The organism is Brucella tritici, from assembly GCF_008932295.1.
Lineage (GTDB): Bacteria > Pseudomonadota > Alphaproteobacteria > Rhizobiales > Rhizobiaceae > Brucella > Brucella tritici.
Genome location: NZ_WBWA01000017.1, coordinates 57,672 through 107,328 on the forward strand (window position 1 = coordinate 57,672; position 49,657 = coordinate 107,328).

Consider the following 49,657-nt stretch of genomic DNA (forward strand, 5'->3'; position numbering starts at 1 on the left):
TTCGACTGTTTTGAACGTTGTTTTCGTTTCTTACAAATTTAGCATGAGGCGTTTTGTCCATATGTCCCGGCGTGAATTACGTCCATCGGACGATGCCGATTCTCCAAAAAGAAAAGCCGCACCCTGGGGGTACGGCTTTTGGATAGAGTCTGGCAGGAAGCTGCGAAATGGCTGTTTCAGCGGATGGCTTTGCCGTTCGCATCGAACCGATGCACCTTGCCCTCATCCGGCGTAATGAAGATCACATCGTCTTCATTGTAGTGGTGTTCGCCGAAGAGCCGCACCGTAATCAGGCCTGCAGCTTCGGTTTCGACGTAAAGGATCGTATCGGCGCCGAGATGTTCGGCGTGGATGACCTTGCCTTTCCATTTGCCGCTGTCGCGGCTGACGGAAATGTGTTCGGGGCGGATGCCGACCGTCTTTGCTCCAGTGTCGCCAACACGGGTGCCGTCCACGAAATTCATCTGCGGCGAGCCGATAAAGCTCGCGACAAAGAGATTGTCCGGCCTGTTATAGAGTTCCATCGGCGAGCCGATCTGCTCGATGCGACCGGCATTGAGGACAACGATGCGGTCTGCGAGCGTCATCGCCTCGACCTGATCGTGCGTGACATAGATCATCGTCGCCTTGAGCTCGCGGTGCAGCTTGGCGATTTCGAGCCGGGTCTGAACGCGAAGCGCAGCGTCGAGGTTGGACAGCGGTTCATCGAACAGGAACAGTTCCGGTTCGCGTACCAGTGCACGACCGATGGCGACGCGCTGGCGCTGGCCACCCGACATTTCAGCCGGACGGCGACCCAGATAAGGGTCCAGTGCCAGCATTGCCGAAGCCTTGGAAACGCGCGTTTCAATTTCGGCCTTCGGCGTACCTGCCTGCTTGAGGCCAAGCCCCATATTGTCCTTGACCGTCAGGTGCGGATAAAGCGCATAGGACTGGAACACCATCGCGATGCCGCGCTTGGACGGCGGCGTGACGGTTACATCCTCGCCATTGATGAGCACCTGACCGGAAGAGACGTCTTCCAGACCGGCAATGGAACGCAGCAGCGTTGACTTGCCGCAACCGGAAGGTCCGACGAAGATAATGAACTCGCCGTCCTGCACTTCAAGATTGATATCCTGCAGAACGTCCTGGGCGCCATAGCGCTTGTGTACCGATTTGAGTAGCAGCGATCCCACGTAACAAATTCCCTTAGAGCATTTCCGAGCCAAAAGTGCGAAGCAGTTTTGCGTAAGATAATGCGTGAAAACAAAGAGATAGAGCGGTTCCACGATTCCGTTTTAACTGGAACCGCTCTAAATCCTACCGGCTTACAGTTTGACAGGCTGGCCCGAGCGCACGCTTTCATCCGCCGCAAGGCAGATGCGCAGCGATTGCAGCGCGTCATCCATATGTCGGTTGAGATCGATATCTTCAGCTATGGCCTTCAGCATGTAAGCCTGCTCGCGTTCACACAATTCCTGATGTCCGGGTTCATCGGCCATCGAGAGGTCCGTATCTGGCTGTAGGAACTTGCCGTCCGCCCCGCGCTCTGCGCGATGAACGCGGATTGTCGAGGTCTTGGTGTGCGCGTCCACATCGTCGGACTTGGTCACGGCCTCGTTCATGACAATGGAGACGCAGCCATTCGGCGAGATGACATCCTTCACGAAGAAGGCCGTTTCCGACATCATCGGTCCCCAGCCTGCTTCGTACCAGCCGACCGTGCAGTCATCGAACAACACCTGAAGATGGCCGTAATTATACATATCCGGCTTGATCTCGTCGGAAAGGCGCAAGCCCATGCCGCGGACTTCCACCGGCTTGGCGTCGGTGATCTGGCACATGACATCCACATAATGCACGCCGCAATCGACGATAGGCGACGTGGTGTTCATCAGGTTCTTGTGCGTTTCCCAAGTTGGACCGCTGGATTGCTGGTTTAGGTTCATACGGAAAACATAAGGTCCACCGAGCTGGCGCGCTTCGGAAATAAGTCGCATCCATGACGGATGATGGCGCAGGATATAACCGATCACGAGCTTGCGGCCGTTGGCGCGTGCGCAATCGATCACACGGCGCGCATCCTCAACCGTCGTTGCCAGCGGCTTTTCCACGAACACATGCGCGCCCTGCTCAAGCGCTGCGACTGCATAATCCGCATGACTTTCCGAATAGGTGGCGACACAGGCGAGATCGGGCTTCAGTTCCTTCAACGCTTCATGGAATGAAGGGTGGATTTCATAGCCTGCCAGTTCATCCGGAACGGCAACCTTGGTGCGATTGACAAGGCCAATGACCTCGAAGCCCGGATTGCGATGATAGGCGAGCGCATGGCTGCGGCCCATATTGCCGAGACCGGCGGAAAGAACACGAACAGGATTTTGCATTGCAGAACTCATTTTACAGCCCCCGCGGTGATGCCGCGGATCAGCTGCCGCGAGAAGATGACATAAAGGACGAGGATCGGGAACATCGCCAGCGAAAGGGCCGACAGAACGGCATTCCAGTTGGTGACGAACTGACCGATGAACAGCTGTGAACCGAGCGTCACCGTCTTGGTGGCTTCACTTGGCGCAAGGATCAGCGGGAACCAGAGATCGTTCCAGATCGGGATCATGGTGAAGACGGCTACAGTAGCCATGGCAGGCCGGATCAGCGGCAACACCAGCTTGAAGAAGATCGCATATTCCGACATGCCGTCTATTCGCCCGGCATTTTTCAAATCATCGGACACGGTTCGCATGAACTCCGACAGGATGAAGATCGCAAGCGGCAGGCCCTGCGCGGTATAAACGAGGATCAGCGCCGTCAGCGTGTTGACCAGACCGACGGCCACCATGCCTTGCAGCAGCGCAACCGTGCCGAGCCGGATCGGGATCATGATGCCGATGGCGAGATAAAGGCCCATCAGCGTATTGCCCTTGAAGCGGTATTCGGCGAGCGCAAAGGCTGCCATCGCACCAAACAGGATCACAAGGAAGATGCTCACTACCGTCACGATGGCACTGTTCTGAAAGTAAGTCAGGAAGGAGCCCTGCTTCAGAACCGTTTCATAACCGATGAGGCTGAAGCTTTCCGGCGTCGGAAACTGCAACGGTGTGCGGAAAATCGCATTGCGGTCCTTGAACGAGTTGATCAGCGTCAGTGCCACAGGAAACACGGCAATCAGCATGTAAAAGATCAGGGCCGCATGGACGAAAGTGGTGCGAATGGGCGATGTACGTGCTTTCGACATGGTCTCGTCCTTCAGAACTGATAGCGGCGCATGCGGCGCTGGATGCCGAACAGATAGAGCGACACACCTGCCAGAATGATGAGGAACATCACGGCGGCGATGGTTGCGCCCATGGACGGATTGCCAAGCTGGAGCTGGAAGCCGAAGAAAGTGCGATAAAGGAACGTGCCCAGAATATCAGTCGATTTGTCCGGACCGGCCAGAGCGCCCTGCATCGAATAGACCAGGTCAAACGCATTGAAGTTGGCAACGAAGGTCATCACCGAGATCAGGCCGATGGATGGCAGGATCAGCGGCAGCTTGATCTTGAAGAACTGGCTCCAGCCGGTAATGCCGTCACATTCGGCCGCTTCGATGATTTCATCGGGAATGTTCAGAAGGGCTGCATAGATGAGCATCATCGGAATGCCAACGAACTGCCAGACCGAGACGAGCGACACGGTGACAAGGGCGGTATCCGCCTTGCCAAGCCACGGGCCGAACAGCCATTTGAGACCGACAAGGTCCATCATCCACGGTGCTACGCCCCAGATCGGCGACAGGATCAGTTTCCAGATGAAGCCGACAATCACGAAGGACAGTAGTGTGGGAAGGAAGATCGCCGTGCGATAAAAGGCAGCAAAACGCAGCTTCGGCAGTGACAGCATGGCTGCCAGCAAAATGCCGATCGGGTTTTGAACAAGCATGTGAATGCAAAAGAATATAACGTTGTTTTTCAACGCATTCCAGAAATCGCGCGACCAGTTCGGATCACCGAAAAGCGCCTGGAAATTCGCGAACCCCACAAAAGCGCGCTGTCCGTCGACGACATTGAAGAATGCCTGCCGAAGGGTCTCGATCAATGGCAGCACCATAACCGCCGTATAGATCAGGATACAGGGCAGAAGAAATACAAGTATATGCCAACGCCGCGGGCGCTTGTGCACAATACCTGTCATGTCGGCAGATTGGCTCATATAGGCATTCGCTCTTCAAGAGCATTTCCAGCAAAGGTATCAACCGCTTGCGTTCGGAAATGCGTAAAACCGATGGTTAGCAGTTCTCACTCACGAGAATGCGTGCAAGTCGGAAATCCTGTTTCCCGTCTCTGCCCGCGCGCGTCACTTTTAAACTGACACGGAATACACCGATTGCAAAACAGCATGTCGATGCGACAGACGAAAAGATATGGGCGGCGCGCCCCCGCGATCGCCGCCCATATTGTCCCGCGTTTTTACTTCGCAGGCTTGTACCAGCTATCGAGGCCTTCCTGCAGCTTCTTCGCGGCATCTTCCGGCGTCACGGTGCCGTTGATGACGTTGGCCGACTGAACCCAGGTTTCATTTTCGAGGTTCGGCGTGCCACGCGAGAGGATCTGGTAGGTCGAACGAATGGTCGGCTTGCACTTTTCGCGCCAGGAAACGAATTCCTGCGCCAGCGGATCGCTCATCTTCACAGCCGTCGAGTTCAGGCTGAAGAAGCCCGGCAGCGCATTGGCGTAAATTTCAGCGAATTCAGGCGAAGACACCCAGTTCAGGAAAACCTTTGCCTGTTCTGCGTGCTTGCTCGAAGCATTGAGGCCAAGACCGATATCGTTGTGGTCGGAGATGTAGCAGGTATCGCCTGCATTCTTGACCGGCGGCGGGAAGGCACCCATTTTGAACTGTGCCTGCGTGTTGAACAGGCCGATTTCCCACGAGCCAGCCGGATAGATGGCGGCGCGGCCAAGCGTGAACAGGTTCTGGCTGTCCGGATAGGTCTGTGCTTCGAAACCGTCGCCCAGATAATCCTTCCACTTGGCGAGAACCTTGAACGGCTCAACCCACTGCGGATCGGTGAGCTTTTCGGTGCCTGCGATCAGAGCCTTGCGGCCTTCTTCGCCCTTCCAGTAGGTCGGCCCGATATTCTGGTAGCCCATGGTCGCGGCTTCCCACATATCCTTCGTGCCCATGGCCATCGGGATGTAGTTGCCGTCAGCCTTGATCTTCTCCAGAACGTCGAAGAATTCGGCTTCGGTGGCCGGAACCTTGAGGCCAAGCTTGTCGAAGGCTTCCTGATTGTAGATGAAGCCGTGAATGACCGAAGCCATCGGTACGCAGAAGGTCTTCGAGCCGTCGTCGGTGGTCCAGGCGGACTTCGCGACGTCGGAGAAGTTCTTCATACCTTCGAGGTCGGTAAGATCGGACAGTTTGCCCTTGTTGAACAGCTCCAGCGAGGTGTCGAACGGACGGCAGGAAATCAGGTCGCCGCCTGAACCGGCGTCGAGCTTGGCATTGAGGGCCGCGTTGTATTCGGTCGGCGCGCTCGGTGCGAAATTGATCTTGATGCCAGGATTCTTGGCTTCAAAAGCCGGAATGATCTTTTCCTGCCAGATTTGCAGATCGTCGTTACGCCAGCTTTCAACCGTCAGCGTGACGTCTTCGGCAAGCGCAACCGATCCCGACGCCAGAAGCGTGGAACCCAGCAGCATGAGTTTCAACGTATTACGAACCATTTGACCTTCTCCCGTTTTTAGAGCGCGGATGCGCAAAAGAGGCGAAAGTACGCCAGACCGTTTCGGTACGATCGCTCCTCGCGTTGCGGGAAAAGTACCGGCCCCCGCCGGTGATCTCCATCCCAAATCCGCGTGATCCTCGCCCTCAGCGGCATTGCGCTCCCCTTCTGCTGAAATTAATGCCAAAAACGTACCAATTGTCCAGAGAAGTTTACAACTTTCGCGCAGAAAAATTTAAAACGGTCATTTTTCTCAAATTTTATCAACGAATTTATCAAATTTTTCACAAGCCGACAAATCTGCTTGGTTAATGGTATTTTTTTGGTATCTTCAAGTCGGAGGTATCTTCATGACTGAATTCTTCATTGGCGTTGATGGCGGCGGCACGGGATGCCGCGTCTTGGTGGCGGATAGCGATGGTGCGATTCTGGGTTCGGGGCGCAGCGGCTCTGCCAATATCGTCACCGATCCGCAGACGGCGCTGATTAATGTGATCGCGGCCATCGACAACGCCTTTGACGATGCCGGGTTGGACAAGGTGCATTATGCTACCAGCCACGCGGTTCTCGGTCTGGCAGGCGGTAATGTCGAGGGTGCAGGCACCCCGATAGAACGCGGCCTGCCCTTCGCGCACTCGAATGTGGAATTTGACGGTGTGATCGCCCTGCAAGGTGCGCTTGGCGATCAGGACGGGATCGTCGCTATTCTCGGCACGGGCACGGCCTATATCACGCGCCGGAACGGCCGCATCCATTCGGTCGGCGGATGGGGCTTTCCCTTGAGCGACCTTGGCAGCGGTGCAAGGCTCGGCCAAAGCCTGCTGCAGGAAAGCCTGCTCGTGCATGATGGCATTCATCCGCGCACACGCCTGACGACGGACCTTTTGAACGAATTCGACAACAATCCGGATAATCTGGTCGAATTTGCCTGGACTGCGAAGCCGGGTGACTTCGGCAAATATGCTCCGCGTATTTTCCAGTATGCGAGTGAGGGCGACGAAACTGCGCGAATGTTGCTGGAGCGCTCCGCTGCCTATGTCAGCGAAACGCTCGACGTGCTGATCAAACAGGGTGCTGAACGCATCAGTCTGCTGGGTGGCATGGCGCCGCTTTATGTGGAATGGCTGCCGCCACACCAGCAGAAGCTTCTGGTTAAACCTGCGGCAGATGCTTTGACAGGCGCGCTGCAACTCGCCCTCAAGCGATATGGGCCGCAAAATGGAAAGGCGCGCGAATGAGCGGAAATTTCAGCGCTTTCCTGCCCAAGAACCTGCAGGGTTCTGCGCCATCCTCCGGCGGGCCGCTCTATATGCAACTGCGTCAATCACTGGAGGCCGCAATCCGCGCCGGGCAACTGGTTGACGGTGAAGCCCTGCCGCCGGAACGCGATATTGCTGAATATGCCAATATCAGCCGTGTGACGGTGCGCAAGGCTGTGGACGATCTCGTCAAGGCCGGGCTTCTCGTGCGCCGTCATGGTTCGGGCACGTTCGTCGTACGCCCAAGCGAGCGCGTGCAGCAGTCGCTCTCGATGCTGACCTCGTTCACCGAAGATATGGCGCGCCGCGGCATCACCACGCAATCCCGGTGGCTGGAGCGCGGCCTCTATTACCCCTCGCCCGAAGAGATGATGAAGCTGGGTGTTTCTTCAGAGACGCGCGTTGCCCGCCTCGGTCGTCTGCGTATTGCAAGCGACATGCCGCTGGCCATTGAACGGGCAAGTCTTTCAAGCGAAATCCTGCCCGATCCGGATGCGGTAAAGGGTTCGCTCTATGCCGAGCTGAGCCGTACCGGATTTCGTCCTGTGCGCGCGGTCCAGCGCATAGCGGCCTGCAACATCAAGGACCCCGATGCACGCATTCTGGGCGTCAAGGAGGGCGATGCAGGTCTGTCCATCGAGCGACTGTCCTATTTGCCGTCCGGTCGCGTGGTCGAATTCACGAAATCGTTGTATCGCGGCGATGCATACGATTTCGTAGCAGAACTGACCATACCTCAGCCTTAGAGCGCGTTTCGATCTGATTGGATCAGATCGAAACGCGCTCTAACTTCTTCTGTTTTAAACATAATCTTGATCGCCCTCGTTTCACTCCGGTCGGATTATGCTCTAAGCGACCTCTATCAAAGAAAACGGCCCGTTTCCGGGCCGTTTTTATTTCATATCAGTGATGTTTCTTGCCTTCACGGGCCAGATCCACTGTCGGATCGGCCACGAGACGCTTGCGCGCCCGGTCGTCCATCAGTTCGTACCACATGGCGTTGAGCACGGCGAAAGCCGCAGCAAGCGGAAGCCCCAACAACCAGGAAAAATACCACATATCGCTTTCCTTTCTCGGTTGGTTCAAGCGCATCCCGAAAGGGTGAAACGGTTTTCGGATAAGATGCGCGTTAAAATGAAACTTACAGAGCCCGATCTGATGTAATCAGATTGAAAAGCGCTCTAGTAAGCGTGATTGCTTTCGTCTTCGATCATGTCCTTGTCGACCTTGCCCCACAGAACCTTGTAAACCCAGGACGTGTAGAGGACGATCAACGGCAGGAAGATGAGCGTCACAACCAGCATGATGAACAGCGTCATATGACTGGAAGACGAATCCCAAACCGTTAGACTTGAACGCGGATCGAGCGACGATGGCAGGATGAACGGGAACATCGACACGCCGACCGAGGAAATAATGCCGAAGATCGACAGTTTTCCGAACAGCAGCGGTGCCAGTTCACGACGGCTACGCAATGCTATGAAGACCGCAAGCGCTCCCAAAATGCCAAGCGCCGGAGCGATCAGCAGGATCGGATAGTTTGCATAGTTCGCGAACCATGCACCGTGATCCAGTTCGACGGTCTTGCGCAGCGGATTGGACGGCCCATCGGTCACGATGGCGCTCGTGATCCGGTAACCCGAAACCCAGAACCAACTGACAACCCCAGCCAGCACATAGAGCACGACAGTCAGAAGAGCTGCGATGCTGCCGTAGGACCGGGCACGCGCCTGAATATCCCCGGTCGTCTTCAGCATCAGCCAAGAAGCGCCATGCATGCAGAGCATCGTCACCGAAAGCACGCCGCAAAGCAGTGCAAACGGATTCAGCAGACCGAAGAACGAGCCTTCATAGAATATCTGAAAGTCGTCGGCGATACGGAATGGAACGCCCTGTAGGACATTGCCGACGGCAACGCCGAAGATAAGGGCAGGAACGAAGCCGCCGATGAAAAGCGCCCAGTCCCAGCCTCTCCTCCAGGCCTCACTCTCGCGCTTGGAACGATATTTGAACCCGACCGGACGCAGGATGAGTGCGAACAGGATGACAAACATCGCCAGATAGAATCCGGAGAAAGACACCGCATAGAGCTGTGGCCAGGCGGCGAAAATAGCACCGCCCCCGAGGATCAACCACACCTGATTGCCTTCCCATACGGGGCCGATCGTGTTGATGATAATGCGTCGCTCGACATCGGTTTTGCCGACGACGGGCATGAGTATGTCGACACCAAGGTCGAACCCGTCCATCGCGGCAAAAGCGATCAGCAATACGCCGAGCAGCACCCACCAGATGAGACGCAGGGTTTCATAGTCCAACAAATCGCTGAGTATCATGATCCTTACTCCGCAGGTGCAATGCTGGCCGGTGCGAGAATTGCTTCCGGCTTGCTGTCGGGTTCAGGTCCAGCCTTGATGGCGCGTATCATCAGGCCCATCTCGATGATGAAGAGAACCGTATAGATCGCCACGAAACCAAGTATGGTCAGCAGCACTGTGGATGCTCCGAGATTGGAAACCCCGACTGCCGTCGGCAATATGCCTTCGATGACCCATGGCTGGCGACCGAACTCTGCAACGATCCAGCCCATTTCCGCCGCGATCCATGGCAGCGGTATCGCAAACACGGCGATCCGCAACAGGAACGGGTGACGGTCGAGTTTACGACGCGCCGACAGCACGAAGAATGTGCCCGTCAGCAGGATCAGGAAGAAGCCGATGCCGACCATGATGCGGAAGGCCCAGAACAGGGGCAGAACGCCGGGAACGGTGTCGTTGGCGGCCTGCGTGATCTGCGCGTCGGTTGCCTGACGCGGATCGTCGACATAACGCTTCAGCAGAAGCGCATAGCCCATCCACTGGCTGTTATCGGCAAAGACGTCCTTGACTTCCTGCGGAACGGCGTTCGTATCGCCAGCCGCGCGGATTTTCTGCAAGGCGTCATAGGCGACGATACCGTTGCGGATATGGTTTTCCGCGCTCTGGACAAGATCATTGATGCCCTGAATAGGCGTCGTGAGAGAGCGCGTACCGATCAGGCCCATGACCCATGGAATATGTACCGCGAAATGGGTTTCGCGCGCCGCCTGATCCGGAAAGCCGAATACGGTGAACGAAGCCGGAGCAGGCTCGGTTTCCCACATGGCTTCAATGGCTGCGATCTTCATCTTCTGGTGTTCATTGGCCAGATAACCGCTTTCATCGCCAAGGACGACGACGGACAGAGAGGCGGCCAGACCGAAGGATGCAGCGATAGTCAGGGAACGTTTGGCGAGTTCTACTGACCGCCCCTTGAGCAGATACCAGGCTGAAACACCAAGAACGAAAATAGACGCCGTGACATAACCGGCGGAAACCGTATGAACGAACTTGGCCTGTGCAACCGGGTTCATCAGCACCGCGAAGAAATCGGTGATCTCCATGCGCATGGTTTCGGGATTGAACGCCGACCCGACCGGATTCTGCATCCAGCCATTGGCGATCAAAATCCACAACGCGGAGAAGTTCGAGCCAGCCGCAACCGCGTAGGTTGCCATCAGGTGCCCGACTTTCGACAGGCGATCCCAACCGAAAAAGAACAGGCCCACAAAGGTCGCTTCAAGGAAGAATGCCATCAGACCTTCGATGGCGAGCGGCGCGCCAAAGATGTCGCCGACATAATGGCTGTAATAGCTCCAGTTCATGCCGAACTGGAATTCCATCACGATCCCCGTTGCAACGCCCATGACAAAGTTGATGCCAAAAAGCGTACCCCAAAATTTCGTCATCTGCCGCCAGATGAGTCGCCCCGTCATCACGTAAACGGTTTCCATGATGGCAAGCAGCACGGAAAGACCCAAGGTCAGAGGTACGAAGAGGAAGTGATAAAGTGCCGTGATTGCAAACTGCAATCGCGACAGGGAGACAATATCGAGTTCCATCTCTTTAAGCCGGTAACCCGGCCCTCCTGGTGTTATGAGCAGCGCTTCCAGCGCGGCCCCATTTTGAATGCGGCGGCTTCTTAGAACCCGTACTCCGCTTCAATTTCAAATATCGGTCCAGATATGGACACAGACTTCAAATCATTCTCCATGTCCGCGCGGCTCACCTCATGGTCCCGAGGATTTCGCCAAAACGCGGCGAACTCTTACCTACGGACTCAACTAGAGCGCCTTGATTTAAAACAATGATCCGTTCACAAATTTGCGCTTCGCGGCGGATATGCGTGGCGATCAGCAAGGTGTGTGGACCTGTCTTGACCGTGAGACGCTCCAGAACATCCTGTGCTGTTGCAGCGTCCAGCCCCTCGGTCGGCTCATCCAGCAGCCAGAGCGGAACATTGGTCAGGAAAAGGCGCGCCAGGGCCAGACGGCGCGCCTGTCCGCCCGAAAGTCCAAGGCCACCCTCGCCCAGCATTGCATCCAGCCCGGCAGGCAACTCAGCGATAAACGCGCCAAGGCCTGCGGCTTGCAATGCATCCATCAGTTCCTGATCGCTCGCATCAGCGTGCGCCAGCCGGAGATTGTCGCGAAGACTGTCCTGAAAAAGTTCTGTTCGCTGCGTGAGAAGACGGGCGGGCAGCGCGGCAACATTGCCCCGATCAGCCGGAATTTCACCGGCGAGAAGATTGAACAAGGTTGATTTGCCGGCGCCGCTCGTGCCGACGATGGCAACACGCTCGCCCGCGGCAATATCGAGATCGAGGCTTTTCAGGGCATCCTGGTCGGCGCCATCGTGACGAACCGAAACGCTTTTCAGGTGAACGGCCGTGCCATTCTCCGGCTTCTTGGGCGACGTCAATTCGACATTACCGTGCAACTGCGGGGCGACGCGTTTTGCGGCGAGTATCGTGCGTCCAAGTTCCATCGCACCGCGCCGCAAAGCAGAAAAAGGTTCCATCGCACCAAGGATGATAAGCATTCCGAGGGCTGCAACGGGTGCGCCGATAGTTCCTGACTGAATCAGCAATCCAACGGCGATGAGGCCACCTGCGAGCAATGCGGCGTGAACGATACCGAAACCGGCGCCAGTGACGATCTCTATGCGATTGAGCTTGCGATCCGAAGCGGCGACATAGCCGTCTGCACGTACCAAGGCCAGTTTTCGATCTTCCAGACGCCCCGCCATTAGAAGCTCAGTCTGCCCGGCAACCAGATCGACGGTGCGGGCGCGCAGAGCTTCCGTGCCCTTTGCGCGCTGTCGCATGGATTTTTCGGACCGACGAGCTGCCGAAAGCGGAATGCCAAGACCTGCAACGAGCAAAACAAGCGCTACCAGCAGTCCGAATAACGGGCTCATCATGCCAAGCGCGATGCCGGCCACAAGCGCTGTCGCAAGTGCGGCACCGACAGGCACCACCACACGCAGATAAAGCGAGTCGAGTGCATCAATGTCTGCCGTCAGGCGGAACAGAAGACGCGCCGGACGTTTCAATAAAGCGTTTGCAGCGCTCGGGCGCGCCCAGCTACGGAACAGCTTTTCGCGTAATGCCGCAAGGATTGCGAGCGTGGCATCATGGGTGACGAGCCGCTCCAGATAGCGGGAACCGGTGCGCAGGATAGCAAGCAGGCGAATACCGGCGGCGGGCGCGAACACGTCGAACACAACTGCGGTCGCAATGCTCAAGCCAGCAATCGCCGTCGCCGTTATGAACCAGCCTGACAGGCCGAGAAGAGCAATACCGGCGAGGACCGTTACGGTTGCCGTCGCGATACCGGCAAGAAGTGCTGTCCCCTTGGTCTGAAAGAAGAGCCGCAAAATCGGTAGCAATGACCGGAGACCGTTCATTCCGCTGCCCTCCTCTGCCAGACCGGATCTTTATCTTCGCTGCCATCCAGACGGATGATGCGATCCATTCTACGGGCAAGGGCTTCGTCATGGGTTGCGACCAGCAACGTCTTGCCTTTGGCGAGCCTGAGAAGGCTGTCGGCAATGATCGTTGCCGTTTCCTGATCCAGATGAGCGGTGGGCTCATCGGCCAGAATAATATCTGCATCGGGATCAACCGCCGCACGGGAAAGTGCCAGCCGCAGGGCTTCACCGCCCGAGATTCCGGCACCGTTCTCGCCAATCAGGCTGTTGCCGGTAATGCCCAGAACATGCCCGAGCGCCATGTCATCGATGATGGCTTTTGTGGCTGCCGCTTCGGCTTTTCGACCAAGCGTGATGTTTTGGCGGGCCGAACCGGCAAAGATATGCGGTTTCTGGCCGATCCAGCTCATCCGTGCGCGAAGCGCGGTTGCGGTTTCATCGCTAAGCTCAATACCACCGATTTCTATCCGGCCTGCTTGTTGAGCCGTCAGCCCCGCAATGAGCGCCAGAATGGTGGATTTACCGTAGCCACTCGGCGCCAGCAATGCCACGTGTTCGCCTGCCTCGATCTCAAGATCGAACGCATAGAGAACCTTGGTTCCTGTCCCATAACCGAAGTCGATATTGTGCAAAGTGACTGCGGGTGCATCGCCCATTGCAGTTTGACTTCCACTCCTGCCGACAATTGGCATCGGATGCTCAGCGAGCTTTTCCAGCGCGTCGACAGAGGCCTCGCCCGCCGCACGATCATGCCACACGGCTGAAAGATCGCGTAACGGTTCGAAGAATGCAGGAGACAGAAGCAGGACGAAAAGGCCTTCTGCCAAAGTCAACTTATGGCCCCAGGCTCCGAAGTTGAGCTGGCCCAGCAGATGAAAGCCGATATAAACCGCGACCATGGCAACGCCGATAGCGGCGAAAAGCTCAAGCACCGCCGAAGACAGGAATGCGATGCGCAAGACAGACATCGTCTTGGAACGCAGGGTTTCGGCATTTTCGCGCAAGCGGTTCGCCGTAGAATCCACGGCATGGAAAGTGCGAATGGTTGTAAGGCCCCGCAGCCGGTCGAGCAGAAAGCCATTCATGCCGCCAAGAGCAGTCAGTTGCTTTTCGCTGGCGGCCTTTGCTCGCCAGCCGATCAATGCCATGAAGATCGGTATCAGCGGCGCGGCCACCATCAGGACAAGCGCTGTGGCCCAGGAATACCAGAGCACGACTGCAAGTATCGCGAATGGCACCAGCATGACGCGGATGCGGACCGGCACGAAGCGCGAGAGATAGGGAACGACCATTTCAGCCTGTTCGGCGAGAATGCTTGCCGCCTCACCGGATGACGGGCGTGTCATGTCCAGCGGTGAGCGTTGCGCAAGCGCTGAAACAGCATTTGTCCGCAGCCGGGAGAGTTCCTGCCGGGCAGCGTCGAAAGCTTTTGCTGCGCCCGCACTGTCGAGAATACTGCGCAGGCAACCGAGAGCGAAGATGCCTGCAGCACTGTAATAGATGGAATTATCAAAGCCTGTATCGGCCAGTCGCCCGATGGCATAAGCGAGAATACCCGCTTGCGGCAGCCACAGAAGTGCTGCCAACGCCTGTAGATATGCCCCCCGCTTCAGCAAGGACGGAACAGGACGACGATGCGGGCGGCGCGAACCTTGTTGGTCGCCTGCCGCTTCGCCGTCTTCTGCCGTCACTGTTTCCGTTCGGGGGACAACGGATGTCACTCTCGCTTAGGCTCCTTTTTGGCCGATGTTCGCCCACGTCCGAGCGCCACGATCCTGTCCGTGGTTTCAAGGAAGCGGGTCACCTTGGCGCCAAGCGCCAGAAGACTGGTCAAACGGTCGGTATCGAGCCGCTTGACGTCGTCGTACCAGTTGGTCAGCCTTTCGATCAGGCCGTACATGTCCTTCATGCGATCCTGCGCATAAAGATCGCTTTCGCCTTTCGGCTGCTCCATCAGGATTTCGCGCAGAACGGTAAGCGTGGGATCGATCTCACGCTTCTTGCGCTCTTCAGCGAGCGTGCGCAGGATCTGCCACACATCATCGGGCGTCGTGAAAAAATCGCGACGATCACCGGGAATGTGCTTCAGAAGCACCAGATTCCAGCCCTGCAACTCGCGAATGCCCATGGATACGTTCGAACGCGATACACCGAGAGCATCGACGATCTGGTCGGCGCATAGAGGCTCAGGCGATATATAAAGCAGCGCATATATCTGCCCCACGGTGCGGTTGATGCCCCAACGGCTGCCCATTTCTCCGAAGTGGAGCACGAACGACTGAACGATTGGCGACAATTCCAAAATTCTCTCTCCCGTAAATTCTGAATTTTCAGAAATTACTGAAATTCAGATAATTCAAATGGCCTCATCCTTCAATCCGCTTGTCCCTGGCAAAGGCCCGAATGGACAATTGGCCGCAGCCCCGGGACACTCCTCCAAATGTCCGAAACGACGATAGGCCGCTGCTTCCGCTCCGCAATCGGTGGGCAATCAGGCCAGGGATTCGGCAAATGGCAGATGGTGTTTCCGGTGGGCAGGATAGCCGGTCTTGAAGCGAACTCCAAAACAGGTCTCCGGTCAGCCCGGAAGCGACAGCCGCTGCGTCCATGACGGAGCAGCGAGTTTCCCCATTTGGTGCGGCGGAAAACGCTGGCTTTCCGCCCTCTCCGCACCCTCAAGCATGATACCTACAGACCTATAGCGGGTCGGAAGATGAAGGCAGCTCCTTGCTGTCCTGCGTTCTGTCGCGATGGATCACGGCGCGGCTGAGCAGCATGAGCGTTACCGGCGTTGTGACGACCACAAAGACGGTAATAAGCACTTCATGCAGAATCGGCTTCGATTGCAAGATGGAGAAAAATATTATCGACGCGATCAGGATGCCGCCAGCTCCGAAGGACGAGCCAAGTGTGGGCGCATGAACGCGTTCATAAAAGCTTTTGAAAAGGACAAGCCCGATGCACCCGACGAGCGTAAGGAAGGCACCGGCGACCAGAAAAAAAGCAATGACTATAGCTGCCCATACGGGAAGTTCGCCTGCATTGATCATTCGATCACCTCCCCGCGCATGAGGAACTTGGACAGCGCCACAGTGGCGACGAAACCAAGAAGAGCGATAATCAGCGCCGTCTCGAAATAGATGATGCTGCCCGTGCGTATGCCGAACGTAATCAGGAGAAGCAGTGCATTGAGGTAAAGCGCATCGGCGGCGAGAATGCGATCCTGCGCACGCGGGCCTACAAGCAGCCTGTAGACCACGCAAGCCAGTGCACCGAGAAGCATTAGCTGAGCAGCAAGCAGGGACCAGAAGATGATAACTGCGCTCATGCGGATTTCTCCTCTTCCATGATGTCAGCCGCTCCAAATATCTTGATAAGCGGTTGCTCATATCTTCCCTTGATCGTGTCCCGCCACGCCTGCGCATCATCCAGATCGAGCACGTGGATGGTCAGTTCGCGTCTTGCAGCGTTGTAGTCCACCCACGCCGTGCCCGGCGTTGCAGTGATGATGCAGGCGAGAACGGCAAGCGCGGTCCGGTTTTCCAGATCGAGCTGAATAACGACGAAGCCCGGACGCCGCTTACGCTTGCGCGACAGAATGATGCCTGCCACCGCGATATTGGATTGCAGGATGTCATAGCTCATGGTGCCGAACAGCCAGAGCATCGTCGGGATCGAACGAATATGGTTCTTCTGCGGTTGCAAGGCCGTCATGATGAGACACGCCACGAGCGCGATGATCGCGCCAAGCAGGAGCTGTGCCCGCGTGAAGCCGTTCAAAAGCAGCCAGAACAGGAGCAACGAGGCGAACAGAAGCGGATAAGGCAGGATTCTTTTCACTGTGCCCCCTCCGTTTCGGTGCCTGCGCGCGGCGCATTGAGGACACTACTGATATAGGACGCCGGATTATGCAGCGAACGCGCCGTTTCATCCATATAGCGCATGGCCGGACCGGCAGCGATTGTCAGCGCCAGACAGATTGCCAGAAGCCCTGCAATCGGCACGACTTCCCGCACCAGAACGCGAGGCACATTGCCTTCGAGGGACGCCCAGAAAGTCCGAATGCCGGTACGTGTCATCGCGATCAGCGCTGAAAGGCCGGACAACAGAAGGAGCGCGACCAGTGCCCAGCTTGCCGGGCTGACAGGCATTGCGAGTTGCGGCGTCGGACCATCACCGTTGAAAACGGCTGCAAGGATCAGGAACTTGGCGATAAAGCCGGAGAACGGCGGCAGGCCGATCAGCAATATCGCGCAAATGCCGAAGAATGTTCCCAGGACGGCAAGGGTCGCGGGCAGCACTGCCCCGATCTCGTCTTCGTCTTCTTCCTCCTCGTCGTCACCATAGGCTTCCATGGTAACGGCAAGAACGTTTGCAGCCGCATCCTGTCCGCGTTCGATCAATTCGATCAGCAGGAAAAACGCTGCAATGGTGAGCGTGGAACTGACCATATAGAACAGCGCTGCGCCGGTCATGGCTGTGTTACCGCTGCCGATGGCAGCCAGCAAAGTGCCGGAGGATACGAGAATGCTGTAGCTGGCGAGGCGACCCATTGCCTGCGATGCGACGACCCCGATCAGGCCGAAGGCAAGCGTGACCATCCCGCCGAAATAGAGCCAGTCATTGCCGAAACCATAGGAAGAACCGGCACCGATACCGAACATCAGCGGCGACAGGCGCAGAAGAACATAAATGCCAACCTTGCTCATGATGGCGAATACCGCTGCCACCGGTGCTGCTGCAGCCGTATAGGTTGGCGCAAGCCAGAAATTGAGGGGCCACATGCCTGCCTTGACGAGGAAGGCAACACCCAGAACTGCCGCCCCTGCTTCAAGCAGCATACGGTCTTCAGTCGCGACCTGCGGAATTCTCTGTGCAAGATCGGCCATATTCAATGTGCCGGTCACGCCATAGATCAGGCTGACACCGATCAGGAACAGAGACGACGCGACAAGATTGACGGCAATATAGTGCATGCCAGCCTTTACGCGTGCCGGGCCTGACCCATGCAGCGCCAGACCGTAGGATGCCGCCAGCATGACTTCGAAGAAAACAAAGAGGTTGAACAGATCGCCAGTCAGAAATGCACCGTTCAGCCCCATCAGCAAAAGCTGGAAGATTGTATGGAAGTGTGGGCTGGCCTTGTGCCAATGTGCGAGTGCGAAGCTGAGCGAAGCCATGCCAAGCAGGCTGGTCAGCATAAGCATGAGTGCCGCGAGACGATCCAGCACCAGCACGATGCCGAAAGGTGCGGGCCAGTTGCCAATCAGGTAAACCAGAGCGTCGGGCGCCCTGTCGCTTGCCATGCCGGCAAGCGTGATGGCAATCGCAATCAACCCCAAGGTCGAGATGGAGTTGATGGCCATCTTGAGTTTGCGCTTGCGCTCATCGAACAGCAGCAGGACAGCCGCGGTGACGAGGGGCAGGACGATTGGAGCAACGATGAGGTGCGTTTTCCAGTCCAACATCAGTTCTCCTTGCCGTCCACGTGGTCCGTACGTGTCAACCCGCGCGAGGCGAGCAGCACGACAAGGAAAAGTGCGGTCATTGCGAAACCGATGACGATGGCGGTCAGAACGAGCGCCTGTGGCACCGGATCGGTATATTGTGCGGCCTGAACGTCAACGCCGCTGTCGAGCACAGGGGCAGCGTTCGTGCGCAAGCGTCCCATCGAAAAGATGAAGAGATTGACGGCGTAGGAAACCAGCGACAGGCCGATCGCTACCTGGAATGTACGCGGACGAAGAATGAGCCAGACGCCTGATGCCATCAACACGCCGATTGCCAGAGCAAGAACGAGTTCCATCAGTTCTCCTCCTTCGTTGCGGCAAGCTTCTCGACACGATGCTTACGTAGCGATTGGTGCGCGAGAGCGATCAAGACAAGGACGGTAGCGCCCACCACGAGGGTGAAGACACCAAGATCGAACAGCAGGGCGCTGGCCGTCGGCATTTTTCCGATATGCGGTATTTCCGTATATTGGAAGAACGTGGTGAGGAACGGATAGCCAAAGAACCACGATCCAGCGCCTGTCGCTGCCGCAAACAGCAACCCCAACCCGATCCAGCGCAAGGGCAGAATGCGCAAGCGGTCTTCTACCACTCGCGCGCCTGACGCCAGATATTGCAGCAGGAATGCAATTGCGAGCGTGATGCCGGCCGCAAACCCGCCACCCGGCAGATCATGACCGCGCAGGAACAGATGCACTGCCAGCACGATAATGACCGGGAATAGCCATTGCATGATGACGGACGGCACGGCCAGATAATCAGCCAGTGTTTCGCCTGCCTTGCGGTCGGGTGCGGCCTCGTCATAGGCATCCTGAATCTTCTGCTGGGCAGTCGATCCGGTTGTGTCGGGCGCGGGGCGGAAACGGCGCAGGAGCGCGAAGACCGTAAGACCCACAATGCCGAGAACGGCGATTTCGCCAAAAGTATCGAAAGCGCGGAAGTCGACCAGAATGACGTTTACGACATTCTTGCCACCGCCACCTGAATAGGCGTTTTCGAGGAAATAGTCGCCAATACTGCTGGGCGACATTCGCGTCATCACCGCATAGGCGATGACCGCTACCCCTGCTCCGCTGCCGATTGCAAGCAGCAGGTCGCGATAACGGCGGATGCGCGGGCCAATTTGCACCGGGAGCGGATCAGGATCTTCCCAGCGCTTTGGCAGCCAGCGAAGTCCGAGAAGCAGCAGAACGGTAGTGACAATCTCGACCAGCAACTGTGTCACTGCAAGGTCGGGCGCGGAAAGCCAGACGAAAGTGATGCAGGTGACAAGCCCTGCTCCGCCGAGAAGGATCAGCGCTGCCAGCCGGTGATATTTCGCCTGATAGGCCGCGCCGATGGCGCAAGCTCCACCGAGGATCCATAGACCGGCGAAGATCGGGTCCACAGGCTGGGTGCCAAGCGAACCGGACTGCAGGCCTGAAGCGAAAATCGGCCAGGCGGCTGCAAGGACGGCCACCGCAACCACGATGCGAAGCTGCGGCTGCAGACGGCGCGTGCTGAGGAAGGATTCTGCCTTGCGCGCCCAGTTCCATGACAAGGTCACCAGAACACGCTCGAAAATGCGTTGCCCCTGCAAATGCCGGAAGAATGGCGGGCCGTCTTCACTGGTGGCGAGATAGTTTTTCAGCATCCAGTGCAGAAGAATACCGCCGATCATGGCGACGATACTCATTATTAGCGGCAGGTTGAAGCCGTGCCAGACCGACAGGCTATATTCAGGGGTGGCCTGCCCCAATACCGACAGAACAGCCGAATGCAGGAACGGTCCGATGGAAAGGCCCGGAATGATACCGATCAGCAAGCAAAGCAGAACCAGAAGCTCGATAGGACGGCGCATCCAATGCGGCGGCTCGTGCGGCTCATGCGGCAGGTCATGCGGTGGTGGCCCGAAAAACGTCGAATAGATGAAACGTACGGAATAGGCGACCGTGAAAATACCGGCAATCGTGGCGACGTAAGGCGTGATCGTATCGAGCCAGGACGCCAGGTGCGTTTCAACAGCTTCAGCAAAGAACATTTCCTTGGAAATGAAGCCATTGAGCAGCGGCACGCCCGCCATGGCTGCACTCGCCACCATGGCAAGCGTTGCCGTATAGGGCATGGGCCGCAACAACCCGCTCAGCTTGCGCATGTCGCGGGTGCCGGTCTCATGGTCGATGATGCCCGCGGCCATAAACAGCGATGCCTTGAAAATCGCATGGTTGACCATGTGGAAGATTGCAGCAACGGCGGCAAGCGGACTGCCAAGACTAAGCAGAACGGTAATCAGGCCAAGGTTGCTGATGGTCGAATAGGCAAGCAGGCCTTTGAGGTCCTGCTGGAAAACCGCGAAGAAGCTGGCAATCAGAAGCGTGATGAGACCGGCCGAACCAACGATCCAGAACCACTCTTCCGTTCCGCTGAGAACCGGCCACAGGCGCGCCAGCAGGAACACGCCTGCCTTCACCATGGTTGCCGAATGCAGATAGGCCGATACGGGTGTTGGCGCCGCCATGGCATTGGGAAGCCAGAAGTGGAACGGAAACTGCGCACTTTTCGTAAAGGCCCCGAGCAGGATCAGGATGAGCGCCACGCTGTAAAGCGGATGCGTCCGCACGATATTGCCCGCTGCCAAAACCTTGTCGAGATCGTAGCTTCCGACAATATGGCCCAGGATCAAAACGCCTGCGAGCAGGCAGAATCCGCCGATACCCGTTACGGTCAGTGCCATGCGGGCACCGTCACGGGCGCTGGCATTGTGATACCAATAGCCGATCAGCAGGAACGAGAAGATGCTGGTCAACTCCCAGAACACGGCCAGCAATATCAGATTACCGGACAGGACCACGCCGAGCATCGATCCCATGAAGGACAGAAGGAACGAGAAGAACCTCGGCACCGGATCTTCGGGCGACATGTAATAACGCGCATAAATGACGACCAGCAGGCCAATGCCCGTGATGAGCATAGCAAAAAGCCAGGCAAAGCCGTCCATCCGAAAGGTGACATTGAGGCCATAGGCCGGAAGCCATTCCACAGTGCCGTGAAGCACCTTGCCGTCCGACACAATGGGATAAAGGCTGGCGGTTACAACAAAGGCGACGAGCGCAATCGCTGCCGTAAACCAGGCCGAACCGCTGCGATCAGCCCCCCTGAATAATCCGGTTATGGCGCTGCCAAGAAATGGTAGAAGGACAAGCAGGAAAAGCATTCTGCCGTCCATCATCATGCGCCACAGGCCTCCTAGCCGAAATCAAGGTTGATCCGAAGCAGGCACCGCTCAAGAAAACAGCAACAGAATCGCTCCGGCAAGTTGTAGAGAGGAATCATATATTCCGATGGCGTTATTATGACCGGCCACGGAACATTATGGCAATAGCTTTCAATGGCTTATCGCATGGATTTGAATCATTTTATCGTTCCCCGCACCGGAAAATCTATAATTGATCGACCACTGCCAACCGCGATATCTGACTGTTGGCTATATTGACCTGAAAACCTTTCAACTGGATGACACAAAACTTCTCGTGAATTTTTCCCGCAGAAGCGGCTTCATCCTTCAAGCAAAACAACCGATAGCCGCTCAGCCTGAACGCGGATGTCCGGGACGGCAGTGACCTCCCAAAATGTGCCTTTCGTCACCGGGCCGATAGCGAAAAACGGACCGGATGGCTCTCCTCGCGCATTAAGAACTTGCAGATCACGCGTGACATCGAAACCGAGATCGAGCGTATCAGGGCGGGCCAAGCCATGTTCCATGAGGCCGATCAGTGCCGCATTGCGGGTTGTCGAGAAACGAGGATTACCGCCACGACAATCGATAACGGTCGAAACGTGCAGTTTTTCGATCTGTCGGCTATGCCGCGCGCGATAGCTGATTGCTATTCCCTGACCTTCGTCGCGTACCGAAACAAGATGACCTGCGGCGACTCTAAGTTGCCCGCTATTCACGGCAGATTGGATACGTTCCGCGACAGCCGGTGCCATGCGATGTCGATGCACATCCCACCAGGGACGCAGATGACGGAGAAAGCTGCGACGTTGCGACATCGGCAACCCCGCCCAGATATGCTGCGTATGCGGACGTAAACCATCCATCACGCCGCGCCAGCCGGAACCTGATTTTTCCGCTTCAACCATCATGGCGCGTACGCGCTGCATAAGCTTCGAAAGGCCCAGCGATACCGGCAGATCGTCTGCTCCGATTGGAAAAGCTTGTGTGGGCGCAAGAGACGCGGGCAGAAGCCCACGGCGCGAAATCGCATATATTTCAGCATGATGGCCGTTATCAAGCAGCGACAAAACGCTATCGATCATCGACAGGCCTGTGCCGAATATCGCAACCGGAGCATCTGTTGGCACATCGAAGTAGCCATTGCTCGACCAATATTCCGTAACGTGATTGCCGGATTTTGCGATGGCAGCTTCGTTGCCCGTCGCCACGATCACAGCATCGGCGATGAACTTTTCTCCAGTCTCGGCGGTAACGGTTGGTCTGCCGTCCTTCAGCGCGACATCGACAACGCCGGTCTTTTCAACCGTCAAACGTGTATCCTTCTCGGAAAGATAAGGCGTGATCAGATGCTCCAGATAGGAGCGATAGAGCTTACGAGGTGCAAAACTGTGCGGTTCCCACGAATGGCTGGCGCCGGCAATGTCGCTCGACTGCAACCAGTTTACGAAATGATCCGGTTGGTCGGGAAATGCGCTCATATTGCTGGCGCGGACATTGAGAAGATGGCTCGGGTTTTCCGTTGCATAAGCAATCCCTGCCCCCAAATGGCCGGAACGCTCGAAAATTCGCACGACTGATTCTGGTGAACGCCGGAGCAATTGTGCGGCCAGAATGATACCGCTCGCACCGGCTCCGATGATGATAAATGACTTCAAACTATCGTGACCTCTTCCCGTTTCACGAAAACGACGCGAAAGCGCGTCGTTAATTCATCGGTCCTAAATCCCACTGTTTTAGTTAGATTCCAATAAACAATTGCTCTTGTAAACCCCATAAAGCCGCAGAAGTTGCACTGTTCAGGCTCCTGTATAGCGCCAACGACGCATGGGGGCGGCGATCAAAATGTAAACAGTAAAACCCGGCTAACAACGGATCGTTGACAGTGTGTTTCAGAAACACGGGCTGGCTTCGGCAGCCAAAATAACAATATTTCCGTCAACATCATTCATGAGGTTGTCTTGAAAATCCCAAGCCTGACAGCCTGTTGGACCGCTGAAACACAGGACAGAGTAATGAACAATTCCCTGCTGAATTCCATCAAGAAGCGCCGCACGCAGTACGCTCTGGGCAAGTCTCTTCCACTGTCGAATGAAGACACTGCCGAGCTGATCCGTGAAGCGGTCAAGCACACGCCTTCCTCTTTCAACTCGCAGAGCTCGCGCGCTGTCATCCTGTTCGGCGACGAGAGCGACAAGCTTTGGAACATCGCGAAGGAAACGCTTCGCCAGATCGTTCCTGCCGACGCTTTCGCGCAGACGGAAGCCAAGCTCGACAGCTTTGCTGCCGGTGCCGGTACGGTTCTGTTCTATGAAGACCAGAACGTCGTTAAGGGTCTTCAGGAAAACTTCCCGCTTTATGCCGATAATTTCCCGGTCTGGTCTGAACAGTCGGGCGGCATGGCACAGCATTCGGTATGGACCGCACTTGCAAATGCGGGCATCGGCGCCAGCCTTCAGCATTACAATCCGCTGATCGACCAGGAAGTCGCCAAGGTCTGGGGCGTTCCTGCCTCGTGGAAGCTGCGTGCTCAGATGCCGTTCGGCTCGAACGAACAGCCTTTCGGCGAGAAAGCCTTCATGGACGATGCCGACCGCTTCAAAGTGTTCTTCTAATCATTTGATTATATAGAACGAACAAAGCCGGAGGAGTTTTTCTCCGGCTTTTTCATAGACTTGTTTAGCCGGTGCGGCGATTGAGCATTTTCAGGTGTGATGCGTTCGCATTTTAACGCCTGCTATAAGACACTATTCTCTGTCGAAACTGAACGGCGGTAATTGCTCCAGCGCAGATTTCAGCGCCTCCGACCAGCTTTCCGATACCGTCTGATAATAAGGATCGGAGGCCTCAAATCGTCTGCGGGCACCAGTTTCAAAGCTGCCCGCTTCATAAATCTGCATGTCGAGCGGAAGCCCCACGGACAGATTGGCTTTCAGCGTGGAGTCGAAAGAGACTAGCAACAGCTTCACCGCTTCCTCGAAACTCATCTGCTCCTGATAGGCGCGTACGAGGATCGGCTTGCCGTATTTGTTCTCGCCAATCTGGAAGAAGGGCGTATCGGCTGAACTCTCGATGAAGTTGCCCTCGGGATAGATGTAGAAAAGGCGCGGTTGTCCGCCCTTGATCTGTCCGCCAAGAATGAAAGAAGCACCGAAAGCGTCGGCATTCTGCCCTCCGGTGGCAGAACTCTGGATCACTTCCTTGACGGTATCGCCGACAAGACGTGCAACCTGAAACATTGATGGCGCATCGAAAACTGACGGATGCCGGTCAGCCGGAGCCTTCATGCGTTCTTCCAGAAGGCTCGCCACAGCCTGCGTCGTCGCGAGATTCCCCGCCGAAAGCAGAACGATCACGCGCTCGCCGGGCTTGGACCAGCTTCGCATCTTCGAGAAGACAGAAATATTGTCGAGCCCGGCATTTGTCCGCGTATCGGACATGAATACAAGGCCGCGATCGATTTTCATTCCAACGCAATAGGTCATAAGCAATATCCGGCAGGCAATTCGCTATCGAAAAAGATCACTGCCCTACATTGATGTGAACCGCAAGACTTTCCACCGTACCGCCGAGACGGACCCCCGAAATCGGCGCGGCATCTCGGTAGTCGAGCCCGGTTGCAATCCGCACATAGCGATCATTCGGACAGACATTATTGGCGGCATCGAAACCGACCCATCCAAGACCGTCGATATGGGCTTCAGCCCATGCATGGCTCGCGGTTTGTTCCTCCACGCCTTCCATCATCAGATATCCTGAGACATAACGTGCCGGAATGCCGATCAGACGGGCTGCGGAAAGGAATATATGCGTGTGATCCTGACAAACGCCTTTCCCGGTTTCCAATGCGCTTTCGGCATCGGTTGAAACGCTTGTCGTTCCCGGCATATAGGCGACCGTCTTGTGGATGGTGTTCATCAGATCGTGCATCAGGGCAAGCCGTTCCTGCCCGGTCGAAAGATCAGCCGCCAGTACCTTGATGCGTTCACCCGGCGCGGTCAACGGCGTCTCGCGTTCGAAGAGCCAGAGAGGCGCATAACCATAGACAGGCCCCAATACACCGACCCTGTCTTCCACATCGATACTGCCGCTGGCGGTTATGACGATCTCGCTGACATTACGCGCATGCTGGACCAGATCGGTCTTATTGCCAAAACCGTCGACATAGGAAACCTCCGGCTCACCGCCTTCGATTTTCAACTCCCAGTGTTTGACCATCTGGCCCGGCACCGTTGGCGGGCGCAGCCGCAACTTCTGGACCGCATAGGGAACCGGATGCTCATAGCGATAATGTGAAACGTGCCGGATATTGAGCAGCAAGCGAAGACCTCAATAGAAATTATAGGTTTCTGCGATCTCGTTACCGAGCCGGTTGTTGCGGGTAATGAATTCGGTCAGGAATTCATGCAAGCCCACGTCGAAGATCGCGGATATGTCCTGATTTTGCAGGCTCGCATAGATTTTGTCCGCTGTCGCGTGGCAGGCGGCTCGATTGCCATAATCTTTCGACAGATAATCCAGATGTTCGGCGATGCTGCGATAGCAGTAATGGAGCGAACGCGGCATGCGGCCATTCAGGATCAGGTAGTCCGCAACCTGCGCCGGACGGTAGTCACCGTCATAAACCCAGCGATAGGAACGATGAGCAGAGACCGATCGCAGGATCGATTCCCATTGATAATTGTCCAGCGTCGTGCCGACATAGGAAATGGCGGGCAGCAGGACATAATATTTCACATCGAGAATGCGGGCCGTATTGTCAGCACGCTCAATGAAAGTACCGAGGCTTGCAAAGTCAAAGATTTCGTTGCGCAACATCGTGCCGTGGAAAGAGCCGCGAATGAGCGCTGTCTCGCGCTTGATCTGATCGAGGAGCTGCGGGAGGTCACTTTCCTTCAACGGCTTGCACAGCGATTTTTTCAGCGACATCCATGCTTCGTTGACGCTTTCCCACGCCTCGCGTGTCAGTGCCGTACGCACCATGCGCGCATTGGAACGTGCGGTTTCAATGCAGGTCATCACGCTTGACGGGTTATCTGCATCGCGCAGCAGGAAATCCGCAACGTTAGCAGCGTTATAGACATCGTATTTAGCGGAAAAGCCCTGACTTGCACCCGCTGAAACCGCCACCGAAGACCATTCCTCCGGTGCGTCAGACGTTTTCGTCAGTGCCATGCGAAGTCCCGCATCGACAAGGCGCGCCATGTTTTCGGCGCGCTCTATATAGCGGAACATCCAGTAAAGTCCGTTTGCCGTACGGCCAAGAAGCATAAATCATTCCCCTTTTCGCGCCCTGATCTTTTTGTCAGTTACGGCACGTCAATCCAATTGTTTCAGTCGTCGAGTACCCACGTGTCCTTGGTTCCACCACCCTGGCTGGAATTCACGACAAGCGATCCCTCCTTCAATGCCACACGGGTGAGCCCGCCGGGTGTTATGCGGATGCGATCTGAAACCAGCACGAATGGGCGGAGATCGACATGGCGCGGCGCAAGCCCGCTCTCGGTGAAGATGGGCGTCGTCGAAAGTGCAAGTGTGGGCTGCGCGATGTAATTGCGCGGCCTTGCCTTCAGTTTTTCCGCAAATGCATCGCGTTCGGCCTTCGTCGAGGCCGGTCCGACCAGCATTCCATAGCCACCGGAGCCGTGTACCTCCTTGACGACAAGCTCTGCGAGATTGTCGAGCACATAAGCAAGGCTATCCGGTTCGGAACAACGCCAGGTCGGCACGTTTTCGAGAATGGCCTTGCGGCCTGTATAGAACTCCACGATTTCCGGCATATAGGAATAGATCGCCTTGTCGTCGGCGATGCCGGTTCCGGGCGCATTGGCGATCGTGATATTCCCTGCCCGGTAGACATCCATGATGCCGGCAACGCCAAGCGTCGAATCCGGCCTGAATGTCAGCGGGTCAAGAAACGCATCGTCCACGCGCCGGTAGAGCACGTCGATGGCCCGATAACCTTGTGTGGTCCGCATCGCCACACGTCCGTCAACGACGCGCAGATCGCTTCCCTCGACCAGTTCGACGCCCATCTGGTCGGCAAGGAATGCGTGTTCGAAATAGGCGGAATTGTAAATGCCGGGCGTTAGTACCGCTACAGTCGGCACATCCTGCGTACCGGGAGGCGCAACGCTTGCCAGCGACTGGCGCAGCAATTGCGGATAATTCTCAACCGGGCGAACCTTGACGTTCTGGAACAGCTCGGGAAAGAGCTGCATCATCGTTTCGCGGTTTTCCAGCATATAGGAAACACCGGATGGCGTGCGGGCATTGTCCTCCAGCACATAGAACTGGTTCTCGGCCGTGCGCACGATATCGACGCCGATAATATGGGTGTAGACATTGCCCGGCGGGCGAAAACCGATCATTTCTGGCAAGAAGGCTTCATTCTTGGAAATCAGGTCTTTGGGAATGCGCCCTGCCCGGACAATCTCCTGCCGGTGATAAATGTCATCGAGGAAGGCATTGAGCGCCATGACGCGCTGTTCAATACCCTGCGACAGACGTCGCCATTCCTGCCCGGAAATGATACGTGGGATGATATCAAAAGGGATGAGGCGCTCGCCCGCCTCCTGATCGCCATAGACAGCAAAGGTGATACCCGTCTTGCGGAAAACGCTTTCCGCGTCATCGCTTTTCTGCAGAAGTTTGTGCGGGTCCTGCTGGTCGAGCCACTGCTTGAGAAATTCGTAAGGCTGGCGGACATTCCCGCCATGATTGAGCATCTCGTCGAATGGCTTCACTTAATTCCCCTTCTTTTCCCTATTATTCAGTCCGGACTCAGGGAAAAGCAAGCAAGGAAATTATGCAAAAGCGCAAAGCTGGGTTGCGCAATTTCGTCACGACAGTTGATCTCTGACGCGCGCTCATTCGGCCGCAAATGCAATATCAGCGAAAATTCAACCCGGTCGATGGGCTTTCACGACTGCCGGATCGGTATCGATACGCCCGGCCCCGATGAGGTCGAGACAATAAGGCACTGCCGGAAAAATCGCCTGCAAGGTCATGGCAATTGAAGCTGGCTTGCCGGGAAGATTGAGGATGAAACTCTTGCCGCGACTGCCTGCCGTCTGGCGGGAAAGAATGGCGGTTGGGGTCTGTTCAAGGCTGACACGGCGCATCAATTCGCCGAAACCGGGCAGTTCCTTATGCAGCACGGCCTGCATGGCTTCCGGTGTTTCATCGCGTGGGCTCGGCCCTGTGCCACCGGTTGTCAGGATCAGATCACAGGCCTCGTTGTCGCAAAGATCGATAAGCGTATCGCGCACCGATTCCATGCCATCGGGAATAACGCGGCGAATGGTTTCGTAAGGCGTAACGACAGCGCCTTTCAGCCATGCTTCCATCGCTGGGCCACTCAGATCTTCGTATTCCCCGCGACTTGCGCGGTCGGAAACAGTCACGAAACCGATCTTCACCATCATACCCTCACAGTCAGTTTTCAGCTCTCAGCAAACTTCTGGCGATCTTATAGGCGCTCGCCGGTTTTATGTGAAGGTTTGCAGCTTGAGCATGTCTTCCCGAAAGTGGAAACCGATTTCGGGGAGACATGCGTAAAAACAAACAGATAGAGCATTTCCAATGTTTCAAGCGACAAAGGAAATGCACTAGTAAATGAAAACGCCGCCCGAAGGCGGCGTCTTGCATATGATGTAACTCGAAAATTACGGCGTAACGTCGAAGCCGAACCACTTTTCCGACAGACGCTTGATCGTGCCGTCAGCCTTTGCGGCTTCAATGGCATCATCGAACATCTTCTTCAGTTCGGCATCGTCCTTGCGCAGGCCAACGGCGACGCCACGGCCCAGAATGCCGCCCTTGAAGAAAGGACCGGTCATGACGATGTCTTCATTGCCCGGCTTCTTGGCAGCGTCCGTGAGGTAAGCAAGCGAAGCTACGATCAGGTCGACGCGGCCAGACTTCAAGTCGAGGTCGTGCTGTTCCGTGGTCTTGTATTCGCGAATGTCGATGCCATCCTTGAAATACTTGTCGAGCAGAGTCAGGCCGAGCGAAGCGGTCTGGACGCCGACGGTACGGCCCTTGATTTCAGCTGATACGTCGTCGATTGCCTTCTGTGAAGCCGCTTCATCCTTGGCGAGATAAAGGGTTTCGCCGGTGTGCGGCAGCTTCGCGTAAGGGCTGTCCTTCAGCGTCGCGAAAGTCTGTGGTGTCAGGCCATAGGAGATCGAGAAGCTGATGGTTTCTTCGCGCTTCGGCGTAGCGGTAAGGCCAGCCATGATAGCATCGAACTTGCCGGCATTGAGCGCCGGAATAATGCTGTCGAAAGGTTGTGCAACCATCGTGCACTCGACCTTCATGCGGGCGCAGAGGTCCTTGTAGAGTTCGACTTCATAGCCATCCAGCGAGCCATCGGGCTTGGTGAAGTTGTACGGGCGGAATGCACCTTCAGTGGCGATGGTGATCTTCGTCCACTTCTTTTCCTCGGCATGGGCCGAGATGCTCGTCAGAGCAAGAGCGGAAATGAACACGGCTTTGAAAAGTCCGGTGGTCTTCATTGCAGTTATCCTATTGCGGTTGTTTCTGTCCGGCTTCCGCCGGAACACAGAATTTCGAAAATTAGGCAGCATTCTCGTGGCTGATGAACTTGCGGAAACGTTCCGACTTCGAGTTGCTGAACACGTCTTCCGGAGCGCCGTCCTCTTCCACCAGACCTTGATGGAAGAACACCACGCGGTTGGAGACGTCGCGCGCGAAGCCCATTTCGTGGGTCACCACCAGCATGGTACGGCCTTCTTCAGCCAGACCGCGCATGACGCGCAACACTTCACCGACCAGTTCCGGATCGAGTGCCGAAGTCGGCTCATCAAAGAGCATGACCTTCGGCTTCATAGCCAGTCCGCGGGCAATCGCAGCGCGCTGCTGCTGTCCGCCCGAGAGATGAGCCGGATAGAAATCGCGCTTGTCGGCAATGCCAACCTTCGCCAGCAGGGCTTCTGCTTCCGCCACGCATTCCGCGCGCGGACGTCCCTGCACATAGATCGGCGCTTCGATGATGTTTTCCAGAATGGTCTTGTGCGACCATAGATTGAAGCTCTGGAACACCATACCGAGTTCCGAACGAATGCGCGAAACCTGCTTCTTGTCCGTCGGGTAAGATTCACCCTTCGAATTCTTGGCCATGCGGATGGTTTCACCCGAAACCGTCACAGTGCCTGACGTCGGCGTTTCCAGAAGATTGATACAGCGCAGGAAGGTCGACTTGCCGGAACCCGACGAACCCAGGATCGAAATGACTTCACCTTCACGTGCTTCGAGTGAAATGCCTTTCAGCACTTCATTGGCACCGAAGCTCTTGCGCAGGTTTTCGACTTTCAGCGCCACCGGTGCATTGGGGGAAACGATTTTGCTCACGATGTTTATCCTTCGGAGGAAAGCTGGAGCATTTCCAGCAAAAGTGCGAAGCGGTTTTGCGTAGGAGAATGCGTAAAAACAAAAAGATAGAACGGTTCCATCGACATCATTCTAATTGGAACCGCTTTTGACGACCGGCTGGCGCAGATAAGGGGTCAGCCTATATTCTGCGAACATCAGCGCACGTGTCAGAACGAAGTTGATGGCAAGGTAGATCGCACCGGCAATCACGAAGATTTCTATGGCCCGGTAGCTCTCGGCGATCAGCTTTGCTGCGATACCAGTCACTTCCATAAGCGTGATGATCGATGCAAGCGAGGTTGCCTTGATCATCGAAATCATCTCATTGCCGTAACCCGGCAGCGCTTGGCGGATCGCAAGTGGCATGACGATGCGGCGGAAGCAGGTGAAGGACGACATGCCACAGGCTTTAGCAGCTTCGATCTGACCATGCGGCACCGACAGCAGACCACCACGGATGATTTCGCTCGCATAGGCGGCGTTGTTCAAGGTTAGCGCAATGATCGCACACCAGTAAGGTTCACGCAAAATCGGCCACAGGAACGAGTAGCGAATAGCCGGAAACTGGCTGAGGCCATAGTAGATGATGAATATCTGCACCAGAAGCGGTGTTCCACGGAACACGAAGACATAAAGGCGTGCGATCCAGTCCAGCACCTTGACGCCCGACAGTCGCATCAAGGCGAAAAGCAGGGCCAGTATGGCGCCGAACACGATGGAAGTTGCCGCAAGCTTCAGCGTAAGTGGCACACCACCCAGCATCTGGAAGAATGCATCGGAATAAAATTCAAAATTCATTTTGCCCTCCGGACGCCGCGGGAGAAGTGGCGCTCGGCCATCTGCAGAAGCCCGCCGGAAACCGACGAAATCAGCAGGTAAAGCGCACCGGCAATGAGGAAGAAGTTGAAGGGCAGACCCGTCGAGCCTGCACCGATCTGCGCCTGACGCAGAAGCTCGACCACACCGGCAACCGACACCAGAGCGGATTCCTTGAGCGAAACCTGCCAGACATTGCCAAGGCCCGGCAATGCGTGTCGCAGCGCCAGCGGCGCTATGATACGGCGGAATTTCAGCATCTGGCCCATGCCGCAAGCAGTAGCAGCTTCGAGTTCGCCTTTGGACACGGCCCGGAATGCACCACGGAATACTTCCGTGTGGTGCGCCCCACAGGAAATGGCAATTGCCAGCACACCTGCCAGAAAGCCCGGAAAGCCGATGAAGCCCTCCGCACCAAAATATTTGCCCAACGCTGTGACTGCCGCACTGCCGCCGAAATAAAACAGATAGATGACGAGCAGATCCGGGATACCGCGAATGATTGTGGTGTAGCCATCGGCAACAGCACGAAGCGTGCGCCCGCCGGAAATCTTCGCCCAGGCGGCAAAAACGCCAATGGCAGCGCCAAGAAGGAAGCCCAGAACGGCGAGCGCTACGCTCACCAGTGCACCCATCATCAGCACATAGCCCCAGCCGTCCGGCCCGAAGCTCAAAATATCGAGAAAGCCCATCTGCTTCATGATGCGTCAGGCCCTGTTGGAATTGGGGGATTGAATGTCATTTCTATTTTCAGAATCTGTCTGACCGCCCGCATCATTTTGCGGTTTCGGGCAGAGCGGGTTGAACGCTGTCTGGTATAGGATTGATGAAAACGGTTCCGTCGAGCCGTTTTTCGTGATCCTGCTTGGCTTTCTTGATCTGCTCCGGATTACGGAACAATTCGATGGCGGTGCCGCCCATGATCTTTGCGGCATGGGCCATGCCCTTATGCGCCGCTGGCAGCTTGCCCTGCGCCACCATCTGCCACGAATGAAGCGGCGTGCCAATTGCGCAGGTCGCGCCGCGCATCTGCACGGTGGGCACGACCCAGCTCACGCTGCCGACATCGGTAGAGCCGACGAGGGTATTATCGCCCTTATAGGGCGTATAGATATCTTCGCAAAGCGCGAGGCCATCCTTGGGCTCCACGCCGAAGCGGCGGAAAGCATCTGAAATGTCTTCCCTGGACAGGGTCTTCTGGAAACGGCTTGCGGTTTCGCGGTCCTGCTCATCGAAGTCCGGAGGTCCGAGCCGCTCAAGCTGAAGCTGCATCATCTGTTCCAGCGGCGTGTTGCCGATCAGATCAGCATCGCCGCTGACGATTTCGCTGCGGACCGTTGTTTCAGTCATCAGTGCTGCGCCGTCGGCAATCTTCTTGACGCGTTCCAGAAGGGTCTGCATTTCCGGCAAACTGCGGGCGCGAACGAGATAACGCACCGTTGCCTTGGCCTGGACGACATTCGGAGCAAAACCACCCGTATCGGTCACAGCGTAATGAATGCGCGCAGTGGACGGCATATGCTCGCGCATATAATTCACGCCGACATTCATCAGTTCAACGGCGTCCAGCGCACTTCGCCCCAGATGCGGGGCCGACGAAGCGTGGGCCGCACGACCGCTGAAGTGAAAATTGATTTCGTTGCAGGCAAGCGAAACCGGATCGTTTACGCCCGCGAAAGGAGCCGGGTGCCAGCAGAACGCGATATCCACATCGTCAAAAAGTCCTTCGCGGACCATGAACCCCTTGGCTGAACCGCCTTCTTCCGCCGGGCAGCCATAATAGCGCACGCGGCCCTTGATGCCCTGTGCGGCAAGATAATCCTTCACTGCCGCAGCAGCGAGCAACGACCCTGAGCCCAACAGGTTATGACCGCAGCCATGTCCATGGCCGCCGGCCTCGACTGGCTGCTCTTCAACCAGTCCAGATATCTGGCTGAGGCCCGGCAATGCATCGAACTCACCAAGGATGGCGATGACCGGTCCTTCGTCGCCAGCTTCGCCCATCACCGCAGTCGGCAGGCCCGCAATACCACGCTCGACGCGAAACCCTTCGGCTTCCAGCATCGCGGCATGGGCATCGCTCGATTTGTACTCTTCGTAGTTTGTTTCAGGATTATCCCAAACTGTATCGCTCAGTTCGAAATATGCGGCGCTCTTGGCGTCGACGATATCCCAGATATCGTGATGGTTTTTCAACTTGGCTCCATCGCTCATTTCACCGACGCCATGCGAGATGGCGGCGGGTATTTGGACGTTCTGGCAATGCAATTGCCGAACCTTCCTCAGACTGCAATTTTTGATGATGCTGATAGAACTCGGGCCCCGCTCCCGCAAGGGCAGATCGGAGAGTTGATGCGAAATTGCTCATTTTCAGGCAGTTTTCTGCCCTCAACAAGCTGTTTCGGTCCAATTCGTCCGATTGAAGTTAGCCGTTAGCCTCCCACACGCCTCAATATTCCTCGCACCTGTACTCAGCAGTACCCGAGACAAATGGCGGGGAGTAGCCATGATATTGGTCAAAATTATTGTGAGTTTTTGCAATATGAGAGGTTCCTCCCGACAAATTGCCAACAAGCTTGGTGAGCGGCGACAATCACGGAAACTTTCCTTTGAAGATATTCACCCCATCCATTAATTCAACGGCCAAGCTTCTTGACGCGGAACCGAAACCACTATCAACGTCAGACATGCGCATTCTACTCGTAGAAGACAATCTCACTCTTGCAAACTGGCTGGCAAAAAGCCTGCAGCAGTCGAACTACAGCGTCGATACAGTGCACGACGCGGCGGATGCGGAACAGGCGCTCGCCTTCACGGAATACGATCTGGTGATCCTTGATCTAGGCCTGCCGGACAAGACCGGGCTCGACGTGCTGGAACACGTTCGCGGCAGAGGCAATGAGGTGCCTGTCATCATTCTGACAGCCAATGCCAGTCTTGACGGACGTATCCGCGGATTGGATGCCGGTGCTGACGATTATCTGGCGAAGCCCTTCGAACTCAGCGAACTTGAAGCGCGTATCCGCGCCCATCTTCGCCGGTCCAGCCAGCGAACAGCACCAGTTGTAACCTGCGGCTTTTTGCGTTTCGACACCAACACTCGGCTGTTTTCGCTTGGAGACGATCCGCTGTCACTTGCGCCCAAAGAACATGCAGTTCTCGAACAGCTTCTGCGGCGCATCGGAACCACCGTCAGCAAGACAACGCTTGTTCAAGGAATCTACAATTTCGACAGCGAGACCGATGAGAACGCCATCGAGATTTACATCCATCGTCTGCGCAAGAAGCTGGAGGGCAGCAGAGCCGAGATCATAACCTTGCGCGGCTTGGGCTATCTGCTGCGTGAAGCGAGTTGAGATGAAACGGCTGTTCAACCGCCTTTCCCAAAGCCTGCGTGCGCAACTCGTTTCTTGGATCGTGATCCCGCTGATTGTCGTGGCCGGGATCAATCTGTGGACGGCATGGCGCGCTTCGGAAAACATGGCCGGGATCGTGTCTGACAGAATGCTGACGGCATCTGCGCGTGCCATCGGTGAGGCGACTGCCGCCTCGCATAATGCCATTGATGCCGTCATTCCACCGGTAGCGCTGGAGATGTTTTCGACAGGAAATGGCGACCGGGTCTATTATCGCGTTGAGACGTCGGATGGACGCCTGCTGGCAGGCTTTCCCGACCTGCCAAAGCCGGCCAAAATCGCGGATTACGACCCGCTCCATTATGAAGGCACCTATCGCGACCATCCCTTGCGACTGGTTGTCGTGCGTCATCCCGTTGCCGCACCGTCCAACCTGCCACAAGCTGTCGATGTGGTCGTGGGTGTCACGCTTGCAGGATATACCGCCATGCAGCGGGAGCTATGGCTGAACTCCGTGCTGGAACAATCACTGCTTATCATTGTCGCCGGTGCCCTTTCGCTATTGGGCTTGCGCTTTGTGTTGCGCCCGCTGATCCGGCTCCGCAACGAGGTCCGCAATCGCACATCCGAGCTGGAACCATTTGATCCGCAGACAGTCCAGACCGAACTTCGACCGCTCGTCACAGCGCTGAACCAGTATATGGAGCGCGTGCGCAAGCAGATGTCAGCGCAGCACCGTTTCATCCAGAACGCGGCACATCAGTTGCGTACACCGCTTGCGACATTATCAACACAGGCCAGTTTCGCTGAACGGGCGACCGGTGAAAGTGACCGCAAGGATGTTCTGGCAGGAATCAAGAATACAGCCATGCAACTCTCACGGCTTGCCGGGCAATTGCTCATGCTTTCGCGTGCCGAACCGGGCAGCAGGCGTCCCCGCGCCGACCGGGTTGATCTGGCGGAAGCGGGACAGCAAATTCTGGAAAGCCTCGCGGGCAAGGCGTTCGACCGTAAGATTGATCTCGGGTTCGAACTTAAAGCAACCAAGCCGATGATTTCTGGCGACGGCACCATGCTGCGGGAAATGATCGTCAATCTGGTGGACAACGCCCTTACCTATACGCCTGAAGGCGGCACAGTAACGCTTGTGGTCGATCAGGATGAGCGCAAAATCAATATCAGGGTCGAGGACAACGGGCCTGGCATTCCGGCCAGCGAATACGAACACGCTTTCGAACGCTTCTATCGTGTTCCGGGCACTGTCGCGGATGGAAGCGGGTTGGGCCTTGCCATCGTGCGCGAAGTCGCTGACACGGCGGGTGGCCATGTGGAGCTTTCCCAAACGAAAGGCGGCGGGCTTACGGTGACTGTCACCTTGCCCGCCGCCTGACATTCATGCATTTTACCGACTATCAGCTTCCCTGTTCGGAAAGCGCCTGTGGACGCCATTTCACCAAGTGGTTTTCGACCAATGTGATGATGTATTCCACGACGAGAGCCAGAACCGCCAGAATGACCATTGCAGCAAAAACGCCATTGGCATTGAACGTGCCCTGAGCGGTTGAAATCATCAGGCCGACGCCCTTCTTTGCACCAAGGAATTCACCGACGACAGCGCCGACGAGTGCAAAGCCAAAGCTGACGTGAAGGCTTGCCAAAATCCAGCTCATGGCCGACGGCACGATGACGGTGCGCGTGATCTGCGAACGGGATGCACCCAATATCTGCGCATTGGCAATCAGCGCGCGGTCGGCTTCGCGCACGCCCTGAAACGCATTGGCGAACACGACGAAGAACACCATGACGACGGCCAGAGCCACCTTGGATGCCATGCCTAGACCAAGCGCAATAATGAAGATCGAACCCAGCACGACGCGCGGGATGGAATTGGCGATCTTGATGTAGATCGAGAACACATCGGCGAGGAACTTGTTGCGCCCCAGCAGGATACCGCAAATGACGCCGCCAACCGCACCGATCAGAAAGCCGAGCGCTGTTTCCTCAAGTGTTACGATAATCTGTTCCGAAAGCGGTCCCTGTGAAGTGCCTTCCGTGATCCATATCCATATCTGATCGGCAATGCCGGAGGGGCTTGCAAAGAAGAATGGGTCAATCAGGCCGGTTCGTGCGCCGAGTTCCCATCCGCCCAGAACGGCGACAAGAATGGCGAGGCGTACGAGGATAACGACCGCGCGCCGACGGCGCATATCGGCGCGAAATTTCGCTTCGGTGCGCGCAAGTTCGTCAGCACTTGCATTGGCCTGCAAGCTTGCTGAAGCGGAGAGAGCTTGTGTTGTCATATCATTTTCTCCGATTAGTTTCCGTTGGCCAGTGCGCGCTTCTGGCCGATCTGCACTTCCTCGCGCAAATCATCCCAGATAACCTTGGCTATATCGACAAACTGGCTGTCGTAGCGGATGTCTTCCATGACGCGCGGGCGCGGAATGTCGATGTCGTAGACGCTCTTGACCGTGGCTGGACCGGCGGTGAGCACATAAACCTTGTCGGCCAGTGCAATCGCTTCTTCGAGATCGTGCGTGACGAAGATGACGGACGCGCCGGATTGCTGCCAAAGATCGAGCAATTCACCCTGCATCAGCGTACGCGTCTGTACATCGAGCGCGCTGAACGGCTCATCCATAAGCAGGATTTTCGGTTCGTTGATGAATGTCTGTGCCAGCGCTACGCGCTTGCGCATACCGCCCGAGAGCTGGTGCGGATAATGCTTTTCAAAACGGGCCAGACCAACGCGGGCAATCCAGCTACGCGCTTTCTCATAGGCTTCTTCCTTTCCCATGCCGCGATAGCGCGGACCCGCGCTCACATTGTCAATGACATTGAGCCACGGAAAAAGGGCATCCGCCTGAAACACGAAACCGATATCGGGGCTGATGCCTTCGATAGGCTTGCCCATCAGGCGAACTTCGCCGGCACTTGGCTTGGCGAGACCGGTTACAAGATTAAGCGTCGTTGACTTGCCGCAGCCGGTCGGACCAACAACACAGGCAAATTCGCCCTGCGCAACATTCATGGTGAAGTCGCGCAATGCGGTCATCATCTTGCCGTCAGGGGTGACGAAACGGCGGGTCACATTGTTGAGCGCGATTGCAGGCACGCTATTGCCAGCTTTCTCACGCGCAATGGTTCTGGGGGCTTCCATCAGCATGGGTTCCTCGCGGGTATGCGGCACCGCTCGCACGCGATAATTTTGTTATCGAGCATCTCTGAACGCAAAACCGGTTTACACTTTTGGCTCGAAAATGCTTTGTCGCGCGCCTGCAATGCGGTTGAATCTGTGGAGGGCAGCGGGACTGACGTTCATATTTGAACGTCAGTCGAAGGCTGTTTACTTCGCAGCGTCGAGCGTTGCGTTGGCCTTGTCCACGAACTCGGTCGTGAAGGTCTTCGAAAGGTCTACCTGCTTCTCCTGAAGCGGCTTCTTGAAGGTTGCGAGAACCTTGAGAACAGTTTCAGGACCATCCTTCGGCATCCGGCCATCCGGCGTGTACTGTGCCTTGCCCTCAGCCAGACCCTTTACGTAAAGGTCCTTGTCACCGACATAATAATCCTTGGGCATCTGGTCTGCGATTTCTTCAGCGCTGTGCGAAGCGATATAACGCATGGTCTTGACCAGAGCGTTGGCAAGTTTCTGCGCGTCTTCCTTGTGCGTCTCAAGCCATGCGCTTTGCACGTAGAACGATGCAGCCGGGTATGGTCCGCCCAGCGCTTCGATGGTCTTGTCCGGCGTGCGCATGTCGACCAGAACCTTGGCATCGCCACTCTTCAGCATATTTGCGACAGTCGGCTCCGTGGTCATGCCTGCCTGAACGGCATCCTGCTTGAAGGCCGCGATAAAAGTGTTGCCTGCGCCGACTGGCAGCAACGTGTAGTCACCCTGCTTGAGACCATTGCGCATGGCAAGGTATTGGGTCAGGAAGTCCGTAGAAGAGCCGAGACCCGTGACGCCGAGCGTGTGGCTCTTGAAATCGGCAGGCGACTTGATCTGGTCGGCATATTTGCTGGAAACGAGTTCCACTTCACCCGGCGCCTGGCTGAACTGGACGATGGACTGGATGAACTTGCCCTTTGACTGCAGGTCGATCGTGTGATCGTAAAAGCCGACCACGGCCTGAGCTGCACCAGCCAAAAGTTCGTTTTCTGCGTCCACGCCTGCACGGCTGTTGATCAACTCGACGTCAAGGCCTTCATCCTTGAAGTAACCGAGCTTTTCCGTCAGCACTGCCGGAAGGTAAATCTGCTTTTCCATACCGCCGACGATTACCGTCAGCTTTTCGGCATGGGCCGCGCCTGCGCCAATTACCATCGCACCGCCAATAACGGCCGCGCCAAACAGATGGCGGCATGAATCAATAGAGATTTTCATTTATGCTCCTCCGAGAGCTCCTGTCGGTCCGACAATGCCAGACCCCTCCTGATATGCGCCGATTCCTCAATCGGTTCGGAATGGTTACCGCAGGCAAGCTTTCAACCAGCTTTCAACAAACTTACAGCGCGCTTTCAAACCCGACAGTTTGGAAAACAGAGATTATCGCTATGTGCATCGGGAAGCGCCGGATTGCCAAAAACACTATCGTGATAGGTCTGATATCGCTGTCATAAAACGATCAGTTGCTTTCCCCCTGAATTAGGGGTTCAATCAATCAAATGGGGAGGCATCCATGCCATTTCGCGGTAACAAGTGTCAGGGTACTTATGCGCCAAACGATCTTCAGGCGCTTCAGGCTGCCTATAATCGTTGCTGTGCATTGCTGGATCGATGTCCCACAACACACGAAGATAAAGAGATGCTCGCACGAGCGATCATTAGAGCATATGAAACGGGCGAACAGAATCCAGACAACATCGCGGATATCGTAGCCAAGCTGGAACTCGCTCGCATCTAGTGGATTGAATTTGACGTTTGATACCCGCCCGACATCAATCCCGTTTCAAACGTCAAATTCGAAAAGTCCACTAGAACTCTTCCCGGGAAATGTGGAACAGTTTTCGAACCGAGATACGCGTCGAAACCACTGGTAAAGAATACCCAATTATTCAACTTATATTGTAAATGCTCCTGGACTTAATTCTGTTGCCGCGAATATCCAAGCGAAAGACAGCCACGCAATTCCTCAAAAGTTGCTGTACGAAGAGTGTTTTACATAAAGTAAACAATTCTCGGGTATAAAGTTTTGCAATCGGCTTTATTATAGTATAGCGGATCGCACGAGTTTATTGGCTTTTGGATGGAATGACCTGTCCGTGAGCCATCTGCGGAATGCACAGAATGCCATTTTCGAGAGATTACTATTTCGGGCGTTTCAAACCCGCCGAGTTGGAGGAGCTGCAAGCGGCTTATTTGAAGTCGTGCGAAGCTATGACCCGTTGCCCGATTACCTCTCCCCACAAAGACGAAATGGCGCGCGAAATCATCCAGATTTATGAATGCGGCGTTATGGATGCCGAGAAAATCGCCGAACTCATGGTGCAAATTGAAGCAGTCAAGCCGCGTCCGATGAGCGAGCAGATGCTTGCTCAGGTAACGGCGATCCAGCCCAAGATCGCCTGATCGAAATAATTTCAATGGGAACACCCGGACGCGATAACCGCATCCGGGTGTTTTTGTTTAGCGCTGCGCTACTGGGCGGACAAGCGGGGTCACGCGACGAATGGTGACGCGGCGATTTTCCTGCTCAGCCGCCTGCGTGCGAATTTTGAGGAAGCGTTCGCCGTAGCCCTGAGTGACGAGGTTTTCTGGCGGAATATCATATACTTCCGTCAATAGGCTCGCAACGGATTCAGCACGTTTGTCGGACAAGACCAGGTTCGAGCGATCTGAACCGACAGCATCCGTATGCCCCTCGATAAAGAATGTTTCGCCTGGGTCCTTCGCCAGAACCTTCTGCATGGCGGTTGCAACCTTACGCAACGTTTTGGCCTGCGACATCGAAACCTCGGCACTTCCCGTCGCAAAGTGGATCGTGTCCAGATCGATACGACGCACCTTGTCGCGCAGACGGGCAGAATGACGAACTTCGTCAATCGTATAAACACGCTCCACACGTTCGACCGGCGGCATCGCCAGGAAATCATAGAAATCGCGTTCAGGATCGTCTGCAACATCGATGATGTAATCCCGCACCGGGACAGTCAGACGCATCGGGGGCAGTTCATAGCCAACATCGATAATCGAAGCGCGCGAATTGTTGTCATATTCCGGCGCATAGATCATCAGATGTTCGTTGCCGTCCCGATCGATACGGGAGCGCTGCAGAATATCGCCGTAACGATCATAAACCGTGACGATCTGGTTTCCGCCCGGACGGACGATGGTTTCACGGGTGCGTCCGCGCGGCAGTTCATCGTAATAGGTCTGTTCCGCATCACGGCGCAATCTGGGGCGATCATCGCCGCGCACGAAGATGCGATCACCCACATCCAGAATGACGCGATTATCCACTTCCTCGATAACTTTGACGTTCGAGACATTGTTGGTCACGTTATTGACCGTTGTATTGTTGATAACCGTATTGTTCACCACCGTGTTGTTGACGATGTTGGTGGTTTCCGGCACGGCAAAAGCTGGCGCTTCCTTTATGCGAGTACCCTCTTCCTTGAGATTGGCCTCGATCTTCTGCGGCAGCGCTGCCTTCAGTTCTTCGGGAATAGCGACCTGTGCCGCCGCATCGTTTGCCGGTGGCGGTGCATTTTCCTCGGCGGAACGCTGCTGTTCACGCTGCTTGCGACGCTCTTCACGCGACTGGCTCCCACCAGAATTGTCGGCATCCTTGTCGCTGTCGAGAATGGCGGCGCCATTTTCAACCGGCAAGACAACGGTGTCGTCTGTCTTGGCAGGGTCTTTCGCAATCTCCTGCTTTTCCTCAGTCGATCGCTGATCGACTATTTCCGGTGCTGGCTCAGGCGCTGGATTCGATACAGGCTGTTGCTGGCCTTCTGTTGATTGCGGCTGCTCAACGGGCTGTGCGGGCTGAGCCTCATTCTGCGGCGCTTCTGTTGCTTTCGGTTCTTGCGGTTGAGCTTCTTCAGGATGCTCAACAATCGATTCTTCGGCTGGCTTTTCCGTTTCCTGAGCCGGAGCCTCCCTGGCTGGCTTTACAGCACGTTTGGCAGGCTTTTCGGCTGCAGGCTGCTCAGGCTTCGCTTCCGGTTCCGCCGCTGGAGCTTCCTTTACCGGCTTCTCGGCGGGTGCGGCCTGCTCTTGAGACTCAGCGGTCTTGCGAGCAGCCTCTTCAGCGGCCTTCTGCTGTTGTTCGATCTGGCGCTGCGCCTGTTCCTCGGCCTTTTTCTGCTCGGCAGCCTGCTTGGCCTGTTCTTCAGCCTGCTTCTGAGCTTCGCGCTCTGCGGCCTTCTGTTGTTCCTCGGCTTGCTTCTGTGCTTCGCGTTCGGCAGCTTTTTGCTGCTCTTCGGCTTGGTGCTGCGCCTCTGCTTCCGCGGCACGCTTTTGCTCTTCTGCCTGACGTTGAGTTTCTTCCTGAGCGGCCTTTTGCTGCTCTTCGGCTTGTCGACGGTTCTCTTCCTCGGCAGCGCGCTGCTGTTCTTCTGCCCTGCGCGCTTCTTCTTCTGCTGCCTTTTGCTGTCCTTCAGCCTCACGCTGTTGCTGCTGCAACTGTTCGTCGGACGGCTGCTGGTCTCCATTTTCCTGTGCCAGCAGGATTGGGGCTGTCAGCGTGTCCGCCAGTACGGGTTGTGCAAGAATGGAGGCCGAGAGAACCGGCACGGCAACCGTGGCAAGAAGCTTCGAACGAATAGACATAAATCCTTCTCCTTCTGGAGGGCAGAATTGATATGCGTCTCACCCATAGATTCGCGGGCAAAAACGCCGTAGAGCCGCCAGCGATATCCATCGAATTGGGGCAAATTCCGGCAGCTTCACAAATCCGTTATCGCAATCCACATGAATGCAGGTTGAACTCAGCCGTTCGGGAACGACGAGATTTGCCGCATTCTTTTAGCCAGAAGCTCGATACCTTCCGCAATCCGATTGATCGGAATGGAAGAATAAGCGATGCGGAAATAACGACATGGCCGGTCGTCGCTCCAGAAAAACGGCGACCCTGACTCGATCAACACGCCGTCCTCGCGCAAATCACGTGCGAGCTTATCGGCATCCATGCCTTCCGGCCCTTCGATCCAGAATGCCGTGCCGCCGAACGCCGATTTTCCGGCGATTTTCAATCCTTCACGATTAAGCGCGTCGATCATGACTATATGGCGTTTGTGATATTCTATCCGCATACGGTGGATGACCGCATCATAGTGACCAAGCGCCAGAAAATAGGCGGCGGTTCGCTGTTGATGGCCCGGCGGATGACGCAGCATGAGTGCCCTTAACGCCCTCGCCTCGCGGATCACTGGCGCTGGAGCGACCAGATAGCCGAGCCGAAGTCCCGGAAACAGTGACTTTGAAAAGCTGCCCACATACAAAACCCGGCCATATTGGTCGAGCGATTTCAGCGCCGGTGTCGGCGGCTGCAGGAAGCTCATCTCGAATTCGTAATCATCTTCAACGATGACAAAATCGCGTTCCGCCGCTGCTTCCAGCAGTGCAATACGCCGCGCGCGTGGCATGGTGGCGGCTGTCGGAGACTGGTGACTTGGCGTAACAAAGACCGCATCAATCCCATCGGGCAATCGTTCCGGCGGCAAGCCGCCTTCGTCAACGTCGAGGGCCGTTACACGAGCTCCTGTCAGATGAAGCGTCGCGCTGATATCCGGATGCCCTGGATTCTCGCACACGACATGCGAACGTCGCGACAAAAGCAGATGGCTGACGATCCAAAGCGCGTTCTGTGCTCCCACCGTGACCAATATCTCGTCCGGTTCGGCCCGTATTCCGCGGCTCGGTAGCGTGCGTGAGCGGATATAGTTGACCAGTTCCACGTCGTCAGCAGCAGCAAAATCACCGGCCATAAGGATGAAGTCCTCCCGAGCCAGGGCACGCCGGGCGCAATCGCGCCATGCGGCCAGATCGAATAAGGTCTGGTCCATCTGGCCATAGAGAAAGGGGTAACGATACTTCCGCCAGTCGAGCGGCTTGCGAATGGTCTTGGCGATATTGAAGCCGGGACGCAGTTTGGACGACCAGTCGACAGCCGTATCGGGTGTCTGCAAAAAATCCCTGTCGGGACGGCTGATAGGCGGCGTCGTGGCCACATGATAGGCACTGCGTGACCGCACTTCCAGATACCCCTGAGAAACGAGCTCCTGATAAGCCAGCGTTACAGTCAGGCGCGAGACTTTCAGATAATCCGCCAGCCGTCGCGTCGAAGGCATGCGCGCACCCGGTAAAACACCACCGGACAGAACGGCCGATACAGTCGTTTCACGGATTTGCGACTGCAATCCGGTGTTTCGGCTGCCATCTATGAAGAAGATTGTCGGGGAGACGGCATCCAAGGCATTACTCCATTAGTATATCTGTAATTACGCCCAACTTCGCGTCAGTTTTTCAGCTTCATGCTCCACTTAGCAATAGTGTTTCTTCTTTCTGTTTCTCCACGTGGAATAATTTCGACGGTAAGGTGGGTGCGCATTCCGATTTTCAGGCACGGCCATCTTGATCGCCAAACTGGACTTATTGACTATTCCAACTGGATATAAGGCAAATTTGATGAGATGGCTATCGTTTGTAACTGGAACTGTAGATTGGCGAAAAACGCCAGCAGTCGTGACTAGGTCAGGCATGGTTCTTAAATGGAAGGGGAACTCCATGAACTATTTCAATAGCATAAAACGGGCGGTGTTATTTTCGGCCGTAGCAGCGCTTTCAACATCTGCGGCCTATGCCGAAACCACAGTCGTGGTCGGCTATCAGCAGATCGTCGGGCCATTTCTGACCGCGATCGCTGACGGAAAGTTCGATGCGGCAGCAAAGGAAGCCGGATACAAGATCGACTGGCGCCAGTTCGCATCGGGTGGCGATATTTCGACGGCACTTGCGTCCGGGAATGTGCCGATTGGCGTTATCGGTTCAACGGGCATCGCAGCCGCCGCTACACGTGGCGTCGACCTTCAACTCTTCTGGATCCTCGATAATATCGGTAAATCGGAAGCACTGGTAGCGCGCGAAGGCTCGGGTATCGAGAAGCCGGAGGACCTCAAGGGCAAGAAGATCGGCGTGCCTTTCGTCTCGACCTCGCACTTCCATCTTCTCGTCGGCATGGACGATATCTGGAAGATCAATCCGCGTGACGCGGAGATTCTCAACATGACACCGCCGCAGATCGTTGCTGCCTGGCAGCGTGGCGATATCGATGCGGCCTATGTCTGGCCCCCTGCTCTTTCTGAAATCCTCAAGACCGGCAAGGAAATTGCCAATTCTGAAGAAATCGGCGCAAAAAGCGTTCCAACCTTCGACGGACTTGTGGTGGACAAGAGCTTCGCCAGTGAAAACCCGAAATTCATGACCGCCTTCACCACTGTGTTGAAGGATGCCTACGCTGACTACAAGGCCAATGGCAGCCAATGGACAGCGGATTCCGAACAAGTCAAAGGCATGGTCAAGCTGATCGGCGGCAATGCCGCTGACATACCTGGTGCACTCGCACTGTTGTCCTTCCCCACCGTGGAAGAACAGGCCTCCCCGACTTGGCTCGGTGGTGGCAAAGACAGTGGTGCGCTCAAATCTGTCACTCAGAGCGCGAAATTCCTCGTCGATCAAAAGCAGCTCGATCAGGCTCTGGATGACTATAGCGGCAATGTAAATGGCAGTTTTGCTGAAGCCGCCGCGAAGTAATTACGTGAAGTAATTCAAGCGCCTCCGCCAGCGGCCTGCCTTCGGGCTTGCCGCTGAACCGAGACGGTTCCTGTAGTGTTTTGCCTTCTGGCTTGTGCCGGAACCGTCTTTCGTTTCCGAAAGGTAACGTCATGGAAACCTTGAACGTATCGAATGTCAGTCTGACCTATCCCGGTCTTTATGTGGAAGAAGCCGTGATTGCGCTGAAGGGTGTCAATCTGCGCATCGACAGCGGGGATTTTGTGGTGGCGCTTGGTGCGTCCGGCTGCGGCAAGACCACGCTTCTCAATCTCATGGCGGGGTTCATGATCCCATCATCCGGTGAAATTACATTGGGCGGAAGGCAAGTGCGTGGTCCCGGCGCCGACAGAGGTGTCGTGTTCCAGAAACATGCGCTGCTTCCCTGGCTCAATGTGATTGACAACACCGAGTTTGGCCTCAAGCTTCAAGGTGTGCCGAAGGCCGAACGCCGTGCGCGTGCCACCAAGAATCTGGCCCTTGTAGGCTTGCAGGATTTCCACAATCACAAAATCTACCAGCTTTCCGGCGGCATGCAGCAGCGTGTTGGCATTGCCCGCGCACTGACCTGCGATCCGGCGATGCTGCTCATGGATGAACCAATGGCAGCGCTTGATGCCCTCACCCGCGAAACGATCCAGGAATTGCTTCTGCGGGTATGGCAAGTGACCAATAAAATGTTCTTCTTCATCACCCACAGCGTCGAAGAGGCCTTGTTCCTTGGTTCGCGGCTGATCGTCATGTCGCCGCGTCCCGGACGGATCACCCATACCTATGATCTGGATTTCAACCGACGCTTTCTGGAATGCGGTGACGCGCGCGCCGTCAAGTCCAGTCCCGATTTCATCAAGATGCGTGAGACAATTCTGGGGATTATCTATGGCGATGAACGTGCATCAGGAAACCCGGAACTGGTCCATGCTTGAGTTCCTCACTCGGGCACGACCAGTCAAACCCGGCAAAATCTATGGCGCCCCCGGCGACGGCAATAGTGGCTTCATCAGCCTGGTGACCGCACTGATTTTGCTGGGGCTCTGGTTTCTCGTGACGGGAATGGGCTGGGTCAAACCGCTTTTTCTCCCCTCTCCCTTCGCGGTCTATGGCAAGTTCATGGTCGCCATGACCGACGGCGTGGCAAACTCCACTCTTGCTGAACATACCCTTGCCAGCCTTGGGCGCGTATTGGGCGCTTTCGCGATTGCCTGCATCACTGCAATTCCCATCGGCATCATGATGGGCATGAGCAGCTTCGTTCGTGGCGTTCTCGATCCGATTATCGAGTTCTACCGACCACTGCCGCCGCTTGCTTATCTGCCGTTGATTATCATCTGGCTTGGTATTGGCGAATTCCCGAAGGTGTTCCTCATCTTCCTCGCGATCTTTGCACCAATGGCGATTGCAGCCAGGGCCGGCGTCCGCTCGGTCTCAACCGAACAAATCCATGCAGCCTATGCGATGGGCGCATCGCGGACGCAGGTAATAACGCAAGTCATCATGAAAGCGGCCATGCCGGAAATCTTCACCGGCATGCGCATCGGAATCGGCGTGGGGTGGACGACGCTGGTTGCCGCGGAAATGGTGGCGGCGCATCGCGGCCTTGGCTTCATGGTGCTCAATGCAGCGCAGTTTCTGGCCAGCGACACCGTCATCATGGGCATCATCGTCATCGGTGTGTTCGCTTTCGCCTTCGACCTTTTGATCCGTTACATGGAAAAGGTCCTCATCCCATGGAAGGGTAAAGTCTGATGGTGCTGCAACCGCTTTAACCGACCCGACCGAAATCTCATTTGCAACATCAATCGCGCGGCAATTCTGCCGCGCCACGGGGAAGCTTTGCCCGAAATCAGGGCAGATTTCAGACGTATCAAGGAGCATTCGAATGTCCGCCGGACAACTCACAGAGAAGCATTTTTCCGACCTCTTCGACGCCTTCAACCGGCATGACATCGACGCGATTATGGCCTTTTTCGCTGATGATTGCGTGTTCTACACCATCGGCGGCGAGGAAGTTTACGGCACTCGTCTCGAAGGCAAGGATGCCATCGCCAAGGCTTTCTCCGGCGTATGGGCTGCCATGCCCGATGTGAAGTGGGATGGACACAGACACTTCGTGAGCGGCGACCGTGCCGTGTCCGAATGGACCTTTCGCGGAACGGATGCCAACGGTGCACGCGTCGAGGCTGAAGGTTGCGATCTTTTCACACAGCGCGACGGCAAGATCGTCCGCAAGCAGGCATTCCGCAAGAACCGGCCTTTGCTGAAGGCGTAAGCCCCAACAATGTCCGTCGGTGATTTGGAGGACCGACATATGGATACCCAAACTCTCAACAGTTTCTCTGCCACCCAGCCTTTCGATCCAGCCTATGATCCGGTGGTTTCGAAGACGCCCGGACAGGGGCGCGACTATGCCCCGACCTACTGGATCGGCACTGCCGGGCCAGCGCCGGAAGACGATGGCCCTATTCGCGGAGACGTCGATGCCGATGTCGTTATCGTCGGCTCGGGCTATACTGGTCTTTCGGCAGCGATCCATCTCGCCCGGGATCATGGTGTCAAGGCCGTGGTACTGGAAGCAAATGGCGTTGCCTGGGGTTGCAGCACCCGTAATGGCGGTCAGGCGCAGATTTCAGCCGGTCGGCTCAAGCGTTCGCAATGGATCGAGCGCTGGGGTGTAGACGTAGCCCGGAAGTTGCATAAGGAAATTGCCGAGGGCTTCGATCTCTTTCGTGCACTCATTGCCGAACCGGAAATCGATTGCGATCCGCAAGATGGCGGTCATCTGTACATCGCCCATCGCGACAAGGTCATTCCCTCGCTGGAGAAAGAATCGCACCTGCTGAACGACGTGTTCGGCTATCGGACGCGCATGGTTGGCCGCGACGAGATTCACCGCGACTTCATCCTGGATCAGGAAGCCCGCGGCGCAATGTACGAACCGGACGGCATTGGCATTCACGCTGCAAAGCTCGCCTTCGGCTATCTTCGGCTTGCCCGCAAGCTGGGTGCAAAGGTGCATACCGCAAGCCCGGTTCTCAGTTGCCGCAAGAACGGTAATGTTTTCCATCTCAACACGCCGAACGGTACCGTCAAGGCGCGACAAGTATGTTTTGCGACGGCGGGATATACCTCTCCCGGCCTTCATCCTCTTACCCGTTACCGGCTGATGCCGGTGCTGTCGAACTCTGTTGTGACCAGACCACTGACGCCGGACGAAATTGAAGCTTGCGGCCCGAAGACTGGCATTCCGTTGACCGACACGCGCACGCTTCGCCACTATTATCGTTTTCTGCCTGACGGGCGGATGCAGATCGGCAGCCGCAGCGCCATTACGGGAGCCGATGCACCGAACCCTAAACACTACGATCTGCTACTTTCTGGCCTTTACCGGAAGTTCCCGGCCCTGAAAGGCATCAAGATCGATTATTCCTGGTGGGGATGGGTCGATGTCAGTCATGACATGATGCCCCGCATCTATCGTCCCGACCCGACGCAGGAAATCTACTATGCCATGGGCTACGGCGGCAATGGCGTGATGTATTCCGCGCAGGCTGGACGCCGGGTCGCCCAATTGATGACCGGTCGTGGACAGGGACTGGACCTACCGATCTTCACCTCCGAACTGCCGAGTTACGGCATGCTGACGCCATTCAGGCGCATAGGCCAGCGCGCGATGTATCGCTGGTATGCGTTGAAAGATGAAGTTCTCTGATTTCCAAGAAAGGTACGCGCCATGAAGATGACGACGGAAGAAGCGTTTGTTAAGGTTTTGCAGATGCATGGTATAGAGCATGCATTTGGGATCATCGGTTCTGCGATGATGCCGGTTTCGGATCTGTTTCCAAAGGCTGGCATTA

General features: G+C 56.1%; 46 protein-coding genes. 13 read left to right on the forward strand and 33 right to left on the reverse strand.

Annotated features, from left to right (window positions below; genetic code table 11):
* Positions 1-176 precede the first annotated feature (176 nt).
* The 5 genes from F9K91_RS16830 to F9K91_RS16850 form a co-directional block, all read right to left on the reverse strand.
* Positions 177-1,178, reverse strand: a complete 1,002-nt coding sequence (locus tag F9K91_RS16830) for an ABC transporter ATP-binding protein (RefSeq protein WP_151678272.1) — start codon at positions 1,176-1,178, stop codon at positions 177-179.
* 132 nt (positions 1,179-1,310) lie between these two features.
* Entirely contained in the window at positions 1,311-2,381 is a 1,071-nt protein-coding gene (locus F9K91_RS16835) for a Gfo/Idh/MocA family protein (protein WP_151678273.1), read from the reverse strand.
* Positions 2,378-3,217, reverse strand: coding sequence for a carbohydrate ABC transporter permease (locus F9K91_RS16840; RefSeq protein ID WP_151652658.1), 840 nt, complete (start codon positions 3,215-3,217; stop codon positions 2,378-2,380). Before F9K91_RS16840 ends, F9K91_RS16835 begins: the two co-directional genes overlap by 4 nt.
* Before the next feature lie 11 nt (positions 3,218-3,228).
* Positions 3,229-4,173, reverse strand: coding sequence for a carbohydrate ABC transporter permease (locus F9K91_RS16845; RefSeq protein WP_151678274.1), 945 nt, complete (start codon positions 4,171-4,173; stop codon positions 3,229-3,231).
* Positions 4,174-4,430: 257 nt separating this feature from the next.
* The gene (locus tag F9K91_RS16850; protein WP_151678283.1) at positions 4,431-5,690 is read right to left on the reverse strand and encodes an ABC transporter substrate-binding protein; all 1,260 of its coding nucleotides are present in this window, start codon (positions 5,688-5,690) and stop codon (positions 4,431-4,433) included.
* A 349-nt stretch (positions 5,691-6,039) separates the two neighbouring features.
* Between F9K91_RS16850 and F9K91_RS16860 the strand changes: the two genes are divergently transcribed.
* Entirely contained in the window at positions 6,040-6,927 is an 888-nt protein-coding gene (locus F9K91_RS16860; RefSeq protein ID WP_151557779.1) for a glucosamine kinase nucleotide-binding domain-containing protein, read from the forward strand.
* Positions 6,924-7,694: a GntR family transcriptional regulator gene (locus F9K91_RS16865; RefSeq protein ID WP_061345286.1), complete on the forward strand. Its 771-nt coding sequence runs from the start codon at positions 6,924-6,926 to the stop codon at positions 7,692-7,694. The genes F9K91_RS16860 and F9K91_RS16865 overlap by 4 nt, the downstream gene beginning before the upstream one ends.
* 157 nt (positions 7,695-7,851) lie before the next feature.
* Here F9K91_RS16865 and cydX read toward each other — a convergent pair whose 3' ends face one another.
* The 13 genes from cydX to F9K91_RS16930 all read right to left on the reverse strand — a co-directional run bounded on the left by cydX (position 7,852) and on the right by F9K91_RS16930 (position 23,119).
* Positions 7,852-8,007: a cytochrome bd-I oxidase subunit CydX gene (gene cydX, locus F9K91_RS16870; RefSeq protein WP_151557777.1), complete on the reverse strand. Its 156-nt coding sequence runs from the start codon at positions 8,005-8,007 to the stop codon at positions 7,852-7,854.
* A 122-nt stretch (positions 8,008-8,129) separates the two neighbouring features.
* On the reverse strand, positions 8,130-9,284 hold the full coding sequence (gene cydB, locus F9K91_RS16875; RefSeq protein ID WP_151557775.1) for a cytochrome d ubiquinol oxidase subunit II: 1,155 nt from the start codon (positions 9,282-9,284) through the stop codon (positions 8,130-8,132).
* A 5-nt stretch (positions 9,285-9,289) separates the two neighbouring features.
* Positions 9,290-10,867: a cytochrome ubiquinol oxidase subunit I gene (locus F9K91_RS16880; protein WP_151557773.1), complete on the reverse strand. Its 1,578-nt coding sequence runs from the start codon at positions 10,865-10,867 to the stop codon at positions 9,290-9,292.
* Between the two features lie 163 nt (positions 10,868-11,030).
* The gene (gene cydC, locus F9K91_RS16885; RefSeq protein ID WP_151678275.1) at positions 11,031-12,713 is read right to left on the reverse strand and encodes a thiol reductant ABC exporter subunit CydC; all 1,683 of its coding nucleotides are present in this window, start codon (positions 12,711-12,713) and stop codon (positions 11,031-11,033) included.
* Entirely contained in the window at positions 12,710-14,458 is a 1,749-nt protein-coding gene (gene cydD / locus F9K91_RS16890; RefSeq protein ID WP_151678276.1) for a thiol reductant ABC exporter subunit CydD, read from the reverse strand. Before cydD ends, cydC begins: the two co-directional genes overlap by 4 nt.
* Positions 14,455-15,039 (reverse strand): GbsR/MarR family transcriptional regulator, encoded by a 585-nt coding sequence (locus tag F9K91_RS16895; protein WP_192799317.1) that lies wholly within the window; start codon positions 15,037-15,039, stop codon positions 14,455-14,457. Before F9K91_RS16895 ends, cydD begins: the two co-directional genes overlap by 4 nt.
* A gap of 394 nt (positions 15,040-15,433) precedes the next feature.
* A complete protein-coding gene (gene mnhG / locus F9K91_RS16900; protein WP_151678277.1) occupies positions 15,434-15,787 on the reverse strand; it encodes a monovalent cation/H(+) antiporter subunit G in 354 nt (117 codons plus the stop codon).
* Positions 15,784-16,065 carry a K+/H+ antiporter subunit F gene (locus F9K91_RS16905; protein WP_010658733.1) on the reverse strand — a complete coding sequence of 94 codons (282 nt, stop codon included), beginning with the start codon at positions 16,063-16,065 and terminating at the stop codon, positions 15,784-15,786. Before F9K91_RS16905 ends, mnhG begins: the two co-directional genes overlap by 4 nt.
* On the reverse strand, positions 16,062-16,577 hold the full coding sequence (locus F9K91_RS16910) for a Na+/H+ antiporter subunit E (protein ID WP_151557767.1): 516 nt from the start codon (positions 16,575-16,577) through the stop codon (positions 16,062-16,064). The genes F9K91_RS16905 and F9K91_RS16910 overlap by 4 nt, the downstream gene beginning before the upstream one ends.
* Complete coding sequence (locus F9K91_RS16915; protein ID WP_151678284.1) at positions 16,574-18,202, reverse strand: monovalent cation/H+ antiporter subunit D; 1,629 nt, start codon at positions 18,200-18,202, stop codon at positions 16,574-16,576. The genes F9K91_RS16910 and F9K91_RS16915 overlap by 4 nt, the downstream gene beginning before the upstream one ends.
* Before the next feature lie 2 nt (positions 18,203-18,204).
* A complete protein-coding gene (locus tag F9K91_RS16920; RefSeq protein ID WP_061345278.1) occupies positions 18,205-18,543 on the reverse strand; it encodes a Na+/H+ antiporter subunit C in 339 nt (112 codons plus the stop codon).
* The gene (locus F9K91_RS16925; protein WP_151557765.1) at positions 18,543-21,458 is read right to left on the reverse strand and encodes a monovalent cation/H+ antiporter subunit A; all 2,916 of its coding nucleotides are present in this window, start codon (positions 21,456-21,458) and stop codon (positions 18,543-18,545) included. Before F9K91_RS16925 ends, F9K91_RS16920 begins: the two co-directional genes overlap by 1 nt.
* 323 nt (positions 21,459-21,781) lie before the next feature.
* Positions 21,782-23,119, reverse strand: coding sequence for an FAD/NAD(P)-binding protein (locus tag F9K91_RS16930; RefSeq protein WP_151678278.1), 1,338 nt, complete (start codon positions 23,117-23,119; stop codon positions 21,782-21,784).
* A gap of 357 nt (positions 23,120-23,476) precedes the next feature.
* Here F9K91_RS16930 and F9K91_RS16935 point away from each other — a divergent pair, with 357 nt between their 5' ends.
* Positions 23,477-24,076, forward strand: coding sequence for a nitroreductase family protein (locus F9K91_RS16935; protein ID WP_151557761.1), 600 nt, complete (start codon positions 23,477-23,479; stop codon positions 24,074-24,076).
* Positions 24,077-24,208: 132 nt separating this feature from the next.
* Here F9K91_RS16935 and F9K91_RS16940 read toward each other — a convergent pair whose 3' ends face one another.
* The 10 genes from F9K91_RS16940 to F9K91_RS16985 all read right to left on the reverse strand — a co-directional run bounded on the left by F9K91_RS16940 (position 24,209) and on the right by F9K91_RS16985 (position 33,887).
* On the reverse strand, positions 24,209-24,946 hold the full coding sequence (locus F9K91_RS16940; protein WP_151653724.1) for a proteasome-type protease: 738 nt from the start codon (positions 24,944-24,946) through the stop codon (positions 24,209-24,211).
* A 37-nt stretch (positions 24,947-24,983) separates the two neighbouring features.
* Positions 24,984-25,781, reverse strand: coding sequence for a transglutaminase family protein (locus F9K91_RS16945; RefSeq protein WP_151653725.1), 798 nt, complete (start codon positions 25,779-25,781; stop codon positions 24,984-24,986).
* Between the two features lie 9 nt (positions 25,782-25,790).
* Positions 25,791-26,732, reverse strand: a complete 942-nt coding sequence (locus F9K91_RS16950; protein ID WP_010658723.1) for an alpha-E domain-containing protein — start codon at positions 26,730-26,732, stop codon at positions 25,791-25,793.
* A gap of 62 nt (positions 26,733-26,794) precedes the next feature.
* Entirely contained in the window at positions 26,795-28,207 is a 1,413-nt protein-coding gene (locus F9K91_RS16955) for a circularly permuted type 2 ATP-grasp protein (protein WP_151557753.1), read from the reverse strand.
* Positions 28,208-28,363: 156 nt separating this feature from the next.
* Positions 28,364-28,882: a molybdopterin adenylyltransferase gene (mog, locus tag F9K91_RS16960; protein WP_151557799.1), complete on the reverse strand. Its 519-nt coding sequence runs from the start codon at positions 28,880-28,882 to the stop codon at positions 28,364-28,366.
* 246 nt (positions 28,883-29,128) lie between these two features.
* On the reverse strand, positions 29,129-29,980 hold the full coding sequence (locus F9K91_RS16965) for a transporter substrate-binding domain-containing protein (RefSeq protein WP_061345270.1): 852 nt from the start codon (positions 29,978-29,980) through the stop codon (positions 29,129-29,131).
* Positions 29,981-30,041: 61 nt separating this feature from the next.
* Positions 30,042-30,836, reverse strand: coding sequence for an ABC transporter ATP-binding protein (locus tag F9K91_RS16970; RefSeq protein WP_151557749.1), 795 nt, complete (start codon positions 30,834-30,836; stop codon positions 30,042-30,044).
* 111 nt (positions 30,837-30,947) lie between these two features.
* Entirely contained in the window at positions 30,948-31,655 is a 708-nt protein-coding gene (locus F9K91_RS16975) for an ABC transporter permease (RefSeq protein ID WP_061345268.1), read from the reverse strand.
* The gene (locus F9K91_RS16980) at positions 31,652-32,374 is read right to left on the reverse strand and encodes an ABC transporter permease (protein ID WP_061345267.1); all 723 of its coding nucleotides are present in this window, start codon (positions 32,372-32,374) and stop codon (positions 31,652-31,654) included. Before F9K91_RS16980 ends, F9K91_RS16975 begins: the two co-directional genes overlap by 4 nt.
* A gap of 73 nt (positions 32,375-32,447) precedes the next feature.
* Positions 32,448-33,887 carry a M20 family metallopeptidase gene (locus F9K91_RS16985; RefSeq protein WP_151678279.1) on the reverse strand — a complete coding sequence of 480 codons (1,440 nt, stop codon included), beginning with the start codon at positions 33,885-33,887 and terminating at the stop codon, positions 32,448-32,450.
* A 473-nt stretch (positions 33,888-34,360) separates the two neighbouring features.
* Between F9K91_RS16985 and F9K91_RS16990 the strand changes: the two genes are divergently transcribed.
* Both F9K91_RS16990 and F9K91_RS16995 read left to right on the forward strand, forming a co-directional pair.
* Positions 34,361-35,029 (forward strand): response regulator, encoded by a 669-nt coding sequence (locus tag F9K91_RS16990; protein WP_151678285.1) that lies wholly within the window; start codon positions 34,361-34,363, stop codon positions 35,027-35,029.
* A gap of 1 nt (position 35,030) precedes the next feature.
* Entirely contained in the window at positions 35,031-36,419 is a 1,389-nt protein-coding gene (locus tag F9K91_RS16995) for a sensor histidine kinase (protein ID WP_151557741.1), read from the forward strand.
* A 22-nt stretch (positions 36,420-36,441) separates the two neighbouring features.
* Here F9K91_RS16995 and F9K91_RS17000 read toward each other — a convergent pair whose 3' ends face one another.
* The 3 genes from F9K91_RS17000 to F9K91_RS17010 all read right to left on the reverse strand — a co-directional run bounded on the left by F9K91_RS17000 (position 36,442) and on the right by F9K91_RS17010 (position 39,401).
* Positions 36,442-37,329, reverse strand: coding sequence for an ABC transporter permease (locus tag F9K91_RS17000; protein WP_061345262.1), 888 nt, complete (start codon positions 37,327-37,329; stop codon positions 36,442-36,444).
* A 14-nt stretch (positions 37,330-37,343) separates the two neighbouring features.
* Positions 37,344-38,195: an ABC transporter ATP-binding protein gene (locus tag F9K91_RS17005; RefSeq protein WP_081104430.1), complete on the reverse strand. Its 852-nt coding sequence runs from the start codon at positions 38,193-38,195 to the stop codon at positions 37,344-37,346.
* Between the two features lie 180 nt (positions 38,196-38,375).
* Positions 38,376-39,401, reverse strand: a complete 1,026-nt coding sequence (locus tag F9K91_RS17010) for an ABC transporter substrate-binding protein (protein WP_412842177.1) — start codon at positions 39,399-39,401, stop codon at positions 38,376-38,378.
* A gap of 307 nt (positions 39,402-39,708) precedes the next feature.
* Here F9K91_RS17010 and F9K91_RS17015 point away from each other — a divergent pair, with 307 nt between their 5' ends.
* Together F9K91_RS17015 and F9K91_RS17020 are read left to right on the forward strand one after the other, a co-directional pair.
* Positions 39,709-39,933 carry a hypothetical protein gene (locus tag F9K91_RS17015; RefSeq protein ID WP_151557735.1) on the forward strand — a complete coding sequence of 75 codons (225 nt, stop codon included), beginning with the start codon at positions 39,709-39,711 and terminating at the stop codon, positions 39,931-39,933.
* A 383-nt stretch (positions 39,934-40,316) separates the two neighbouring features.
* Positions 40,317-40,598, forward strand: a complete 282-nt coding sequence (locus tag F9K91_RS17020) for a hypothetical protein (RefSeq protein WP_061345259.1) — start codon at positions 40,317-40,319, stop codon at positions 40,596-40,598.
* A 57-nt stretch (positions 40,599-40,655) separates the two neighbouring features.
* Here F9K91_RS17020 and F9K91_RS17025 read toward each other — a convergent pair whose 3' ends face one another.
* Entirely contained in the window at positions 40,656-42,803 is a 2,148-nt protein-coding gene (locus F9K91_RS17025) for an OmpA family protein (protein WP_151678281.1), read from the reverse strand.
* A 158-nt stretch (positions 42,804-42,961) separates the two neighbouring features.
* A complete protein-coding gene (pdxR, locus tag F9K91_RS17030) occupies positions 42,962-44,446 on the reverse strand; it encodes a MocR-like pyridoxine biosynthesis transcription factor PdxR (RefSeq protein ID WP_151558827.1) in 1,485 nt (494 codons plus the stop codon).
* A gap of 313 nt (positions 44,447-44,759) precedes the next feature.
* On the opposite strand from pdxR, the gene tauA reads away from it, so the two are divergent.
* From tauA to F9K91_RS26585, 6 genes are all read left to right on the forward strand, one after another.
* Positions 44,760-45,785 (forward strand): taurine ABC transporter substrate-binding protein, encoded by a 1,026-nt coding sequence (tauA, locus tag F9K91_RS17035; protein WP_151558829.1) that lies wholly within the window; start codon positions 44,760-44,762, stop codon positions 45,783-45,785.
* A 131-nt stretch (positions 45,786-45,916) separates the two neighbouring features.
* Positions 45,917-46,729 carry a taurine ABC transporter ATP-binding protein gene (locus F9K91_RS17040; protein ID WP_025091973.1) on the forward strand — a complete coding sequence of 271 codons (813 nt, stop codon included), beginning with the start codon at positions 45,917-45,919 and terminating at the stop codon, positions 46,727-46,729.
* A complete protein-coding gene (locus F9K91_RS17045; protein ID WP_151558832.1) occupies positions 46,722-47,549 on the forward strand; it encodes an ABC transporter permease subunit in 828 nt (275 codons plus the stop codon). Before F9K91_RS17040 ends, F9K91_RS17045 begins: the two co-directional genes overlap by 8 nt.
* A gap of 133 nt (positions 47,550-47,682) precedes the next feature.
* The gene (locus tag F9K91_RS17050; protein ID WP_012092921.1) at positions 47,683-48,072 is read left to right on the forward strand and encodes a nuclear transport factor 2 family protein; all 390 of its coding nucleotides are present in this window, start codon (positions 47,683-47,685) and stop codon (positions 48,070-48,072) included.
* Positions 48,073-48,111: 39 nt separating this feature from the next.
* Positions 48,112-49,512 carry an NAD(P)/FAD-dependent oxidoreductase gene (locus F9K91_RS17055; protein WP_151653741.1) on the forward strand — a complete coding sequence of 467 codons (1,401 nt, stop codon included), beginning with the start codon at positions 48,112-48,114 and terminating at the stop codon, positions 49,510-49,512.
* A gap of 21 nt (positions 49,513-49,533) precedes the next feature.
* A partial coding sequence (locus F9K91_RS26585; RefSeq protein WP_143132852.1) for a thiamine pyrophosphate-binding protein occupies positions 49,534-49,657 on the forward strand: 124 nt, incomplete at its 3' end.

What these genes read in the sequence shown, in the direction of transcription:
- cydC (WP_151678275.1), bottom strand. Translation starts at nt 12,713, where the DNA reads ATGAACGGTCTCCGGTCATTGCTACCGATTTTGCGGCTCTTCTTTCAG.
- F9K91_RS16980 (WP_061345267.1), bottom strand. Translation starts at nt 32,374, where the DNA reads ATGAAGCAGATGGGCTTTCTCGATATTTTGAGCTTCGGGCCGGACGGC.
- F9K91_RS16850 (WP_151678283.1), bottom strand. Translation starts at nt 5,690, where the DNA reads ATGGTTCGTAATACGTTGAAACTCATGCTGCTGGGTTCCACGCTTCTG.
- F9K91_RS16865 (WP_061345286.1), top strand. Translation starts at nt 6,924, where the DNA reads ATGAGCGGAAATTTCAGCGCTTTCCTGCCCAAGAACCTGCAGGGTTCT.
- F9K91_RS17005 (WP_081104430.1), bottom strand. Translation starts at nt 38,195, where the DNA reads ATGCTGATGGAAGCCCCCAGAACCATTGCGCGTGAGAAAGCTGGCAAT.
- F9K91_RS17015 (WP_151557735.1), top strand. Translation starts at nt 39,709, where the DNA reads ATGCCATTTCGCGGTAACAAGTGTCAGGGTACTTATGCGCCAAACGAT.
- F9K91_RS17055 (WP_151653741.1), top strand. Translation starts at nt 48,112, where the DNA reads ATGGATACCCAAACTCTCAACAGTTTCTCTGCCACCCAGCCTTTCGAT.
- F9K91_RS16940 (WP_151653724.1), bottom strand. Translation starts at nt 24,946, where the DNA reads ATGACCTATTGCGTTGGAATGAAAATCGATCGCGGCCTTGTATTCATG.
- F9K91_RS17025 (WP_151678281.1), bottom strand. Translation starts at nt 42,803, where the DNA reads ATGTCTATTCGTTCGAAGCTTCTTGCCACGGTTGCCGTGCCGGTTCTC.
- cydB (WP_151557775.1), bottom strand. Translation starts at nt 9,284, where the DNA reads ATGATACTCAGCGATTTGTTGGACTATGAAACCCTGCGTCTCATCTGG.
- F9K91_RS16920 (WP_061345278.1), bottom strand. Translation starts at nt 18,543, where the DNA reads ATGGAACTCGTTCTTGCTCTGGCAATCGGCGTGTTGATGGCATCAGGC.
- F9K91_RS16845 (WP_151678274.1), bottom strand. Translation starts at nt 4,173, where the DNA reads ATGAGCCAATCTGCCGACATGACAGGTATTGTGCACAAGCGCCCGCGG.
- cydX (WP_151557777.1), bottom strand. Translation starts at nt 8,007, where the DNA reads ATGTGGTATTTTTCCTGGTTGTTGGGGCTTCCGCTTGCTGCGGCTTTC.
- F9K91_RS17040 (WP_025091973.1), top strand. Translation starts at nt 45,917, where the DNA reads ATGGAAACCTTGAACGTATCGAATGTCAGTCTGACCTATCCCGGTCTT.
- F9K91_RS16905 (WP_010658733.1), bottom strand. Translation starts at nt 16,065, where the DNA reads ATGAGCGCAGTTATCATCTTCTGGTCCCTGCTTGCTGCTCAGCTAATG.
- F9K91_RS16950 (WP_010658723.1), bottom strand. Translation starts at nt 26,732, where the DNA reads ATGCTTCTTGGCCGTACGGCAAACGGACTTTACTGGATGTTCCGCTAT.
- F9K91_RS16935 (WP_151557761.1), top strand. Translation starts at nt 23,477, where the DNA reads ATGAACAATTCCCTGCTGAATTCCATCAAGAAGCGCCGCACGCAGTAC.
- F9K91_RS16925 (WP_151557765.1), bottom strand. Translation starts at nt 21,458, where the DNA reads ATGATGATGGACGGCAGAATGCTTTTCCTGCTTGTCCTTCTACCATTT.
- F9K91_RS16995 (WP_151557741.1), top strand. Translation starts at nt 35,031, where the DNA reads ATGAAACGGCTGTTCAACCGCCTTTCCCAAAGCCTGCGTGCGCAACTC.
- F9K91_RS16880 (WP_151557773.1), bottom strand. Translation starts at nt 10,867, where the DNA reads ATGGAACTCGATATTGTCTCCCTGTCGCGATTGCAGTTTGCAATCACG.
- F9K91_RS16835 (WP_151678273.1), bottom strand. Translation starts at nt 2,381, where the DNA reads ATGAGTTCTGCAATGCAAAATCCTGTTCGTGTTCTTTCCGCCGGTCTC.
- F9K91_RS16990 (WP_151678285.1), top strand. Translation starts at nt 34,361, where the DNA reads ATGCGCATTCTACTCGTAGAAGACAATCTCACTCTTGCAAACTGGCTG.
- mnhG (WP_151678277.1), bottom strand. Translation starts at nt 15,787, where the DNA reads ATGATCAATGCAGGCGAACTTCCCGTATGGGCAGCTATAGTCATTGCT.
- tauA (WP_151558829.1), top strand. Translation starts at nt 44,760, where the DNA reads ATGAACTATTTCAATAGCATAAAACGGGCGGTGTTATTTTCGGCCGTA.
- F9K91_RS17020 (WP_061345259.1), top strand. Translation starts at nt 40,317, where the DNA reads ATGCCATTTTCGAGAGATTACTATTTCGGGCGTTTCAAACCCGCCGAG.
- F9K91_RS17050 (WP_012092921.1), top strand. Translation starts at nt 47,683, where the DNA reads ATGTCCGCCGGACAACTCACAGAGAAGCATTTTTCCGACCTCTTCGAC.
- F9K91_RS16860 (WP_151557779.1), top strand. Translation starts at nt 6,040, where the DNA reads ATGACTGAATTCTTCATTGGCGTTGATGGCGGCGGCACGGGATGCCGC.
- F9K91_RS16975 (WP_061345268.1), bottom strand. Translation starts at nt 31,655, where the DNA reads ATGAATTTTGAATTTTATTCCGATGCATTCTTCCAGATGCTGGGTGGT.
- F9K91_RS17045 (WP_151558832.1), top strand. Translation starts at nt 46,722, where the DNA reads ATGCTTGAGTTCCTCACTCGGGCACGACCAGTCAAACCCGGCAAAATC.
- F9K91_RS16965 (WP_061345270.1), bottom strand. Translation starts at nt 29,980, where the DNA reads ATGAAGACCACCGGACTTTTCAAAGCCGTGTTCATTTCCGCTCTTGCT.
- F9K91_RS16985 (WP_151678279.1), bottom strand. Translation starts at nt 33,887, where the DNA reads ATGAGCGATGGAGCCAAGTTGAAAAACCATCACGATATCTGGGATATC.
- F9K91_RS16840 (WP_151652658.1), bottom strand. Translation starts at nt 3,217, where the DNA reads ATGTCGAAAGCACGTACATCGCCCATTCGCACCACTTTCGTCCATGCG.
- F9K91_RS17000 (WP_061345262.1), bottom strand. Translation starts at nt 37,329, where the DNA reads ATGACAACACAAGCTCTCTCCGCTTCAGCAAGCTTGCAGGCCAATGCA.